Origin of the sequence: Streptomyces prunicolor NBRC 13075, from assembly GCF_000367365.1 — a bacterium.
Taxonomy (GTDB): Bacteria; Actinomycetota; Actinomycetes; order Streptomycetales; family Streptomycetaceae; genus Streptomyces; species Streptomyces prunicolor.
On sequence record NZ_BARF01000130.1, the window covers coordinates 1 to 52,527 of the forward strand.

At 69.6% G+C, this 52,527-nt stretch carries 46 protein-coding genes and 1 pseudogene; 16 read left to right on the plus strand and 31 right to left on the minus strand.

Annotated elements, in window-relative coordinates; translation table 11 throughout:
* Positions 1-112: 112 nt before the first annotated feature.
* The 3 genes from SPR02S_RS49205 (at position 113) to SPR02S_RS49215 (ending at position 4,088) form a co-directional block, all read left to right on the plus strand.
* Positions 113-1,858 (plus strand): glycoside hydrolase family 13 protein, encoded by a 1,746-nt coding sequence (locus SPR02S_RS49205; protein WP_019064443.1) that lies wholly within the window; start codon positions 113-115, stop codon positions 1,856-1,858.
* A 151-nt stretch (positions 1,859-2,009) separates the two neighbouring features.
* Entirely contained in the window at positions 2,010-3,386 is a 1,377-nt protein-coding gene (locus SPR02S_RS49210; RefSeq protein WP_026151601.1) for an alpha-amylase, read from the plus strand.
* Positions 3,387-3,425: 39 nt separating this feature from the next.
* Positions 3,426-4,088: an HAD family hydrolase gene (locus SPR02S_RS49215; RefSeq protein ID WP_019064445.1), complete on the plus strand. Its 663-nt coding sequence runs from the start codon at positions 3,426-3,428 to the stop codon at positions 4,086-4,088.
* Here the strand turns inward: SPR02S_RS49215 and SPR02S_RS49220 are convergent.
* The 3 genes from SPR02S_RS49220 to SPR02S_RS49240 all read right to left on the minus strand — a co-directional run bounded on the left by SPR02S_RS49220 (position 4,069) and on the right by SPR02S_RS49240 (position 8,234).
* Positions 4,069-5,295 (minus strand): helix-turn-helix transcriptional regulator, encoded by a 1,227-nt coding sequence (locus tag SPR02S_RS49220; protein WP_019064446.1) that lies wholly within the window; start codon positions 5,293-5,295, stop codon positions 4,069-4,071. The genes SPR02S_RS49215 and SPR02S_RS49220 overlap by 20 nt on opposite strands.
* Positions 5,296-6,428: 1,133 nt before the next feature.
* Positions 6,429-7,034 carry a DUF4232 domain-containing protein gene (locus SPR02S_RS49235; RefSeq protein WP_245607763.1) on the minus strand — a complete coding sequence of 202 codons (606 nt, stop codon included), beginning with the start codon at positions 7,032-7,034 and terminating at the stop codon, positions 6,429-6,431.
* Positions 7,035-7,190: 156 nt separating this feature from the next.
* Positions 7,191-8,234 carry an NAD(P)/FAD-dependent oxidoreductase gene (locus SPR02S_RS49240; protein ID WP_019064449.1) on the minus strand — a complete coding sequence of 348 codons (1,044 nt, stop codon included), beginning with the start codon at positions 8,232-8,234 and terminating at the stop codon, positions 7,191-7,193.
* A gap of 78 nt (positions 8,235-8,312) precedes the next feature.
* Here SPR02S_RS49240 and SPR02S_RS49245 point away from each other — a divergent pair, with 78 nt between their 5' ends.
* Complete coding sequence (locus SPR02S_RS49245) at positions 8,313-8,975, plus strand: HAD family hydrolase (RefSeq protein WP_026151603.1); 663 nt, start codon at positions 8,313-8,315, stop codon at positions 8,973-8,975.
* Positions 8,976-9,052: 77 nt separating this feature from the next.
* Here the strand turns inward: SPR02S_RS49245 and SPR02S_RS49250 are convergent, their stop codons facing one another.
* The 3 genes from SPR02S_RS49250 to SPR02S_RS49260 all read right to left on the minus strand — a co-directional run bounded on the left by SPR02S_RS49250 (position 9,053) and on the right by SPR02S_RS49260 (position 11,423).
* On the minus strand, positions 9,053-9,622 hold the full coding sequence (locus SPR02S_RS49250; protein ID WP_052347194.1) for an NUDIX domain-containing protein: 570 nt from the start codon (positions 9,620-9,622) through the stop codon (positions 9,053-9,055).
* A gap of 9 nt (positions 9,623-9,631) precedes the next feature.
* On the minus strand, positions 9,632-10,477 hold the full coding sequence (locus SPR02S_RS49255) for a hypothetical protein (RefSeq protein ID WP_019064452.1): 846 nt from the start codon (positions 10,475-10,477) through the stop codon (positions 9,632-9,634).
* A gap of 70 nt (positions 10,478-10,547) precedes the next feature.
* Positions 10,548-11,423, minus strand: coding sequence for a hypothetical protein (locus SPR02S_RS49260; RefSeq protein ID WP_019064453.1), 876 nt, complete (start codon positions 11,421-11,423; stop codon positions 10,548-10,550).
* Positions 11,424-11,895: 472 nt separating this feature from the next.
* On the opposite strand from SPR02S_RS49260, the gene pulA reads away from it, so the two are divergent.
* The 3 genes from pulA (at position 11,896) to SPR02S_RS49275 (ending at position 19,394) form a co-directional block, all read left to right on the plus strand.
* Positions 11,896-17,310: a pullulanase-type alpha-1,6-glucosidase gene (gene pulA / locus SPR02S_RS49265; protein ID WP_019064454.1), complete on the plus strand. Its 5,415-nt coding sequence runs from the start codon at positions 11,896-11,898 to the stop codon at positions 17,308-17,310.
* Between the two features lie 76 nt (positions 17,311-17,386).
* Entirely contained in the window at positions 17,387-19,006 is a 1,620-nt protein-coding gene (locus SPR02S_RS49270; RefSeq protein WP_019064455.1) for a fused response regulator/phosphatase, read from the plus strand.
* 31 nt (positions 19,007-19,037) lie between these two features.
* Entirely contained in the window at positions 19,038-19,394 is a 357-nt protein-coding gene (locus tag SPR02S_RS49275) for a 5-carboxymethyl-2-hydroxymuconate Delta-isomerase (RefSeq protein WP_019064456.1), read from the plus strand.
* A gap of 17 nt (positions 19,395-19,411) precedes the next feature.
* Here SPR02S_RS49275 and SPR02S_RS49280 read toward each other — a convergent pair whose 3' ends face one another.
* From SPR02S_RS49280 to SPR02S_RS49300, 5 genes are all read right to left on the minus strand, one after another.
* Positions 19,412-20,101, minus strand: a complete 690-nt coding sequence (locus tag SPR02S_RS49280) for a TetR/AcrR family transcriptional regulator (RefSeq protein ID WP_086021728.1) — start codon at positions 20,099-20,101, stop codon at positions 19,412-19,414.
* A 69-nt stretch (positions 20,102-20,170) separates the two neighbouring features.
* Positions 20,171-21,196: a PDR/VanB family oxidoreductase gene (locus SPR02S_RS49285; protein WP_019064458.1), complete on the minus strand. Its 1,026-nt coding sequence runs from the start codon at positions 21,194-21,196 to the stop codon at positions 20,171-20,173.
* The gene (locus tag SPR02S_RS49290; protein WP_043259039.1) at positions 21,196-22,062 is read right to left on the minus strand and encodes a metal-dependent hydrolase; all 867 of its coding nucleotides are present in this window, start codon (positions 22,060-22,062) and stop codon (positions 21,196-21,198) included. Before SPR02S_RS49290 ends, SPR02S_RS49285 begins: the two co-directional genes overlap by 1 nt.
* A gap of 86 nt (positions 22,063-22,148) precedes the next feature.
* A complete protein-coding gene (locus tag SPR02S_RS49295; RefSeq protein WP_026151606.1) occupies positions 22,149-24,074 on the minus strand; it encodes a hypothetical protein in 1,926 nt (641 codons plus the stop codon).
* Positions 24,075-24,135: 61 nt separating this feature from the next.
* Entirely contained in the window at positions 24,136-24,660 is a 525-nt protein-coding gene (locus SPR02S_RS49300) for a tetratricopeptide repeat protein (protein ID WP_019064461.1), read from the minus strand.
* A 142-nt stretch (positions 24,661-24,802) separates the two neighbouring features.
* Here SPR02S_RS49300 and SPR02S_RS49305 point away from each other — a divergent pair, with 142 nt between their 5' ends.
* Positions 24,803-25,204 carry a hypothetical protein gene (locus SPR02S_RS49305; RefSeq protein WP_026151608.1) on the plus strand — a complete coding sequence of 134 codons (402 nt, stop codon included), beginning with the start codon at positions 24,803-24,805 and terminating at the stop codon, positions 25,202-25,204.
* A 100-nt stretch (positions 25,205-25,304) separates the two neighbouring features.
* On the opposite strand, the gene SPR02S_RS49310 is transcribed toward SPR02S_RS49305, so the two are convergent.
* The 7 genes from SPR02S_RS49310 to glnII all read right to left on the minus strand — a co-directional run bounded on the left by SPR02S_RS49310 (position 25,305) and on the right by glnII (position 33,065).
* Positions 25,305-26,855: a DUF1996 domain-containing protein gene (locus SPR02S_RS49310; protein WP_026151609.1), complete on the minus strand. Its 1,551-nt coding sequence runs from the start codon at positions 26,853-26,855 to the stop codon at positions 25,305-25,307.
* 183 nt (positions 26,856-27,038) lie between these two features.
* The gene (locus tag SPR02S_RS49315) at positions 27,039-27,692 is read right to left on the minus strand and encodes a response regulator (RefSeq protein ID WP_019064464.1); all 654 of its coding nucleotides are present in this window, start codon (positions 27,690-27,692) and stop codon (positions 27,039-27,041) included.
* Positions 27,677-28,939, minus strand: a complete 1,263-nt coding sequence (locus SPR02S_RS49320) for a sensor histidine kinase (RefSeq protein ID WP_026151610.1) — start codon at positions 28,937-28,939, stop codon at positions 27,677-27,679. The genes SPR02S_RS49315 and SPR02S_RS49320 overlap by 16 nt, the downstream gene beginning before the upstream one ends.
* A gap of 134 nt (positions 28,940-29,073) precedes the next feature.
* Entirely contained in the window at positions 29,074-30,066 is a 993-nt protein-coding gene (locus SPR02S_RS49325; RefSeq protein WP_078623238.1) for an NAD-dependent epimerase/dehydratase family protein, read from the minus strand.
* Positions 30,067-30,149: 83 nt separating this feature from the next.
* Positions 30,150-30,734: a winged helix-turn-helix domain-containing protein gene (locus SPR02S_RS49330; RefSeq protein ID WP_019064467.1), complete on the minus strand. Its 585-nt coding sequence runs from the start codon at positions 30,732-30,734 to the stop codon at positions 30,150-30,152.
* Between the two features lie 294 nt (positions 30,735-31,028).
* Entirely contained in the window at positions 31,029-31,952 is a 924-nt protein-coding gene (locus SPR02S_RS49335; RefSeq protein WP_026151611.1) for a DUF6891 domain-containing protein, read from the minus strand.
* Positions 31,953-32,036: 84 nt separating this feature from the next.
* Positions 32,037-33,065: a glutamine synthetase gene (glnII, locus tag SPR02S_RS49340; protein ID WP_019064469.1), complete on the minus strand. Its 1,029-nt coding sequence runs from the start codon at positions 33,063-33,065 to the stop codon at positions 32,037-32,039.
* Positions 33,066-33,383: 318 nt separating this feature from the next.
* Between glnII and SPR02S_RS58175 the strand changes: the two are divergent.
* A pseudogene (locus tag SPR02S_RS58175) lies at positions 33,384-33,869 on the plus strand (alpha/beta fold hydrolase); the annotation flags it as partial.
* A 3-nt stretch (positions 33,870-33,872) separates the two neighbouring features.
* Here SPR02S_RS58175 and SPR02S_RS49350 read toward each other — a convergent pair.
* The 3 genes from SPR02S_RS49350 to SPR02S_RS49360 form a co-directional block, all read right to left on the minus strand.
* Positions 33,873-34,577 carry an SCO2207 family protein gene (locus tag SPR02S_RS49350; protein ID WP_019064471.1) on the minus strand — a complete coding sequence of 235 codons (705 nt, stop codon included), beginning with the start codon at positions 34,575-34,577 and terminating at the stop codon, positions 33,873-33,875.
* A gap of 130 nt (positions 34,578-34,707) precedes the next feature.
* A complete protein-coding gene (locus SPR02S_RS49355) occupies positions 34,708-35,694 on the minus strand; it encodes a proline iminopeptidase-family hydrolase (protein WP_019064472.1) in 987 nt (328 codons plus the stop codon).
* A 99-nt stretch (positions 35,695-35,793) separates the two neighbouring features.
* A complete protein-coding gene (locus SPR02S_RS49360; protein ID WP_019064473.1) occupies positions 35,794-36,174 on the minus strand; it encodes an arsenate reductase family protein in 381 nt (126 codons plus the stop codon).
* Positions 36,175-36,339: 165 nt separating this feature from the next.
* On the opposite strand from SPR02S_RS49360, the gene SPR02S_RS49365 reads away from it, so the two are divergent.
* Entirely contained in the window at positions 36,340-36,654 is a 315-nt protein-coding gene (locus SPR02S_RS49365; protein ID WP_026151613.1) for a hypothetical protein, read from the plus strand.
* Between the two features lie 151 nt (positions 36,655-36,805).
* Here the strand turns inward: SPR02S_RS49365 and SPR02S_RS49370 are convergent, their stop codons facing one another.
* Positions 36,806-37,990, minus strand: coding sequence for a winged helix DNA-binding domain-containing protein (locus SPR02S_RS49370; protein ID WP_019064475.1), 1,185 nt, complete (start codon positions 37,988-37,990; stop codon positions 36,806-36,808).
* A gap of 154 nt (positions 37,991-38,144) precedes the next feature.
* Between SPR02S_RS49370 and SPR02S_RS49375 the strand changes: the two genes are divergently transcribed.
* Positions 38,145-39,485, plus strand: a complete 1,341-nt coding sequence (locus SPR02S_RS49375) for a DUF2252 domain-containing protein (protein WP_019064476.1) — start codon at positions 38,145-38,147, stop codon at positions 39,483-39,485.
* A 249-nt stretch (positions 39,486-39,734) separates the two neighbouring features.
* Entirely contained in the window at positions 39,735-40,040 is a 306-nt protein-coding gene (locus tag SPR02S_RS49380) for a hypothetical protein (RefSeq protein WP_019064477.1), read from the plus strand.
* 34 nt (positions 40,041-40,074) lie between these two features.
* On the opposite strand, the gene pspAB is transcribed toward SPR02S_RS49380, so the two are convergent.
* The 5 genes from pspAB to glnA form a co-directional block, all read right to left on the minus strand.
* The gene (gene pspAB, locus SPR02S_RS49385) at positions 40,075-40,659 is read right to left on the minus strand and encodes a PspA-associated protein PspAB (RefSeq protein WP_019064478.1); all 585 of its coding nucleotides are present in this window, start codon (positions 40,657-40,659) and stop codon (positions 40,075-40,077) included.
* Positions 40,660-40,661: 2 nt separating this feature from the next.
* Positions 40,662-41,585 (minus strand): zinc metalloprotease HtpX, encoded by a 924-nt coding sequence (gene htpX / locus SPR02S_RS49390; RefSeq protein WP_019064479.1) that lies wholly within the window; start codon positions 41,583-41,585, stop codon positions 40,662-40,664.
* 152 nt (positions 41,586-41,737) lie between these two features.
* Positions 41,738-43,051, minus strand: coding sequence for a hypothetical protein (locus tag SPR02S_RS49395; protein ID WP_019064480.1), 1,314 nt, complete (start codon positions 43,049-43,051; stop codon positions 41,738-41,740).
* A gap of 2 nt (positions 43,052-43,053) precedes the next feature.
* A complete protein-coding gene (locus tag SPR02S_RS49400) occupies positions 43,054-43,311 on the minus strand; it encodes an SCO2583/SCO2584 N-terminal domain-containing protein (RefSeq protein ID WP_019064481.1) in 258 nt (85 codons plus the stop codon).
* 157 nt (positions 43,312-43,468) lie between these two features.
* The gene (gene glnA / locus SPR02S_RS49405) at positions 43,469-44,878 is read right to left on the minus strand and encodes a type I glutamate--ammonia ligase (RefSeq protein ID WP_019064482.1); all 1,410 of its coding nucleotides are present in this window, start codon (positions 44,876-44,878) and stop codon (positions 43,469-43,471) included.
* Between the two features lie 198 nt (positions 44,879-45,076).
* On the opposite strand from glnA, the gene SPR02S_RS49410 reads away from it, so the two are divergent.
* The 3 genes from SPR02S_RS49410 to SPR02S_RS49420 all read left to right on the plus strand — a co-directional run bounded on the left by SPR02S_RS49410 (position 45,077) and on the right by SPR02S_RS49420 (position 47,575).
* The gene (locus SPR02S_RS49410) at positions 45,077-45,547 is read left to right on the plus strand and encodes an RDD family protein (RefSeq protein ID WP_019064483.1); all 471 of its coding nucleotides are present in this window, start codon (positions 45,077-45,079) and stop codon (positions 45,545-45,547) included.
* A gap of 178 nt (positions 45,548-45,725) precedes the next feature.
* Entirely contained in the window at positions 45,726-46,898 is a 1,173-nt protein-coding gene (locus SPR02S_RS49415) for an acyl-CoA dehydrogenase family protein (RefSeq protein ID WP_019064484.1), read from the plus strand.
* 167 nt (positions 46,899-47,065) lie between these two features.
* Complete coding sequence (locus SPR02S_RS49420; protein ID WP_019064485.1) at positions 47,066-47,575, plus strand: flavin reductase family protein; 510 nt, start codon at positions 47,066-47,068, stop codon at positions 47,573-47,575.
* Positions 47,576-47,671: 96 nt separating this feature from the next.
* Here SPR02S_RS49420 and SPR02S_RS49425 read toward each other — a convergent pair whose 3' ends face one another.
* From SPR02S_RS49425 to lipB, 4 genes are all read right to left on the minus strand, one after another.
* Positions 47,672-48,376, minus strand: a complete 705-nt coding sequence (locus SPR02S_RS49425; RefSeq protein ID WP_019064486.1) for a DUF4191 domain-containing protein — start codon at positions 48,374-48,376, stop codon at positions 47,672-47,674.
* A gap of 59 nt (positions 48,377-48,435) precedes the next feature.
* A complete protein-coding gene (locus SPR02S_RS49430) occupies positions 48,436-48,636 on the minus strand; it encodes an SCO2195 family GlnR-regulated protein (protein WP_019064487.1) in 201 nt (66 codons plus the stop codon).
* 262 nt (positions 48,637-48,898) lie between these two features.
* Positions 48,899-49,864, minus strand: coding sequence for a lipoyl synthase (lipA, locus tag SPR02S_RS49435; protein WP_020684297.1), 966 nt, complete (start codon positions 49,862-49,864; stop codon positions 48,899-48,901).
* 105 nt (positions 49,865-49,969) lie between these two features.
* A complete protein-coding gene (gene lipB, locus SPR02S_RS49440; protein ID WP_019064489.1) occupies positions 49,970-50,767 on the minus strand; it encodes a lipoyl(octanoyl) transferase LipB in 798 nt (265 codons plus the stop codon).
* Positions 50,768-51,050: 283 nt separating this feature from the next.
* On the opposite strand from lipB, the gene SPR02S_RS49445 reads away from it, so the two are divergent.
* Complete coding sequence (locus tag SPR02S_RS49445; protein WP_019064490.1) at positions 51,051-52,487, plus strand: NsdA family TPR-like regulatory protein; 1,437 nt, start codon at positions 51,051-51,053, stop codon at positions 52,485-52,487.
* Positions 52,488-52,527: the final 40 nt, after the last annotated feature.

Genomic DNA, 52,527 nt, shown 5'->3' on the forward strand with positions numbered 1-52,527 from the left:
AGCCGCACCCAAGACTCGAGGCGGCCGTGACGTCCATCCGACCCCGCTGACTTCACGGCCGCCTCGTCACCAACTCCCCATGACCAAACCCCAGTTACGCACCAAGGACGCCATGACCCAGCAGCACTCGGCCATCGCCCCGACACCGAACCCCGCTCAAGCCAAGCGCAGCGACCGGCGCGGCGACTGGTGGCGGGACGCGGTGATCTACCAGGTCTACCCCCGCAGTTTCGCCGACAGCAACGGCGACGGAATGGGCGACCTGGAAGGCGTACGCGCCCGCCTCCCGTACCTGCGCGACCTCGGGATCGACGCCGTCTGGCTCAGCCCGTTCTACGCCTCCCCGCAGGCGGACGCAGGCTACGACGTCGCCGACTACCGTGCCGTGGACCCCATGTTCGGCAACCTCCTCGACGCCGACGCGCTGATCCGGGACGCCCACGGACTTGGCCTGCGCATCATCGTCGACCTCGTCCCGAACCACTCCTCGGACCAACACGAGTGGTTCAAGCGGGCGTTGCGCGAGGGCCCCGGCTCACCGCTGCGGGAGCGCTACCACTTCCGCCCCGGCAAGGGCGAGCACGGCGAACTCCCGCCCAACGACTGGGAGTCCATCTTCGGCGGCCCGGCCTGGACCCGGGTCACCGAACCGGACGGCTCGGCGGGGGAGTGGTACCTGCACCTCTTCGCGCCGGAGCAGCCCGACTTCAACTGGGAACACCCGGCGGTGGGCGACGAGTTCCGCTCGATCCTCCGCTTCTGGCTGGACATCGGAGTCGACGGCTTCCGCATCGACGTGGCCCACGGCCTGGTCAAGGCGGAGGGCCTGCCCGACCTCGGCTCGCACGAGCAACTCAAACTCCTGGGCAACGATGTCATGCCGTTCTTCGACCAGGACGGCGTGCACGACGTCTACCGTCAGTGGCGCACGGTCCTCGACGAGTACGCGGGAAATAAGTTGGGGCCCGAAGGGCCTTCCTTGGAAGGGCGGGGGCGGGAGACGGGCGGGCGCATCTTCGTCGCCGAGGCATGGACCCCGACCGTCGAGCGCACCGCGAACTACGTCCGCCCGGACGAGCTCCACCAGGCCTTCAACTTCCAGTACCTGTCGACCGATTGGGACGCGGCGGAACTCCGTACGGTCATCGACCGCACCCTGGAGGCCATGCGTCCCGTCGGCGCCCCCGCCACCTGGGTCCTCTCGAACCACGACGTCACCCGGCACGCCACCCGCTTCGCCAACCCGCCCGGCCTCGGCACCCAGATCCGCACGGCGGGCGACCGGGAGCTGGGCCTGCGCCGAGCCCGCGCGGCATCGCTGCTGATGCTGGCGCTGCCCGGCTCGGCATACATCTACCAGGGCGAGGAACTCGGCCTCCCGGATGTCGTCGACCTCCCGGACGAAGTCCGCCAGGACCCCGCGTACTTCAGGGGTGCGGGCCAGGACGGCTTCCGGGACGGCTGCCGGGTGCCGATCCCGTGGACGCGCACCGGATCGTCGTACGGCTTCGGAAACGGCGGGAGTTGGCTGCCGCAGCCGGACGGCTGGGGCGAGTTGAGCATCGAGGCGCAGACGGGCACGGCCGGCTCGACGCTGGAGCTGTACCGCGCCGCGCTGGCCGCCCGCCGTACCCAGCCCGACCTCGGTGCGGGCGACTCGGTGGAGTGGCTGCGGGCGCCCGAGGGTGTACTCGCCTTCCGGCGTGGGGAGTTCGTGTGTGTCGCGAACACGAGCGGGGAGTCGGTGACGACACCGGCGTACGGTCGTCTCCTGCTCGCGAGCGGTGAGGTGACGGAGACGGACGGCGAGGCGAAGCTGCCCGCCGATACGACGACATGGTGGACAACCACACCGTAACCACCCCTCAACTCCCGCTCCGCCACTGGAAGTTCTTGCATCAACTTCACACGGCCCGCTGCCCTTTTGGGCGGCGGGCCTCTAACATCTGGGCGACCGCAAGGTTTCCATGAAGTTTCAGCAAGAACCTTCAACGGAGAAGGAACCCCACATGGCCAACACCAGATCACTTGCAGGAGCTTGTGCCCTCGCCGCCGCGACAGCCCTCCTGGTGCCCGGCACCGCACACGCCTCCCCGCCCGGCACCAAGGACGTCACCGCCGTCCTCTTCGAGTGGAACTTCGCCTCGGTCGCCAAGGAGTGCACCAACACCTTCGGCCCCGCCGGTTACGGCTACGTCCAGGTCTCCCCGCCCGCCGAGCACATACAGGGCTCGCAGTGGTGGACGTCGTACCAGCCGGTGAGCTACAAGATCGCGGGCCGGCTCGGCGACGCGACCGCCTTCCAGAACATGATCAACACGTGTCACGCGGCGGGCGTGAAGGTCGTCGTCGACACGGTCATCAACCACATGTCGGCGGGCAGCGGCACCGGCACCGGCGGTTCGTCGTACACGAAGTACAACTACCCCGGCCTGTACTCCTCGTACGACATGGACGACTGCACGTCGACGATCAGCGACTACACGAACCGCGCCAACGTCCAGAACTGCGAACTGGTGGGCCTGGCCGACCTGGACACGGGCGAGGAGTACGTCCGCGCCACCATCGCCGGCTACATGAACACCCTCCTCGGCTACGGCGCCGACGGCTTCCGCATCGACGCGGCCAAGCACATCCCGGCGACCGACCTCGCGAACATCAAGTCCCGCCTGAGCAACCCCTCCGCGTACTGGAAGCAGGAGGTCATCTACGGCTCCGGCGAGGCCGTCCAGCCCACCGAGTACACCGGCAACGGCGACGTCCAGGAGTTCCGCTACGCCTACGACCTCAAGCGCGTCTTCAACAACGAGAACCTCGCCTACCTGAAGAACTACGGCGAGGGCTGGGGCTACATGAGCAGCTCGGTGGCGGCAGTCTTCGTCGACAACCACGACACAGAGCGCAACGGATCGACCTTGAACTACAAGGACGGCGCCAACTACACCCTGGCCAACGTCTTCATGCTCGCCTACCCCTACGGCGCCCCGGACATCAACTCCGGCTACGAATGGTCGGACGCGGACGCCGGCCCGCCCAACGGCGGCTCGGTGACGGCCTGTTGGCAGGACGGCTGGAAGTGCCAGCACGCCTGGCCGGAGATCAAGTCCATGGTCGCCTTCCGCAACGCGACGAGCGGCCAGTCCCTCACCAACTGGTGGGACGACGGCAACGACGCGATCGGCTTCGGCCGGGGCAGCAAGGGCTACGTCGCCATCAACCACGAGTCGTACTCGCTGACGCAGACGTACCAGACATCGCTGGCCGCGGGCACGTACTGCAACGTGCAGAACAGCACGACGGTGACCGTGAACTCCAGCGGGCAGTTCACGGCGACGCTGGGTTCGAACACGGCGTTGGCGATCTACTCGGGCAAGTCGAGCTGCTGACCGAGGAGATGCCTTTTCGTCTCCGGCTACGCTGCCGCCATGATGCGTGCGGTGGTGTTCGACGTCGGTGAGTGCCTGGTGGACGAGAGCCGGGAGTACGGCACTTGGGCCGATTGGCTCGGCGTACCCCGGCACACGTTCCACGCGATGTTCGGTGCGGTCATCGCGCAGGGCCGGGACTACCGCGAGGTGTTCCAGGCGTTCCGGCCCGGCTTCGACCTGTACGAGGAGCGCGAGAAGCGGGCCGCCGCAGGCAAGCCGGAGTCCTTCGACGAGGAGGACCTGTACGAGGACGTGCGGCCCGCGCTGGCGCGGTTGCGCGCCGACGGCCTGTGGCTGGGCATCGCTGGCAACCAGACGATCCGCGCCGGGAAGATCCTCCGGGACCTGTTCACCGAGGACGTCGACCTCATCGGTACGTCGGACGACTGGGGGGCCAGCAAGCCGGACCTTGAGTTCTTCCGACGCGTGGCCGAGGCCGTCCCCTTCGCTGCCGACGAGATCCTCTACGTCGGCGACCGCGTCGACAACGATCTGCGGCCGGCCGTAGCGGCGGGCATGCACACGGCCCTGGTGCACCGAGGACCGTGGGCGACGATCCAATGGAGGACCGAGGAAGCCGAGAACCTCCCGACGTTCAGAGTCGAGAGCCTCTCGGAACTGCCCGCACTGATCGCGAACTTCAACGACTCAGCGCGCTGACCGTCGTCGACCAGCCGTACAGCCGGTCGTCGAGTTCGCGCACACAACGCTCATGCTGGTGCGGCGCCAGAGTGCGCCGCACCTCGCGCACCCGGTCCATTCCCATCGCGTACCAGGTCCGTTCCAACTGGCCGAGCGCCCGCAGCGCGTAGCGGCAGGCCTCGTCCGGGTGCCCGGCCGCTGCCTCGACGGCGGCAAGGTCTCCGAGTACGACGGTCGCCTGCTTCTCCTCACTCGGGTCGAGCGAATCGAGCACCCCGAGGAGGGTTTCCCTGGCCTGGGGCAGATGCCCGGCCTTCAACTGCGTGTTGCCTTTGAAGGCCGCGAGCCGAACAGGGCTGAACCAGTCCAACCAGTCCGGGCTTTGCTGCTCGGAGCCTGCGACGAGCGTGTCTTCAGCGTGTCCGATGAGGTGCAGTGCCGTACGGGTGTCGCCGCACCGGGTCTCGCACTCCGCCTCGACCGCGTCCAGCCAAGCGAGCAACTCGGCCGAGGGGGCGCCCCGCCGGGCGTAGGTGCGCGCGGCGACCATCCGCTCGGCTGCCTTGTCCCGCTCGCCCTCCCACGCGGGGATGAAGGCGGTGTGCGCCAGGACGGCCGCGCCGAGCAGCGGGTCGTCGGCTTCGCCTGCGGCCTGGAGCGCGAGCAGCAGGGTGTTCCTGGCCCGGTCGGCGTCACGCATGTCGAAGAACTCGATGCGTCCGGCGAGCAAGTAGGACTCCGCGAGGGCTGCGGCTACGGCCCGCCGGGTCTGGCCTGCGGTTTCGGTGAGCAGGGCACAGCCGAGGGAGCCGTGGGCCTGCGCGGCGGGGTGCAGTGTGGCGGGCGCGACGGACCAGTACAGGCGCCGGTGAGATCGGGTGACGGCCAGGAAGTCCGTTGCGACGGTGGCGGGTTGCATGGTGATGGCCGTCGTAGGGACTGCGGCCAGCCCTACGACGGCGGCCGTGGCCGCGAGAACGGAGCGGTGGCCGCGGTCGGGTTGGGCGGTGTTCGACGAGCTGAAGCCCAACGAGTCGAGATCCTGGCCGAGTTCACGCGTGAGGGCCTGCGCCTGGTCCGGCTGAGGTGACGGAGGATTCTCGGACTCCCAGCGCCGCACCTGGCGGACTCCGACCCCGAGGGCGTCGGCGAGGGCCTGTTGCGATCCGAACCCGGCCGCCAGCCGGGCCGCCTTGAGTCGGGTGTTGCCTGCGGGCCGTGGCACTGTGCTGTACCTCCATGTCGAGCGCTGCGGACAGTGTCACCCGAAGTCCTCGATCTGGCTACCCATCACTCCGTGAGGCCAACGAAAGTCCCATTCAAGGCAGTTGAAAGACCTCTTGAAGTCCTCGTTATCGGTATCTATGAGGGCCATTCTGAAACAGACCTGATCTTCTGTGTTTCGAGGAGTCGCAATGCCGCCCACACGATTGCCGACCGCTGCGGGGTGCACGCTGCAGGACGCGGGCCTGGACTGGGACGTGATCCGGGTACCGCGCCAACTGGGTATCGCCGCCATGGCTGTTCTGGGCGCCAGCTGCGGAGCCGTACTGGAGTACCAACCCAAAGACGTCGTCTACTACTTCGTCGCTCGCGGTACCGCTGCCGGGTGGGCAGTCGAGGGGACCCATCCGATCGGCAAGGGCGGCACCCTCGCTATCCCGCCGACACGATGTACGCAGCCACCGGGCCCGCACTGGCGGATCTGTCCCGGGGAGCGCGACTGGCTCACCGATGCGCGGACTCTCCGGGCTGCCCTTGAGGGCTGCTTACGCTCCGAGAGCGGATGGGAGCGGTCGGCATGAGCAACCCCGCTTCGGGTCTGGTCCCTGGTGTCCTGGAGGTCTTGGCGTTGCCGTCGCTCGACGAACTCACCGATGAGCAGGCGCGCGGCGTGACTTGCGTCTGGGGCGGTGAGCGGTTGACGACCGAGACGGCCGTCGACCTGGGAGAGCAGCCAGAGCCCGGGCGCTGGTTTCCCAGAGCGTGCCGTCAGTGCGTGGCCGGGCGTGCGCACCAGGGACTGTTCGCTCATGGCTCGACGTGCAAGGACTGCGCGGACGATGCCGCTGCGTGCCCGGTCGGGAGAGGCCTGTACCGCTTGGTGAGGGATTGTCGCCGGTGAATTTCTGCGGCCGTTGCGACGAGCTGATCAGGCGCGACGAGGAGTTCACGGAGCACGACAAACTGTCACCCTCGGCTGCGGGTACGACGATCTACCTGCATGTGAAGGACTGCAAAAGGGTGCCGACCCAGACGACCCAGGTATCCCTTGGTCATTGAGTCGGCCTGCTGATCCACGGTGTTGGACGGCGGCGGCGCGAGGGGGCACGTCGCCGCCGTCCGGCCCGTGGGGGATCAGGGGGTGACGGTGATGTGCTTCGCGAGGGCCGTCACCGAGAGGTCGCCGTGGTCGACCCACTGGGGGAGGGCCAGGGTCTTGTGCTGGGTGGAGGCGGGCGGGGTGATCTCCAGGTAGGCGGCGTGGACCGCGCCCGACGTGCCGGTGTTGGCGTGGGTCCAGGCGACCACGGCCTCGGCGCTCTCGCCGTCCTTGAGGGTGAGGGTCTTCTTGCCGGGGTTGTGCGCGTACCAGGTGTTGCCCCAGGTGGTGTGGGTCGTGAGCTTCTTGTGGGCGGAGTTCTCCAGGCCCAGGCCGGGGTAACCGCGCAGCGCGCAGGTCTTGCCGCTGAGGTTGCGCAACCTGATGACGATGCCCGCGTGGTTCATGCCACCGCCGAGCTGCCGGCCGTAGGTCGCCTTCAGCGCGGCGGCGGAGCAGGTCGGGGTGGCCTTCGCCGTGGCCGTACCACTGGAGGTCGCGGCGTTGGCGGTACCCGCCCAGGCCGCGAGGCCCAGGCCGACGACGGCGCCCAGGCCGACCATCGTGCGCCCGAGCTTGCGGTCGGCGCGCCGGTGCTTGGCGGTGCCGGGCTGGTCGGTGGTGTTCAGGTGCTCGTTCACGGTGATGATCCCCACTCCTGCTTCGCGGGCCGTGGTCTGCGGCCCGCACCGTCCTTCTGGTGCCGTACACAAGGTTCGATGCGCGGTATCGCGGATTTGTTCGCGGGCGAAGGTAAGAGAATCCGCGTGCCGCTGTGGAGCGGGGTCCGTGTGAGGTCAGTGGACGCGCGGTCGGCACCGCCGTAGCTCGGGAGCCGGTCTGCCGGTCGCGAGTTCGTCCGCGACGAGGCGTCCGGCGGTGGGCGCCAGGGTGATGGCGGAGTGCATGACGGCGACGTAGACGGAACGATCGTGAGTCGCGTATCCGATGAGGGGCCCGTGCGCCGGCATGGGGCGGCTGCTGGTGAGCTGGCCCAGCAGGCGGCATTCGGCGCTTCCTCGGAAGGCCGCCTTCAGATGGCGGAGCGCGTCTTGGGCGGCCCGCTCAGCCCCTCCCGCTGCGCCTGCAGCCTGCTGCGGTAGGACCAGCAGGAGGTTGGCGTCGCGTACCTCTCGGACCTCGAAATCGGGGCTGGCCACGATGGTCTTGACCAGGCCCGGGGGTGCTGCGACCCGCGCGAGGGTGGCTGGGGAGGCGGCCACGGCCAGGTCGGCCGGTAGTCGCTCGCACAGCTGGGGGATGGCGGTTCCGGCCGTGAGCACGACGGTGGTGGCGGGGTGGAGTCCGGTCGGTGTCAGGGCTCCCGTGACGTGCCCGTTGGTGATCTGGAAGGAGGCGACCGCGGTGTCGTGGAGCACGGTTGCTCCGTGGGCGACGGCGGCTTCAACGAGTGCGCGGGCCAAGGCAGTTGGGTCGACGCCCGCGTCGCTCGGGGTGTGGACGGCCTGCTCGGGTGGGTGTCGGAGGTTGGGTTCCAGGGCCGCGATGTCGCTTCGCCCGATGCGGAAATGGCCCGGCTCCGGTCGTGAGTCTCCGGCTGGTACGTCGGCCCAGGACAGCGAACCGGTCCTCCGGACGGTGACCTGGGGCAGCTCGTTCTCCAGGCGCCGGTAGTCCGCCAGGACGTGCTCACGGAGATCCCGTGCGCCACCGGGCCAGTCGCCGCCCGAGCGGCCGATCCAGGCGAAGGAACCTCCGGTGACCCCGGCGGCCGGTGCCGGTCCTTGTTCGAGGAGAGTGACCGGGACGCCTCGACGGGCCAGGTGGTAGGCCACCGAGGAACCGACGATTCCCGCACCGACAACGACAACGGCTGACATGACGTCCTCCTTGGGTTTGTACGTGTACGTGTGATCGGTCCGGCCAGGCGTTTCGTGTGACGGTGGCATCCTTGGCCGGTGTACTCACCTGATCACGTAGGGGCCGTGTTCTTCGACGTCGACGGCACTCTGGTCCCGGGGACCAGTTCGTCGGTCTTCCTGGCCCAATTCCTCGGCCATCGCAACGAGTTGGCCAAGGCCGAGGACGCCTATGCCTCCGGCGCCTGGGACAATCGGCAAGTCTCCGAGCTGGATGCGGCGGGCTGGGCGGGCGTGTCCGTGGAGCGGATCTCCGGCCGGCTCGACGGGCTCCCGTTGGTCATGGGCATCGCGGAGACCGTGGCCTGGTGCCGACGGAACGGGCTGGTGCCCGTGCTGGCCACCTTGGCCTGGTCCCCGGTCGGCAGCTACTTGGCCGACCGCTTCGGGTTCCACTCGTTCAGCGGGCCTCGGCTGGAGACTGCCGACGGCCGGTTCACGGGACGTGTGGCGCGGCACTTCGACGAGCATGACAAACGAGACTTCTCCCTTGCCCAGGCGCAATCGCTGGGACTGGCCCCTCACTCGTGCGCGGCTGTCGGCGACAGCCGATCCGACCTGCCGCTGTTTTCGTCCGTCGGGTTGAGCGTGGCGTTCAACGCGTCGGCGGACGCCAGGGCAGCGGCGACGGCCACTGTGGATGACGACGACCTGCGAAGTGTGCTTCCCGTCTTGAGCCGCCTGGTCACAGCCAGTCGTTGAGGGCCACAACAAGGACCGTCGCCTCGTAGATCGCCATCCCCACCGGACCGACAGATCCGAGCGCTGCCACCGGGCGGTCAGCCGCCCGCCGCGCGGTGGTGCTGGAAGAGCCCCAGGGCCGCCACCGACGCCGCGTCCTTGAACCGGCCTCCGGCGATCAGCCGCCACACGTCCGCCTCGGAGAACCAACGGCTCACCAAGCCGGCCTCCTCCTCGTCCAGGTCAGGTTCACCAGGGGTGAGATCGGTGGCGAGAATGACATGAAACCCCTGGTCACAGTATCCGTATGCCTCGTACAGATGCCCCAGCGGAGTGAGCGTTCCAGCGGTCAGCCCTGTCTCCTCCGCCAGTTCACCTCGGGCCAGAACCAGCGGGTCCGCATCCGGCCGGTCCTCCCACGTGCCCTGCGGAAACTCCCAGTAGCGAGCCTTGACCGGGTAGCGGTACTGCTCCACGAGGTGGAAACCACCGTCCGCATACGGAACGATCAACGAGAAGTCGGGCTTGTGCACCACGCCGTACAGGCCCTCCGCGCCGTCATGACGCAGCGTCCTGTCCTCGCGAACGGTCATCCAGCGGTTCCGGTAAACCACGGTTGAGCTGGTTGCCGTGAGCTCGTGCTCAGGTAACGGCGCATCGGAGATCATGTTCTGACGTTAGTCCAACCCAAAGAGGCGATCGATCGCGGCCCTCTTGTAGTAGTCCGTGCCCCCGACCGTGATGTGTTTACGCGGGGCGTCCTCCCGGCCCAGCAGAGTCCTCACCCGCTCGCGTCGCCGCTCGGCCGTCCCGTCGTGGCCGGCCTGTTCCAGGAGCCCCGCGATGTCGCTGCGGGCGACCAGCCCGTGACGGGGCATCAACTGCCCTGCCGCGGCGGCGAGATAGGCCCGTGCGACGGTGTGGGCGACACCCAGTTCCCAGGCGAGCCGCGTCGTGGTCAGGTCCTCCGGGGCTGCCAACGCCGACTCCAGCCGGGCGACGACTGCCGGGATCCGTCCGTCCGCGCGCCGCGCCGCGTACCCCGGCCGCTCGGTGTCGTACCAGAGGAACCACTCGGCTACGGCTCCTGCGTCCCGCTTGCGCTCCACGGCCGGCGGGAACGGCCTGAGCGGGTGGTTCTCGTAGGTCTTCGCCAAGTTGCTGACGGCGCCAGGAGTCACACCGCGTCGCCTCGCGATGTCGGCCCACCCCCACTGCTCGCCGGGGGCATGGCTCAAGCGTCGGGGTTCTGCCGCCAGCCGCGGGCCGGTGCGCCGCGCCGTCGTGCTGTCCCCGGGCTCGAAGAGGTTCCGCCGGACCAGGGTCAACGCCGCCTCGCGTTCGATGAGTTGGGCGTTGTGCGGGCCCGTGCGGACGCGGGACGGGTCGAGGGGGCATTCGGCCAGCCAGTTCCGGACCGTTTTCTCCGCGACTCCGGCCAGCTCCCGCAACTGCCTGCGGGTGAGCCAGGGTTCGCCCAGTGCGGCGAGCCGTTGCTCGAACTGTTCTCGCGTCGTGGTCATCCCCTTCATCGTCCCGCCCCGGCCTCAACGGCACCCGCGCCGGGTCCCGTTGAGGCCGAAACGCCGTCCCCTACTCGTCGTACGGCCGCATGACCGTGAGCATGCTGAACAGGACCGAGTGCATACGGCTCACGAGTTCGGCGGGGACCTCCGTGGTCCGGGTGTTGCTGCCGTCCCGTTCGGCGATGGTGATGAGGGCGCCGCCGGGGATGTCCAACTCCTCTTGGTGGCGAGGTAGTTGGGCCAGTTCGCCGACCAGCCGGGACAGGGACCTCGCGGTGACCTCCTGCTCGGGTGCCGGTGCGGTCAGCGGTCGGTGGCCGTCGTGGCGCAGGCCCGCCTCGGTGACGTAGCGGGCGACGTGCTTCGCCATCAGGGCGATGTCGGGCCCGCCGTTCGCCGCTCCGGGATCGTGGTCCTGCGAAACCGAAACCGAAACCGGAGTCGGAGCCGAGTGGTAGACGACCGTGGATCTGTCGCCGGGGCCCCTGTGCCGGACGAGCCAGCCGGTGACCTGTGACAGTTGCGGAGGGAGTGACTCCGGGGCGCCGACGATGAGTTGGGTGCCGTCGGCGAGGTGGACGCAGATCAGATGACAGCCCCCGGTGGTGGTGACGATCGCCGCGTCCAGGCCGTTGCTCCGCAGCGCGTCCAGGACCGGTCCGTACTGCGGCCCGGTCAGCCCGGGGGCGCGGGCGTAGCCGAGGATCGCCCCGACCACGGGCTCAGGGGTGGCCGCCCACTCCAGATAGCCGCACTCGTTCGTACGGGTTCCGAGGAAGGTACGGCGCTGCCAGAACAGCCGGGGCTCGGTCCCGCCGCGGCTCGGCCCGAGGATCAACTGGTCCCCGCTGCTGGGCAGGTTGACGACGATCTGGCCGTCGTCGGTCAGGGCGACGTCCAGCGCCTCCGCTCTCAAGGCCTCCACCAGGTGGGATAACTCCATCAAAGGCTCCATCGACGGCTCCATCAAAGGCTTTCCTCTCGCATGCCCTTGGTTGCCTAGGTAAATCTATTGACCAAAGGTGGTGAACTGGGCGGCCCGGAGCGGATCGTGTCCTACCCGGAGGTGTGTCGCGGGTGACGGCCGCGCCGAGGGGTGAGGCCCGGGTCCGTGTTCCGCGATGTGCAACAGGTGCGGCCTGTAGGACGGGTTGTCGGAGTGATCGGTTCCAGACCATTCCGGTGGGAAACAGCCACGGGCACCGCACCCTTGCTGCGGGCGACCGCCGTGAGTACTGCACGCTTTCCGCGGCGACAGCCGTGAGCGCCGCACCCTTTCCGCAGGCGCCCGGCAACGAAGAAGCTGAAAATTCTTTCTCCCCCTTTCATAACTCTTGCTGCAACCCTTGCGTCGGCGATACCGTCTCGCCGGGGTCGGACCCGAACTGAGCCGTAATCGCAAGGAGTTCACGCCTGTGATACCGAGATGGCCGGCGCCCCGCACGCGCCGCACCGAGCGACGGAGAAGGGCCACCGGCGTCATCGTCGCCGCACTCCTCGCGGCGTTCGTCCAACCCCTCGCCGCCCACGCCACGACCCCGCCCGCACCCCCGTCGGACGCCAAGCTGGCCGCCACACCCGCCCGGCACGACGACACCCGCGAGCAGTTCTACTTCGTGCTGCCGGACCGGTTCGCGAACGGCGACACTGCCAACGACCAAGGCGGGCTTACCGGTTCACGCCTCAGCACCGGCTACGACCCCACCGACAAGGGCTTCTACCAGGGCGGCGACCTCAAGGGCCTGACAAAGAAGCTCGACTACATCAAGGGCCTCGGCACCACCGCCATCTGGATGGCCCCGATCTTCAAGAACCAGCCCGTACAGGGCTCGGGGAGCGACGCCTCCGCCGGCTACCACGGTTACTGGATAACGGACTTCACCCAGGTCGACCCGCACTTCGGCACCAACAAGGACCTCGCGACCCTCATCTCCAAGGCCCACGCCAAGGGCATGAAGGTCTTCTTCGACGTCATCACCAACCACACCGCCGACGTCGTCGACTATGAGGGCAAGTCCTACGACTACCTCTCCAAGGGCGCCTTCCCCTACCTGACCAAGGACGGGCAGCCCTTCGACGACGCCGACTACGCGGACGGCACCAAGACCTTCCCCACCGTCTCCACCTCCTCCTTCCCGAAGACCCCGACCGTCCCCGCCGACAAGGCGAACGCGAAGGTCCCGTCCTGGCTCAACGACCCGACGATGTACCACAATCGGGGCGACTCGACCTACGTCGGCGAGAACGCCACCTACGGCGACTTCTCCGGCCTCGACGACCTGTGGACCGAACGCCCCGAGGTCGTCAGAGGCATGGAGAAGATCTACGAGAAGTGGGTCCGCGACTTCGACGTCGACGGCTTCCGCATCGACACCGTCAAGCACGTCGACATGGACTTCTGGACCCAATGGGCCACCGCGCTCGACAACTACGCGGCCCAGCACGGCCGGAAGAACTTCTTCATGTTCGGCGAGGTCTACTCCGCCGACACCTCGATCACTTCGCCGTACGTCACCCAGGGCCGCCTGGACGCCACGCTCGACTTCCCCTTCCAGGACGCGGCGCGCGCCTACGCCTCCCAGGGCGGCAGCGCGCAGAAGCTCGCGAGTGTCTTCGGCGACGACTACAAGTACACGACCGACAAGGCGAACGCCTACGAGCAGGTCACCTTCCTCGGCAACCACGACATGGGCCGCATCGGCTACTTCCTCGACCAGGACAACCCGAAGGCCACCGACGCCCAACTCCTCGCCAAGGACAGGCTCGCCAACGAGCTGATGTTCCTCAGCCGCGGCAACCCCGTCGTCTACTACGGCGACGAACAGGGCTTCACCGGCTCCGGCGGCGACAAGGACGCCCGCCAGACGATGTTCGCGTCGAAGGTCGCCGACTACCTCGATGACGACGAGATCGGCACCGATCGGACTGCTGCCAGCGACGCCTACGACTCAACTGCCCCGCTGTACAAGCAGATTGCCGCTCTCTCGAAGCTGCGCAAGGACCACCCCGCCCTCACCGACGGCGTCCAGACCGAGCGCTACGCGGCCGACGGCGCCGGTGTCTACGCCTTCACGCGGACGGGCACGAGATCGGACAAGAACGAGTACATCGTCGCCCTCAACAACGCCGACACGGCCAAGACGGTGACCTTCGCGACCGGTTCGCCGGACATGAAATACCGGGGGATCTACGGCACTTCGGCCACCGCGACGAGCGGCGCCGACAACAAGGTCACCGTCACCGTCCCCGCCGGTACCGCGATCGTCCTCAAGGCGGCCGGCACCCTCGCCAAGCCCGTCACCAACCCCACGATCACTCTCAAGGCCCCGGACGCCGGCGCCACCGGCACCGTCGAGCTGAGCGCCGACGTCACCGGCGGTCAGCTCAACCGGGTCGTCTTCGCCGCCCAGACCGGCAACGGCAAGTGGCAGACCCTGGGCTCCGCCGACCATGCCCCGTACAAGGTCACTCAGGCCATCGGGAAGGACGTGGCACCCGGAACAGCCTTGCGCTACAAGGCAGTTGTGGTCGACTCGGCCGGGCACACGGCGAGCGCGACAGCCGCCTCCACCACCGGCACCCCGCCCGCCGAAGAGATCCCCACCGCCTCCTCGCGCGACTACGCGATCGTCCACTACAAGCGCACCGACGGCGACTACGCCAACTGGGGCCTGTACGCCTGGGGCGACCTCGCCGACGGCGAGGCGACGACCTGGCCGGCCAGTCACCCCTTCGTCGGACAGGACGCCTACGGCGCCTTCGCCTACGTCAAGTTGAAGCCCGGCGCCTCCAGCGTCAGCTTCCTGGTGATCGACAAGGACGGCAACAAGGACGTCACCGCCGACCGTTCGATCGACGTCACGGCGACCGGCGAGGTGTGGATCGAGCAGGGCAAGGAGGCCGTGCAGACCCAGCGACCCGACTACCCGGCGCAGGACACCACCAAGGCCGTCATCCACTACCACCGCGCGGACGGTGACTACTCCGGCTGGGGGTTGCACGTCTGGACGGGTGCCGCGAGCCCCACGGACTGGTCGAGCCCGCTCCAGCCGGTGAAGACCGACGCCTATGGCGCGGTTTACGAGGTGCCGCTCAACTCCGGTGCCACCAGCCTCAGTTACATCCTCCACAAGGGCGACGAGAAGGACCTCTCCGCCGATCAGTCGCTCGACCTCAAGACCAACGGCAACGAGGTCTGGCTCTTGAACGGCCAGGAGAAGTACCTCCTGCCGCAGCCCGCCGGTAGCGCGGCAGCCCTCGACCTGACCACCTCCAAGGCGGTCTGGATCGACCGGAACACGGTCGCCTGGAACGGCTCCGACGCGGCTGCCTCCACTCAACTCCTGTACTCCCACGACGGTTCGATCGCCGTGAAGGACGGCACGCTGACGAGCGACGACGAGCGCTGGCTGCGCCTGTCGAAGACCACGCTCACCGACGCCCAGAAGGCCAAGTTCCCCTATCTGAAGCACTATTCGGCCTGGTCGGTCGATCCACGTGACCGAGACCGCGTCAAGGAGGCCCTGAACGGGCAGCTCGTCGCCTCCCAACGAGCCGTGAACGGCGCGGTGTTGGCGGCCACTGGTGTGCAGATCGCCGGAGTGCTCGACGACGTGTACGGCTCCGCGACCAAGGCCGACCTGGGCCCGACCTTCCACAACGGCCGCCCCACGCTGGCCGTTTGGGCGCCGACCGCGCAGAGCGTGTCCCTCGACCTCGACGGCTCGCCCAAGAAGATGAGCCGGAACTCCACCACCGGCGTCTGGTCCGTCACCGGTCCCGCCTCCTGGACGAACAGGCCGTACCGGTACGTCGTGAAGGTGTGGGCGCCGACCGTCCAGAAGCTGGTCACCAACGAGGTCACCGACCCCTACTCGGTCGCCCTCACCGCCGACTCGGAGCGCAGCCTCGTCGTCGACCTCGACGCCAAGTCCCTTGCCCCCAGCGGCTGGTCGAGCCTGAAGAAGCCGAAGGCGGTGGCGCTGAAGGACGCCGAGATCCAGGAGCTGCACATCCGGGACTTCTCCGTCGCGGACAAGACGGTTCCCGCGAAGGATCAGGGGACCTATCTCGCCTTCGCCGACAAGAACAGCGACGGCTCGAAGCACCTGCGCGAGCTGGCCAAGTCCGGGACGTCGTACGTGCATCTGCTGCCCGCCTTCGACATCGCCACCATCCCGGAGAAGAAGTCCGAGCAGTCGACCACCGACTGCGATCTCGCCTCCTACGCCGCCGACTCGGAGCAGCAGCAGGAGTGCGTGGCGGCCGTCGCCGCGAAGGACGCCTACAACTGGGGTTACGACCCTTACCACTTCACGGTCCCCGAGGGTTCGTACGCGACCGACCCGGACGGCACCGGCCGTACCGTCGAGTTCCGCAAGATGGTCAAGTCGCTGAACGAGGACGGGCTCCGGGTCGTCATGGACGTGGTCTACAACCACACGGCGGCCAGCGGGCAGGCGGACTACTCGGTCCTCGACAAGATCGTGCCCGGCTACTACCAGCGGCTCCTCGCCGACGGCAGCGTGGCCAACTCCACCTGCTGTGCCAACACGGCGACCGAGAACGCCATGATGGGCAAGCTCGTCGTCGACTCCGTGGTCACCTGGGCCAAGGAGTACAAGGTCGACGGCTTCCGCTTCGACCTCATGGGCCACCAGCCGAAGGCCAACATCCTCGCCGTACGCAAGGCGTTGGACGCGCTGACCCTCGCGAAGGACGGCGTCGACGGCAAGAAGATCATCATGTACGGCGAGGGCTGGAACTTCGGCGAGGTCGCCGACGACGCCCGTTTCGTACAGGCCACGCAGAAGAACATGGCCGGCACGGGCATCGCGACCTTCTCCGACCGGGCCCGTGACGCCGTACGCGGCGGCAGCCCCTTCGACGAGGACCCGGGGGTGCAGGGCTTCGCGTCCGGCCTGTACACCGACCCCAACTCCTCCACCGCGAACGGCACTTCGGCCGAGCAGAAGGCCCGCCTCCTGCACTACCAGGACCTCATCAAGGTCGGCCTGAGCGGCAACCTCGCGAAGTATCACTTCACCGACACCGACGGGAAGGACGTCACCGGCGCCGAGATCGACTACAACGGCGCTTCCGCCGGATACGCGGACGCGCCCGGCGACGCCCTCGCCTACGTCGACGCGCACGACAACGAGTCGCTGTTCGACGCCCTCACCTACAAGTTGCCCGCCACGACGAGCGCCGCCGACCGGGCCCGGATGCAGGTCCTCGCGATGGCCACCGCCACGCTCTCGCAGGGACCGTCGCTCTCCCAGGCCGGGACCGACCTGTTGCGCTCCAAGTCCCTGGACCGCAACTCGTTCGACAGCGGTGACTGGTTCAACGCGATCCACTGGAACTGCGCGGACGGCAACGGCTTCGGGCGGGGGCTGCCGATGGCCGCCGACAACGAGTCCAAGTGGCCGTACGCGAAAGGCCTGTTGACGTCGGTGAAGGTCGGCTGCGGGCAGATCGAGGGGGCCTCGGCCGCGTATCAGGATCTGCTGAAGATCCGTACGACGGAATCCGTCTTCTCGCTCGGCACGGCCGGGCAGGTGCAGTCGGAGATGTCCTTCCCGCTGTCCGGAAAGGATGAGACGCCCGGCGTGATCACCATGGAACTCGGCGATCTCGTCGTGGTGTTCAACGCGACGCCCACCGAACAGGACCAGCGGGTCGAGGAGTTGGCCGGGACCGGATACCGACTGCACCCGGTGCAGGCGGCGGGCGCGGACGCCACCGTGAAATCGGCCTCGTACACGAAGGTTTCGGGCACCTTCGCCGTTCCGGGACGCACTGTGGCGGTATTCACCCGGACACCCTGAAAGCGCATTACCGTAGAGGGGCAGGCTGCGGACACCGGCCTGCCCCACCGGTGTGTCAAAGGGCCAGGTCTGATAAATGGACGTCAACGGCAAACTGACGCATGCGACCGTGCTGGTCGTGGACGACGAGCCCGCGAGCCGGTTCGCGTTCGAGAGCGTGCTGAGCCGGGCCGGTCATCGGGTCCTCGCGGTCGGCAGCGGCGAAGAGGCGCTCACCGAACTCGACGCACGGCTGCGCAAGGGGAACCTGCCCGACGTGGCCCTGATCGACGTGAACCTGCCGGACATGAGCGGCTTCGAACTCTGCCGGCTGCTCAAGGAACGGCCGCGCATGGCGGGCCTGCCGGTCGTGCACGTCTCGGCCCTCGCCGCGCCGCCGAGCGACCGCTGCCAGGCGCTCGACGCGGGCGACGAGGCCTTTCTGACGGTGCCCGCGGAGCCCGAGGAGATCGAGGCGGCGGTCCGGTCCGCGGTCCGCTCGGCCCGGCTGCGCGCCGACGACCAGGCGCTCGTACGGCGGCTGACCCTGCTGTCGGAGATGATCGTCACCATCCAGGCGGCGCGCTCCCTCCAGGAACTCGTCGACGTCGCCGCCGACGGCACCGCACGGCTCACCGGCACCCCCGCCGCCGTGTTCGTCCTCGACCGGGACGACCAGCTGTACCGCGGCCTGCCCCGGGAGCGGACCGCGGTCGCGCTGCCCGGCGAGGACGCCGACCGGACCGTGGCCCGGCTGCTGCGGCGGCTCTCCCACGGGCAGTCCGGGGTGCAGATCACCACCGTGCCCACGCCGCTGTGGCCCACCGGGTTCTTCCGGCCCGGCGTGGAGCACGACGCCCGGCTGGCGCTGGTCCTCACCCAGGAGGGCAGGGCCCCGGTCTGCCTCGCCGCCCCCACCCGCGGACTGCGCCGGGTGGGCCCCGAGGCCGGCGCGCTGCTGGCGCAACTCGCCCAGGCCACCGCGCTCGCCGCCGAGCCGCTCCTCATGTACCAGGTCGAGCGGCATGTCGCCCTCACTCTCCAGCGCAGCTTCCTGCCGGGCCCCGACCGGCTGCCCGAACTCCCGGGCGTCGACACGGTCGTACGGTATGTGCCCGCCTCCCAGGACACCGAGATCGGCGGCGACTTCTACGCCGTTCTGAAGGTCGCCGGAGGAGTGCTGTTCGCCGTCGGCGACGTCGTCGGGCACTCGCTGGAGGCGGCCACCGTCATGGTGGAGATACGGCACGCCCTGCGCGCCTACTGTGTCGACGAGCGGGACCCGAGTGTGCTGGCCGAGCGGCTGGACCGGATGCTCCAGCACTACCACCCGGAGACCACGGCCACCGTCTGCCTGGCCCTGGTCGACCCGGACACCGGGCGCACCCTCATCTCCAACTCGGGGCACATCCCGCCGCTGATCATCCGGGACAGCGGCAGCGCGGACTACGCCAAGGCGGCCGGCCCGCTGCTGGGCGTGGGCCTGCCCCATCCGCCACCCACCGAACTCTTCCTCGAACCCACCGACCGGCTCCTCATGATCACCGACGGCCTCATCGAGACCCGGGGCACGGACATCTCGGTGTCGATGGAACACCTCCGCGCGGCAGCCTCCGGCGCGCTGCCCGGCCTGGACGCCCTGTGCGACACGCTGCTCGACTGCTTCGGTGTCGACCGGGACGACGACATCGCGATGCTGGCGCTGCGGCTAGGGTGAGCCCGTTGTTGGCCTAGAACAGGGGAAGCCCATGCCGCAGATCACCGTCGACCACTCCCACACGATCTCCTTCGACCAGGACGGTTTCTCCCGTGCGCTGCACGAGGCGGTCGTCGAGATCGCGGCCGCGAAGCCGGAGTCGTGCAAAACCCAGTTCCGCCCGAGCGAGTACACGGCCTTCGGGTACGAGGGCCTCGACGAGCTGGGACACACCGTCATCCATGTCACCCTCGGCCTGCTCGCCGGACGCACCGAGGAGACCAAGGCCAAGCTGACCGAGAAGGTCCTGGAACTCCTCCGCGAGTACATCGACGAGGACGGCTCCGTCCTGCACGCCTCCGCCGAGGTACGCGAACTGGACGCGTCCTACCGGAAGTTCGAGCGCTAGAACCTGTTCTACGGCCGCTAGGACGCCAGCGCGATCAGCCGGACGACGAGGTCGGTGAACGGCCCGTCGCCCGGCTCGTTCCGCAGCGACTCCCGCAGCAGCGCGGCCAGTTCGTCGTCGTACGCCGCGCTCACCGCCGCCAACGCCCCGAAGTCGTGCACGAGTTGGCGTTCCAGATCGGCGCGCGGGATGCGTCGGCCGTCCAGCCAGATCAGGGCCGTCGACTCGACCAGCGAGATCCAGGAGCGAATCATCAACTCCAGCCGGGCGGGCGGCTGTTCAACCTTCATGTGGGACAGGATCTGGAGATACGCGGCGTGCCGCACTCCGTCGACCAACGCGTTGGTGGTGGACGAACCGACCGCCGGACCGCCGCGCATCAGCGCCGCGAAACCGGGCCCGTGGTCGTCCACGAAGTCGAAGAACCGGCCCATCACCCGCAGCAGCCGACCCCCGAGCGAGCCCTCCTCGGCGACCACGAACCGCCCGGCGAGATCGTCCGAGGCACGCTGCAACGCGGCCTCGTACAGGCTGAGTTTGCCGGGAAAGTAGTGGTAGACCAGCGGCCGGGAAATGCCCGCGGCCGCGGCTATCTCGTCGATGGAGACCTCGTCGGGCGAGCGATGGCTGAACAGGTCGAGAGCGACGCCGATCAACTGCTGTCGCCGTTCCTCGACTCCCATCCTGCGGCGAACCCCGGTACTCATGCGAACACCTTACCGATCCGATCCGACCCCCAACGGACCGGACCGACCATGGTTGTTCACATCACCTCATCACAAATCCAGCACCAGACGCTCACTCCGGGCCCGTGACACGCAGATCAACATCGAGTCGGCCCGCTCGGCATCGGTCAGCAACTCGTCCCGATGCTCCACTTCCCCTTCCAGCACCCGCTGTTGGCAGGTTCCGCAGAATCCCTGTTCGCAGGAGTAGAGCGTGTTCGGCAGCTCCGCGCGCACCGCGGCGAGCACGGTGGAGTCGGCGGGCACGGTCAACGTCCGCCCGCTGCGCCGGAGTTCGACCTCGAAGGACGCACTCGTCGACGAGGCCCGGGGTGCGAAGCGTTCGAGGCGTACGCCGGGGAAGCGCTCCGCGACGGCCGCCATGAGCCCTTCCGGCCCGCAGCAGTAGACGACGGTCCCTTCGGGGACGTCCGCCAACTCCCCGTCCAGATCGGGCAGTCCGGCCACGACGGTCACCCGGTCCGCGCCAAGGTTCTCGATCTCATCCAGGAACGGCATCGACTCCCGCGTCCGACCGGCGTACAGGAGACGCCAGTTGGCGCTTTCGGGGAGTGCCCGCAGCATCGGCAGCACCGGGGTGATCCCGATCCCACCGGCGACGAAGACGTACGCGGGCGCCTCGACGAGCGGGAACCGATTGCGCGGCCCCCGCACCTCCAACTCCGCGCCCACCCCGACCAGTTCGTGCACCTCGCGCGACCCGCCCCGCCCGTCCTCGACCAGCCGCGTCGCGACCGTGTACGAGGAGCTGTCCGCCGGGTCCCCGCACAGCGAGTACTGCCGCACCAGCCCCGACGGCAGCACCAGATCGATGTGCGCGCCGGGTTCCCACCGCGGCAAGTCCCGTCCTTCCAGTTGCAGTTGTACGACCCCGTCGGCCACCGTCTCCCGCGCGGCGACCGTCAGCCGCAGTGCCCGTGTGCGCGGTCGGCCGGAGATCGGCGGGTCCAGCGCGGGCAGCGGCCACAGCGGCGAGGCCCGTACCCGGCGCCGTAGCGCACGGCGGGTCAGGAGCGCGGCGCCGGCCAGGACGGCGACGGTGAGCGGCTTCGGCATCACCCCGCCCTCTTTTCGGCGGCCACCGCGGCGGGCGAGGACGCCAGGTAGGCGACGGCCTGCTCGGTGCTGCCCTCCTGCGAGGGGTGGTAGGCGCGGCTCAGGTAGCGGGGTATGGACCTGAGCATGTCGCCGGTGGCGGGCAGGGTGCCGCGCTTTCCGGCGACGTAGAAGTCCTTGAAGCTCACGTGGGCGTCGACGAGGGTCGGGTCGTTCGCCATGAAGAAGCGGGAGCCACGCTGCCAGAGGAACATCAGGGCGGCGAACGCGGTCGCCCAGGTGCGGGCGCGGCGGCGGTAGCTGCCGTCGACGTGCATGAAGAGGTCGAAGGCGACGGACCGGTGCTCGACCTCTTCGGCGCCGTGCCAGCGCAGCAGGTCCAGCATGGTGGGATCGGCGCCGCGCCGGTCCAACTCCTCGGCGTTCAGCACCCAGTTGCCGAGGAACGCGGTGTAGTGCTCGATCGCCGCGATGATCGCGACCCGCTCCAGCAGCCACCACTTCCGGGCCTTGCCCGGCGGCAGGGTGCGGTCGCCGAGCAGCTTCTCGAAGAACCAGTCGACCTGCGCGGTGTACGGCGTCGGGTCGAGCCCCAACTCCCTGAGGTGCGGGAGGACTTCGTCGTGGGCCTGGGAGTGCATCGCCTCCTGGCCGATGAACCCGATCACGTCCGCGCGCAGTTGCTCGTCCCGGATGAGGGGCAGCACCTGCTTGTAGACGTGCACGAACCACCGCTCACCGGCGGGCAGCAGCAGATGCAGCACGTTGATCGTGTGCGTGGTGAACGGATCGCCGGGCACCCAGTGCAGCGGGGTGCCCTCCCAGGAGAAGGACACCTTTCGGGCCTTGAGCGGCGTGTTAGACATGGCGTCAATGTACTGACGGGTAAGTCCCTGGGGAAGCCTTGTGCGGGGACTTGTTGACGCGAGTGTCAGCGAGGGGGGTGAGGTATCTAACGGAGGCCCGTGATCGTCCTGCCGTCGCCCAGCGTCCCCTTCAGCTCGGCCTGAACCCCCTGCTTGGTCTTCACGGCGAGCAGTGCACCCCGAGCCGAGCCACTGACCCCACCCGTCGCACTCACCGCCTCCGTACCCTTACTGCCCGCCGCCAACAGGAACCAGTGCCCCGCCGCCGACTTCCACAGCACCCCGGCCAGCACATGCGGATCACGCACCCCGCACGCCGCCACGCCCTGCGCCTTCGCGGCCACCGCGCCGTAGATCCCGCCCGGCGTACGGAACTGCGCCAGCACCCGCTCGCCGCCGCCCTGCCAGGTCTCCGCCCGCGTGCACACCCACTCCGCCGCGCCGCTCGCGTCGGGCAGCGGCTGCTGGGCGAACTGCCAGGCGTTCACGGACCGTACGCCGAGCGAGCGCATCGCGCCGAGGGAGCAGGCGAAGGGTGCCCACTCGTGCTGGGCCGCCGCGCCGGACACCTCGTGGGCCGAGCCGGGACGCCCGACGGTGAGGTGCGCCGGGACCAGTTCGCCGAGGTCGCTCATCAGGCGGGTGCCGGTGTCGTCGGTCAGCTGGAGCACGTTCCACGACGTGCACGCGCCGGTCGCCTGCGCGGGGCTGGCCAGCGGCGAGGTGATCCCGTCGGTGAGGGTCATGGGCAGCGCGCCGGCGTTCGGCTTCTGCAAGTCGCGCTCGGCCGCCTTCTTCACCCAAGGGGCCGCCAGATAGCGGACGTTGCCGTCGGCCCGGTCCAGCACCACCGCGTTCGCCTCGGACCCGGTCGCCCCGTCGACCCGCGCGAAGTCCAGCGCGGCGCCCTTCGTGCCGTCCTTCGGTTCGGCGTAACGGGCGATGCGCAGACCGTCGTAGAGGATCACCACGCGCGCGTTGTCGACCGTGCCGGCGTAGAGGAGCTGGGGCGGGCCGGCGGGGCCGCCGGAGGGGGTGCCGGGGGTGGCCGAGACCTGGACGGACTCGCCGGGGCGGGCCCAGACGGCGAGGGCGCGGCGCAGCAGGGCGGTGTCCTTCGTGAGGTCGCCGCGGGCGGGCCAGACGGAGAAGTCCTTGCGCGCGGACACCGTCCACGCGGTGGGCGCGATCCTCGTCAACTTGCCTGGATCCAGGGCGGCTTGGGACGCCGGGTTCTGCGCGTACGCGGGTGCGGCGGCACCGTCGGGGCCCCAGCCGCCGCCGGGCATCGCGAGCAGCGCGCCGCACACCGCGACGGCCGCCGCGGCGGCGAGCGCGGCCTTGCCGTGCTGGCGGCGGCGCATCAGGTCGGTGGGCCGCGCGTGCAGCGAACAGGGGTCGAACTCGGGGGAGTTGAGGAGTTCGTACTGCGCGGGCGCCTCGTCGGCCTCGCTCAGCGCCTCGTCCGTCTCCTCCGCGTCTACGCCGGCCGCCGCGAGCACCCTGCGTACGTCGCCGTCGGGCAGCTTCTCCAGGCCGCGCAGCACGTACACCGCGCGGGCAGGGCCTGACAGAGCCGACAGCCGCTGGTCCAGGGCGAGTTCGTCGGCGCCGCCCGAGCGCGGGAAGAGCCGTAGACCCCGCACCTGGGGGAGCAGCGGCGGGAGTTGGGAGCGCTTGGGCCACGCGCGGAACGACAGCGGGAGGCCCGCCTCCAGCGCCGTACGGACGACGTTGAGGCGGACGAAGGCGTAGCCGGGGTCGACGTCGCGGCCGGTCGACTGGGCCGGGATCACCGACGCGGACGCGCGGCCTCTGGGCAGGGCGCGTTGGACGAGGGCGTGCGCGGTCAGGACGCGCCGGTTGCGGCCGAGGCTCGGGGGGAGGACCAGATAGGCGAGCCGGACGAGCCGTGGATAGTGCTCGACGAGCGCGGCCTCGGCCTGTTCGACATCGACGACCGGGTCGGTGGGTGAAGCTGCGGGGCGCTTGGCGACATCCTGTGACTGCACGTTCAGCAAAACGAGCGAATGGTGAGTTGGTCACCGCCGCCCGGGGGACTCGGCGCTCCGGTCAGTCCTCGGGCTCGACCAGCGCCCGCGCGTAGTTCGCCATCGACCGCTGGTAGCGCGGCAGATGGGGTGCCAGCGCGCCCAGCACGAGGGACAGGCCCTCGCGGTCGCGGCCCAGGCTGGACAGACACAGGGCGAGGCACGCGCGGACCGCGTCGTCCAACTCGTCCGAGGGCCCGTCGAGTTCGGGCGTGAGCAGCTTGACGCCCTCCTCCGCCTGCCCGATGTTCCGCAGCGAACTGGAGAGTTGGATCTTCGCCCGGCGCCCCTTGTAGCCGTCCAGCCCGCGCGCGAGCGCCTCCCGGTACAGCGGAACGGCCTGGTCCGAGTGCCCCGTCGAGTCCCAGGCGCAGGCCTGCTCGAAGGGCCCCAGCGGGCTGCCGTCCGGGAGTTCGGCGACGAGCGCGTCGATCACGGCCCGGAAGTCGGCCGCGCGCTCTTCCGGATAGTCGTCGAAGGTCGCCCAGGCGGCGGCCACACGGTCTTCCCAGCCCTGATCCACGCCTTGATCCACATCTCGGTCCATGGGCGTCACCTTTGCACACGTGTGCAGCCGGTGACCATGGATTTGAGCGCGGGGCCCTTTCGGGCCGTATCGGATAGGACGGCCCCTCGTCGGGGTGCGCCGCGGCATGCTTTTGTTGACCGGACGACCGGAGGAACGACAGATGAGGTTGACCCGACCGATGCTCGCGGTGGCCGGCGCCGCGGCGGCGCTGGCGCTGGCGGGCTGTGGCGCCGACACCAAGGCCGCGACCGTTCCCACGGAGGCCAGTGGCAGCCTGGAGAGCCTGGCGGCCAAGGTGAAGTGCACGCCCGACATCCAGACCGACGCCGACGAACTCCGCCAGGCCATCTGCAAGATGAGCTACGGCAAGTTCGTCCTCGCGACCTTCGCCACCGACCGCGGCCAGCGCGAGTGGATCAACGACGCCAAGGACTACGGCGGTTTCTACCTCGTCGGCCGCAAGTGGGTCGCCGTGGGCACCGACAAGATCGTCAAGAAGCTGCAGACCACGCTCGGCGGCAACGAGGAGATCGGCGTCGACCACTCGAAGCACACCAGCTGAACTCCTCGTAGAAAAAATCCCCTTGGGGGCACACGAAAGCGGGCGGTGGGAGAACCCACCGCCCGCTTTCGTGCTACCGGGTCCTACCGGCTAACTGCACTCACTGGCACTTCTTGCCGGAGTTGACGCAGTTGGCGATCGTCGCCGCCAGGTTGTTCTTGGTGACGCTGATGAAGTCGTCGTGGTCGGTCGACGCCTTGTGCAGCTGCTCCGGGAAACCGTCCACCGCGTAGGCGTTCTTCACGGTGCCGTCCGCCTCCAGGGTGGGGGGCGTGATCTTGTAGACCAGGCTCATCGTCAGCTGCGGGATGGCCTTGAAGCCGTTCCCGCAGACACCGCTCGCCGGGTCCGCGAAGGCCACGTGCGTACGGTGGTTGGCGCTGTCGACGTTCACGCCGTCCCAGCAGCTCTGGAACGCGAAGAGGCGGACCACGTTGCTGCCCTGCGGGCAGATCGGGTACTGCTCCGTCAGCTGGACCTTGTCCTCGAAGCCGGTGCAGCTCCAGTGCGCGTTGGCGTTCGCCAGACCGTTGGTGAGCGTCTTGGCGTCACCGGTGATGATGCGCAGGAACTGCGGCATCGCGACGACCTTGCTGGCCGGCGAGCCGACGTACTTGATCGAGGCCGACTGCGCGGTCAGGATCTTGCCGACGTTGCCTTCCTTGCCACCGCCGTCCGCGTTCGCGTCGAACTCCTGCGAGCCGTCCTGCACACGGACGACCGGCCAGTAGTACGCCGAGAGGTCACTCTGGTTCTGGCAGCTGGAGGGGGCGGCCAGCAGTGAGTCGTTCGTGGAGAGCGCGTTGACCTTCTGGTTGCCGACGTAGTCGTGCTCGTGGTGCGCGCCGTTGGTCACGCCGGGCGCCACGATGACGTTGTCGGTGTTGTGGTTCTTGTTCGCGTTGACACCGCACTTGGTGGTGAACGAACCGGTCGAAGCCTGGCCGCTGTTCTGCGGCTTCGCCAGTACGTTGTTCGCCACCTTCGTGATGTCCACGAAGTCGGCCGCCACCGGGCCGTTGCCGGCCTGGCCGCCGTTGTTGGCGGGGGGCGCCGCGGAGGCACTGGCGCTCGCGCTCGCACTCGGCGCGGCGGTGTTCTGCCCGCCGCCGTTGTTCTTGCCGCCGCCCTTGCCCCGACCGCCGCCACGACCTGCCGTGGTGGTGTTGGTGGCGTTCTGGGTGGTGCAGGCGGCGAGCTGCTTCAGCGCGGTCGCGTTGACGGTGCCGCCGACCCGCTGGATGTCGATGCGAATGCGGTCGATCGTCGCGGCCCGCTTCTCCTTGAGGGGGCCGACGATCGCGTTCTGCACGAAGCTCGCGTCATTCGCCTGGGCCTGACGCGTCGAGGCGAGCCGGGCGTAGGCCTCGGTGATCTGCTTGTCCAGGTTCGCCAGCTCGGTGGCGACACCCTGACGAGCCTTCTGAGGCACGCTCGTCAGCTGCTGGCCGACGTCCGGGCAGGCGATCGTCGCGACTTGCGCCGCGGCGGCCGCGGCCTTGGTCTGGTTCTGCCCCGACGAGTTGGACTCGTGCGCCGAAGCGTTCATCTGTGCCCAGAGCAGCCCGCCCCCACCGAGCGCTAGGGCAGCCGATGCGGCAATGGCCTTGGTGGCCAGCGGCGTACGGCGTTTACGATCATTGCGTCCCATGGAACTCCTCTGACTTCCTTGCGGGGCAGCGAGGCGCCCGACAGGAGTGAAGCGGCGCCCTTTGATACGCAGGAGGTCCCAGGAGTGTTCAGCCGTCTCAGAAACTGATGAGAGATTCCTGGGTAAGTCCCCTCCCAACTGCCCTTTAAACACCAGCAGTTGTGATCGACTCACAGGTAGTGCTCAGCGTCCCTGGTCCAAATAGGCCAATACCGCCAGCACGCGGCGATTGTCATCGTTCGAGACTTCCAGCCCCAGTTTGGCGAAAATATTGGACGTGTGCTTCCCGATCGCCCGTTCCGTGACGACGAGTTGCCCCGCGATCGCCGCGTTCGACCGCCCCTGCGCCATCAGCTCCAGCACCTCGACCTCCCGCGGCGTCAACCGCCCCAGCGGCCGGTCGTCGGCGGCCCGCCGCGCCAGCAACTGCTGGATGACCTGCGGATCCATCACCGTCCCACCCCCTGCCACCCTCCGCACGGCATCCACGAACTGCTCCGCGTCGAACACCCGGTCCTTCAGCAGGTAACCCACCCCACCGGTCCCGTCGGCGAGCAACTCCCGCGCGTACAACTGCTCCACGTGCTGCGACAGCACGAGCACCGGCATCCCGGGCCGCTCCCGTCGCGCCCGCAACGCGCACTGCAGCCCCTCATCGGTGTGCGTGGGCGGCAGCCGTACGTCGACCACGGCGACGTCGGGCGCCAACTCGGCCAGCGCCTTGGTGAGTTCGGGCCCGCTCTCCACCGCCGCCACGATCTCGAAGTCGTAGGCCTCCAACAGCCGCACCAGCCCGTCCCGCAGCAGGAACAGGTCTTCGGCTAGGACAACACGCACGGAATCTCCATGGTCACCATGGTGGGACCGCCCGCGGGACTGCTGACGGCCAGGACGCCGTCGAATGTACCGAGCCGCCGCTCGACCCCGGAGAGCCCCGACCCGCCCCCGACCACGGCACCACCCCGCCCGTTGTCGGTGACGGAGACCCTCAACGCCCCGTCCACATACCGCATATCGACCCAGATCCGATCGGCCCCGGAGTGCTTGACGGCATTGGTGAGCACCTCGCTGACGGCGAAATACGCGGCCGACTCGACCGGCGCGTCGGCCCGCCCACCCCCGAGCTCCGCACTCACCTCGGTCGGCACCGGCATCCGCAACGCCAACGCCCTTACGGCATCCCCGAGTCCACGCTCCGCCAGCACCGGAGGATGAATACCGCGCACGAGATCCCGCAGTTCGTCCAGGGCCTCGGCGGAGGACTGCCGGGCGCGGGCGAGCAGTTCCCGGGCCTTGGCAGGGTTCTTCTCCAACAGCGCCTCGATGGTCCCGAGATCCATCCCCATGGCCACCAGCCGGGCCTGCGCCCCGTCATGCAGATCGCGCTCGATCCGCCGTAGCTCAGCGGCCGACCCGTCCACGGCATCCCGCCGTGTCTCGGTCAACACCCGTACCCGCTCGGCGAGTTCACCCTGCCCCGGGGCAAGGAGGGAGCGCGTCAGCAGAAAGTGGACGCGGAGGAGGGCCGGGGTGAGGAAGTAGGAAGCGACGAGAATCCCGACGCCGAGCAGCCCCGCGAGCAGCGCACTGCCCTGCCCACTCACCGGCACGAACCCGTACCACCACCCGACATACGTCCCGTCCGTGAACACCCGCCACAACCCGAACGCCAACGCGAGCCCCTCCAGCGGATAGAACACCAGGGCCGCAGGCACCAGCGCGGTGACGAACCCGGCGACCATGTCGACGGGCAGCCACCGCAGATCCCGCCAGGTGGCGGGGTCACGGAGGAGGTGGAGGGTGCGTGTCCAGGGCCGCGCACCTGGCGGCACCGGCCGATAAGCCGGCGGAATCCGAACCCCGCACCACTGCGAGGCGAGCAGCCGCCGCCGATCCGCATGCGCCCGCACACCGGCCAGCACCCAGGGGGTGGTGATCAGCCCGATGCCGAACGGGACAAGCACAAGGGACACGACGCTGAGGACGAAAAGGGTGAGCGACCCCCCTAGCGAGACGATCGCGAGGCCAAGCCCACGCACCCCGGCGACCAGGACAGTACGGGCCCGCTCACGGTTCGTTTCCATACGCCCAGTCTTACTGAGGGGCGAGCCAGGGTCACGGTGCTCAGGCCCCCATGAAGGGGGTGGTGCTATCCCCACCTGTCTTTAGGGGCGCGGGGAACTGCGCGACCAGCCCCCACGCACCCGCAGTCGAAAAACTACGACCCCAACGGCACCCCCAACGCCTTCGCCTCCACAGCAGGGTCAAGCCCCACCTCCGCCCGCCCCGCATACTCCGGCACGCTCCGCAACCACTCCCACGTGTCAGCCACGGTCTCCTCGACGGACCGACACGTCAGCCCCGTACCCACCGCCCGAGAAACATCCGCACTGTGCAACGCGTCGTACCCCTCACTCCCCGGCGGCACCCACACCGGCAACTGAGTCCACGGCTCGATCCCCGCCCCGAGGACAACCTCCGGCGAGGTCCAACGCAACTCAGCCGCCCCACCAGCAACCCGCACACACGCGTCCAGCAGAGACCCCATCGACGCGTGCCCCTGCGGAGACATCAGGTTGTAAGGCCCACTGAGTCCCCGCTCAACCGCCCCGAGCAACCACTCCGCAAGATCCCGCACATCCACATACTGAAGCGCCAGATCCCGAGGCCCAGGCGCCAGCACCGGCCCACCCCGAGCAACCCGCCCCAACCACCACGGCAACCGCCCGATGTTCTCGTACGGCCCGAGAATGAGCCCGGCCCGAGCGAACACCGACCGCTCCGCCCCGAACGCCCCCAGCGCGGCAAGCTCACCACCCCGCTTGTCCCGCACGTAGTCGGTCTTGCCGGCGTCGGGCGAGGCCCCCTCGACGAGCGGCGCGTCTTCGCCGTACCCCGAGGGCGGAGCCCACGCGTACACCGAGCAGCTCGACACATACACGTACCGGCCCACCCGGTCGGCGAGCAGCCGCGCCGCGTCGTCGACCGCGCGCGGCGCCGCCGACCAGGTGTCGATCACGGCATCCCACTCGCCGGAGGCCAGCGCGGCGAGCCCACCGGGCGCGGTACGGTCACCCCGCAACGCCCGTACCCCGGCCGGGGGTTGATGGCGGCCCCGGTTGAGGACGGTCACCTCCCAGCCCCGGCCGAGGGCGGCCTCCACGACGGCCCGTCCCGCGAACTCAGTACCACCCAGCACCAGAAGTCTCATACCGACGACTCTGCCCGCGCGGCCCACGGAACGGAACGCCGATCTGCCATCAGCAGATCACCGGACCGCCGAACCGTCGATGATCAACGGGCGGTCGGCGGCGTGTACTTGTACCCGACCCGCCGCACCGTCTGGATCGCCTTGCGGTGCTCGACGCCGAGCTTGCGGCGCAGCCGGGCGATGTGGACGTCGACGGTACGGCCGTCGCCCACATGCCCGTAGCCCCACACCGTGGTGACCAACTGGTCGCGCGTGTGCACCCGGTTGGGGTGCGCGACGAGATGGGCGAGGAGCTCGAACTCCAGGTACGTCAGGTCGAGTTCCGCGCCGTTCAGCTGGGCGGTGCGCTGCACGGTGTCGATACGGACGAGCGGTTCGGCGTCGGCGGTGATGTCGGGCAGGACGTCGGGGTGGCCGGTCCGGACGAGGTGCGGGCTGTCGGCCGGGATGAGGACGAGGTACCCGACCATCGGCGGCTGCCCCGGCAGCGTGGGCAGTGTGTGCGCGGGCGCGGGCAGCCAGGTGGCGCCCGGCGGCAGGAACTCCGCCACGTCGATCACCTCGTCCCGGTCCACGGCACGCAGATGATGCCGTGGAGCGGTCGGCACGGGGGTGTCGAGCGGAGCGGGGGAGGAGGGAAGAGCGGGGAGGGAACGGATGATCGCCATGAGAGGTCAGCTCTTTCGCGCGAGAGGTTCGTCGAGGGACGTACGTCGAGTCGCGCGGGCCAAAGGCCGAAGGTGTTACGGCTTTAGAGGGCCGGCGCGTTCATCGCGCGACAACACACCCGGTCGAAGTCATGATGCTGACGGGAAGGCCAGAAGGGCTCCAGGTCACGGCGACCCGTCGCGCTGCACTTCTGGTAGTTGCCCATGCGCCCATTGAAGCAGACACACGCCCGTGACAGGACCCTCCTCTCACAGCTTGGACGCTTCCTTGGCGTGAAGTCGACGCCCGGCCCCTCATCCCACCAGTCGTTTGTGCCAGGTCAGCGGCTTGACGTCGATCGCCTTGTCCGGATCGCCGTCCCAGTCGGCGGACAGCCCGGCGGTACGGAGCGCGGCCAGCACCTCGTGCCCGACGGCCGCGGTGGTCTCGTCCGAGCCGTCGAACCCGCCGTAGTGCAGAGCGAGTCCGTACCCCTCGACGGCGTGCTCCGTGACCTGCTGGTGGAAGAAGACGAAACCGCGGGCGTCCTCCCGCTCCGCGCCTATCTCCGCGAGGCCGCAGCCCCGGCAGCAGGCGAAGTTCTCGCGGGCGGTGATGCCGCTCGCGTCCAGCGCCTCGAAGGCGCGGGTGATCCGGTCCGGGTCGCTGACGCCCTCCCAGAGCGCCTGCTCGGCCAACCGCGCCAGCCACAGCCGGTCGACCAGCCGCGAGGCCTGTGCGCGCGACACCGGCCGCTCGTCACCGTCGACGAGATGGTCCTCGGCGATCTCGGTCAGTATCTTCCGGCTGTCGTAGCCGCAGTGCAGCCGCGTCCGGACCCGCTCCTCGACCTTCTCCCGCACCTCGTCCGGCAGTTCGGGCACCTCCTCGCGGGGACCCAGGTCGACCGGCTCCCAGCCGACGCCCGCGTCCCAGCCGGCGTCCGCCTGCCGCGCCCAGCCGGTCAGGAGATCCGCCACCCGGTCCGGACCGTCCAGGTTCGTGCCGTAGAACTCGGCCTCGCTCAGCCGGTGTTCCAGCCGGAAGTCCCCGCCCTCCTCGTGCCACACCTGCGCGAACACGTCCGGGAGGTCCGGTATCCGCTGCACGATCAGGAAACGGTCGCCGGCGCCCCCGATCCGCGCCACCAGCTCCCGCAGCCGTAGCGCCGAAATGCGCGTGTGCGTCTGCCAGTTCTCCGTCTCGACCTTGATGTCGAGACCCCCGTCGATCTCCATGTCCTCCACCATGGCACGCGCCACTGACAACGCGACGAGGCGCCCACCACGACGGTGGACGCCTCCTCGTACGAGCGGGGTGGATCAGACCTGGCCGGCCTTCTCCAGGGCGGAGCAGCACGTGTCGACGATCAGGCGCGTCACGAGGTACGGGTCCACGTTGGCGTTCGGACGGCGGTCCTCGATGTAGCCCTTGCCGTCCTTCTCGACCTGCCACGGGATACGGACCGAGGCGCCGCGGTTGGAGACGCCGTAGGAGTACTCGTTCCACGGGGCGGTCTCGTGCAGGCCCGTCAGGCGGTCGTCGATGCCGGCGCCGTAGTGCTTGACGTGGTCGAGGGGCTTGGAGCCCTCGCCGAGGGACTCGCACGCGGTGATGATCGCGTCGTAGCCCTCGCGCATGGCCTTGGTGGAGAAGTTGGTGTGCGCGCCCGCGCCGTTCCAGTCGCCCTTGACCGGCTTGGGGTCGAGGGTCGCGGAGATGCCGAAGTCCTCGGCGGTGCGGTAGAGCAGCCAGCGGGCGATCCACAGGTGGTCGGAGACCTCCAGCGGGGAGACCGGGCCGACCTGGAACTCCCACTGGCCGGGCATGACCTCGGCGTTGATGCCGGAGATCGCGAGACCGGCCTTGAGGCAGTTGTCCAGGTGGGCCTCGACGATCTCGCGGCCGAAGATCTCGTCGGCGCCGACACCGCAGTAGTAGCCGCCCTGGGGCGCCGGGAAGCCGCCCTCGGGGAAGCCCAGCGGACGGGCGCCGTCGAAGAAGGTGTACTCCTGCTCGATGCCGAAGATCGGCTCCTGCGCGGCGAACTTGGCCGAGACCTCGGCGAGCGCGGCACGCGTGTTGGACTCGTGCGGCGTCATGTCGATCTCGAGGACCTCGCACATGACGAGGATGTCGTCGCCGCCGCGGATCGGGTCCGGGAAGCTGGCGACCGGCTTGAGCACGCGGTCCGAGGAGTGCCCCTCGGCCTGGTTCGTGGACGACCCGTCGAAGCCCCAGATCGGGAGCTCCGCGCCCTTGGCGTCATCGGCCAGAATCTTCGTCTTGGAACGGAGCTTGGCCGTCGGCTGGGTGCCGTCGATCCAGATGTACTCAGCCTTGAAGGTCACGGGCCACATCCTTCGGGGTGGGTCATTCGTCGCACTCGCGGGTGCTGCGGCGCAGCGGCACTGGAGCGCCGCGATTCATGCCGGGCAGCCTGTCAACATGCGATTTCCCGATCATTGCCCAAGTGTGAACCCCGTGTTACCTGGTGGCTCTGTGTCGCGATTCACGTGCGCTGCGCACCGCACACCGGGAGACCGCTGTGACCCGCTGTTCGCAGTCGCAGACGGGGGTCGCCGTACGGCTCGTATGCGATGGGGTTAGCCCTCGACCGAGATGGCCCGGGGACAATGAAGGGGAAGGAAAGGTGAGCGGTATGGGAATCCGCCGGCGGTTGGATCGCGCTGCACTACGCACTGCGCGCGCCCGCCCGGGTGCGCCGTCTGTTCCTCCTCGACCCGACCCAGTGCTTCGCCGGGTTCGAGACGGCGTGCCTGCTGCACGCGCTGCCGATGCTGCTACGGCCCACTCCGTGCCGCGTCCGCGCGTTCCTGGAGTGGGAGACCGGGGGAGTGCCGCTGGACCCCGACTGGCTCCGCCTCCAGGAGGTGGGCGCGGGGTTCCCGTCCGTGAAGCCGGTGACCGGTCCCCGCCCGGCGCCCGAGGCGCTGCGCGGGCTGAACGCGTCGGTCCTGCTGCTTCTGGCCGGAAGCAGCAGGACCTATGACACACACCTGGTGGCGGCCCGGGCGGGCGGTCTGCTGCCGCGCGTGGAGGCGGAGGTTCTCGCGAACATCTCTCATCACGCGTTGCCGCATGCCGCGCCGGAGCGACTGGTCCGTCACCTCACCGGTTTTCTGGGACCTTGAGCGTCACCCCACCTTCTGGATCAGAGCGCGGCGGATGAGGAACTTGCCGGGCTCACGGACCTGTTCGAACGCGGCGTTGTTCAGCAGGACACAGCTGCCGGAGACCGAAGTCACCTTCACCGTCGTGGACTTGTTGTTGTCCAGGTTGGTGACCTTCAGCGTCGTACCCGCCGGGAACTGGTTGCTCGACGCGGCGGGCGCACCGGCCTCGCCGGAGAGCGTGACGGTCGAGCCGTTGCACACCTGGCTGCCCGCGGCGGCGTTGCCGCCGGCGTTGTTGCCCGCCGCCGGAGGGGTCGCGGCCGGCGTGGTCGCGGTCGAGGTGGCGGGGGAACCCGCGGGCGCCGACTGCGCCGGCGGCGCGGCCTGGGAGTCCTGAGCCGACTCCCCAACCGCACAACCCGACGCCTTCTGCTGCACCTTGATCTGCGCGATGACCGCCTCGCGGTTGGCGATCCGCGCGTTCGACTGGGCGTCGGGCGCGGCGCGTTGACCGTCGATGAACTTCTGGTTGTTGCCGAGCGCGGTGGCGAGCCCCTGGCAGACCGTCGAGTCCGCAGCCGACGACAGCGTCTTGGCGTTCTGCGCCGTCGACTGCGACGCGTTCGACGTGGTGGCCAGAGCGAAGGCCCCGCCGCCCGCGACCGCCGCGGCGGTGACCAGCAGCGCCAGCTTCTTCTTCGTACTGGCAGTTCTCCTGCGCGACATGCGCGTCTCCTGTGGGGTAGGGGAGCGTACGCCGCTATGTACGGGATGCCGAACGATGTAACTCAGTGGACACAGGAGTCACATAAGTGACGTGCGTCACAAGGGGGTTGGGGCTCGGCGCGCGGCCGGTTCAGTGCGCGGCCCGGTCCCAGCCGGCCAGGAACGACCCGACGGTGCGCATGTACGCCTCCCGGTCCTCCCACATCGCCATGTGCGCGCTGTGCGGGAACTCGACCCGCTCGGTGAAGGGAAGCCCCTGCTCCAGCGTGTCCGTGCACTCCACGGCGAACTCGTCGTAACGCCCGCGCGTCAGCAGCACGGGCTTCCTGATCCGGCGCAGCTTCGAAGTCCGGTCCCAGGAAGCGAGGTTGCCGGTCATCACGAACTCGTTCGGGCCGTTCATCGTGGCGTACACCTGGTTGCCGTCGACGTTCGCGGCGCTGCGCAACAGGGCCTCGGGGTACGGGTCGAGACGGCAGAAGAAGTTCGCGTAGAAGACGTTCACCGCGTCGAGATACTCCGGCGCCGTGTAGTCGCCCTTCGCCTCGTACTCGTCGAGGACGCGCTGGACGTCGGTCGGCAGCTGCGTGCGCAACTCCCGCGTACCGGCGACGAATTGGGGCGCGCTCGATCCCGTGCTGGCCAGCACGACCGCGCTCACCTCACGCGGCTGACGCAACAGGTACTCGATGGCGAGCCAGCCGCCCCAGGAGTGCCCGTACAGGTGGAACCGCCGCAGCCCCAACGCCCGCCGGACCGCCTCCACTTCGGCGACGAACCGGTCGACCACCCAGAGCGCCGGGTTGTCCGGCTTCTCCGAACGCCCGCACCCCAGCTGGTCGTAGAACACGACCGACCGGTCCACGGCCAGGTCGCCCAGGGACTCCAGATAGTCGTGCCCCGCCCCCGGCCCGCCGTGCAGAGCCAGCAGCGGCGGACGCGGCCCGCTGCCGACGACGTTCACCCAGACCCGGCCACCGGGCACGTCGACATACCGTTCACCTGGCCGGAGTTGGGACGCACCACCGGATCCGTTCCGGCCCGGGGAGAGGACGGGCACGAAGCCGCCGGCGGTGAGGGCGCCGGTCGACCTGAGAACACTGCGACGGTTGATCATTGGGGGGAACTCTCCGCTCTCGTACGAGACTTGAAGATGCCGTAGCAACCCTCTATCACGCCGAAACGAACGGACATCGGTCACTTGACCTACGCGGACCTACGCGGAGGCCGACCCCGACCGCCGCGACAACGCGTCCCGTACGGCCTCGTCACTGCGGGCGACCACCGCGGTGCCGTCCTCCGCGGTGATGATCGGCCGCTGGATCAGCTTGGGGTGCGCGGAGAGCGCCGTCACCCACCGCTCCCGCGAACTCGCGTCCCGCGCCCACTCCTTGAGCCCCAGCTCCTTCGCCGCGGCCTCCTGCGTGCGCGTGATGTCCCACGGTTCGAGCTCGAGCCGCTCCAGTACGTCCCTGATCTCGCCCTCGCTCGGCACGTCCTCCAGATAGCGGCGGACCGTGTACTCGGCCCCTTCGGCGTCGAGCAGATTCACGGCGCTGCGGCACTTGGAACAGGCCGGGTTGATCCAGATCTCCATGGCACTCACGGTACGCGAAAACCCGTCTTCCACCTGCGTCACAGCGACCCCGAAAGGCCTTGTGGCCAGGGGCGATTGTCAGTGGGGGGCGGTAGAATAGAAGCAGTGTTCGAGGGTGTCGCCGGGAGGTCCGGACGGCGCCCTGACCGCGACAGGAGGATGTCCGTGCCCGCTGCCGCACTGAAGCCGAAGCCGCTGCCGACCCAGTCCACCGCGAAGCGTTCCGTCCAACTCGACCTGCCCTACGTGCCCGTGGAGAAGCGCCCGCTGCCGCCCGGACGCCCGCGGGACTGGTACGTCACGCACAACCGCCGCCTCAAGGCGATGCGGCTGGCCATCGCCCTGCTCGACTCGGGCGTCTACGTCCCGAACCAGGCCCGCAACGAGACGATCCGGAGCACGGCCGAGCTGATCGGCGTTCACGCGCCGTCGGACACGACGTGTCACATGGTGCGGGCGTTGATGCGGTACGCGCGCTGAGCTTGAGCTGTGGCGCCGGGTGCCCTGTGTTTCTTGGGCACCCGGCGTCGATGCGCGGACGTGTTTTCGGGGCGCCCGGCGTCGTTGCTCGCGTCACCAGGGGGTGGGTGGGCTCGGGGTGGCTCGCCCCAGGACCAGTGAACACGCGCCCCTACCCCGCCAACTCCCGCTCCACAGGCGTCCGGAACCTCGGCGTCACCCGAGTCGTCCCCACCCACCCCCGCAACCGTTCCGCCGCCGCCCCGATCGCGGTCTCCGCCTCCCGGCCGACGCCCTCCCGGTCGAGGATTCGCCACACGATCTCCCCATCGGGCCGCTGCGCCCAACCCCCCACCACACGCCCGTCCCACCACACCGTCGGCCCCACATTGCCGCTCCCGTCGAACAGCGCGGGGCGCAACTCCGGTGCCAGGTACCAGTCCCGCCCCTGCCATCCCATCGCCGTCGGATCGAGGCCCGGCAGCAGGGCCGCCCAGGGTTCGGCGGGGCCGGCCAGCGGAGCGAGGTCGCCGGCGGCGACGTAACCCGGCCCCTCGTCCAGGGTCACCGGCTCCGCGCCGATCGTCGTCAGCGCCCGGCGGACGTCCGTCACCCGCCACCCCGTCCACCACTTCAGGTCGGCCTCCGTGGCGGGGCCGCACGCCGCGAGCCAGTGGTGCAGCAAGGTCGACTGGGCCTCCACGACGTCCAGTTCGGGGTGTTCCGGCGCCACCGCCCAGCGGAGCTGGCTCGACGTCCAGCCGCCGAGCGGACGGCCCCGTACGACCTTCCCCTCGACGCCCAGCACCTTCAACAGCCGGGTCGAGACGGTGTGCACGCCCTCGTAGTTCTTCCCGGCCGCGTACGCGAACTGTTCCCTCAACCTCGGTTCGTCCAGGGCGAGTTCGGCCGCCGTCGCCTGACCGCGCCGGGCCAGCGCGGTCAGCAGCGAGCCCTCGACCTCCTTCAGCCAGGCCGCGTCCGGCGCCCCCGCCTTCGCCATGTCCTTGAGCAGCGCGGCCCGTTCACGCGCGGCGACGGCGAGTCCCGTCGAGGCGTGCACGACCGCGGTCAGCTCCGCGGGGAACACGAACACCGTGTGCCGCATGCCGTGCATACGGAGCAGGGTGCGGTCCTCGTACAGGGCGCGGGCGGTCTCCGGGACGGTGCTGGAGGAGTCGGCGAGGCGGGCACCCACGGCGAGGTACACCGTCGCGGGGTCCGTGCCGTGCAGGGCGACGAGGGAGGCGGCGACGGCTTCGGGGGTCGCGGCGCGGGTGCCGGGGGCGAGCCGGTGGCGGAGGGCGAGGCGGGCACGGCGTTCTGGGGTGGTGATGTGACGGGGGGTGCTGGTCATATCCGCCTCGGCTCGAAGACGTCCACTTCTCGACCGACAGTAGACGTTCACCCGATCGCCGCCCCCGGAATGCACCCCCCACGCCCACCCGGTTTCACTGCGTAGCAACAGGCGGCGGGACATCAGGAGGCGGCGGCATGCAAAGACACGGCACATGACCACACCGGCCGACCGAGCGGACCGGGGTCGCGCCGCGCGTAAACGCGTTGCCCGTTCCGCCCACGCCGGCTGGATCCCCGCCGTGGACCGCCCGGACCCCGTGGCCGTACTGGAACGACAGGGCCGGGACAGACTCCCGGAACTCCTCCCCATCCGGTACGGCCGCATGGCCGCCTCCCCCTTCGCCTTCCTGCGCGGCTCCGCCGCCGTGATGGCCGCCGACCTCGCGTCCCAGCCGCACACCGGCCTCACCGTCCAGCTCTGCGGCGACGCGCACCTCCTCAACTTCGGCCTCTACGCCTCCCCGGAACGCGCCCTGCTCTTCGACCTCAACGACTTCGACGAGACGTTCCCGGGCCCCTTCGAGTGGGACGTCAAGCGCCTCGCCGCGAGCGTGGCCGTCGCCGCCCGCGAGAACGGCCAGAGCGATACGAAGGCCCACCACGCCGCGCTGGAGGCGACAGCCGCGTACCGTACGGCCCTCCGCGGTCTGGCCCGCAAGGGCGAACTCGCCGTCTGGTACGAGCGGATCGACGCCGACAGCCTGCTGCCGCTGGTCCGTTCGGCCCGGCACCGCCGCCGGGTGGAGTCCAGCCTCACCCGGGCCCGCCGCCGCACCAGCCTGCACGCCGTGGGCAAACTGACCGAGACCGTGGACGGCCGCCGCCGTATCGTCCACGACCCGCCCCTGCTGGAACCGGCCGGCGCCGCCGACATGGCCTCCCTGCGCAAGATCTTCAGCGACTACCGCTCCACCCTCTCCGAGGAACGCCGTCTGCTCCTCGACCGCTACCGCTTCGTCGACGCGGCCCGCAAGGTCGTCGGCGTCGGCAGCGTCGGCACCCGCTGCTTCATCGTGCTGCTCGCCGGCCGCGACCAGGACGACCCGCTGTTCCTCCAGATCAAGGAGGCGCGGAAGTCCGTACTGGAGGAGCATCTGCCGAACGGCCCCTACGTCCACCCCGGCCACCGGGTCGTCGCGGGCCAGCGCCTGCTCCAGGCGGCCAGCGACATCTTCCTCGGCTGGATGACGGGACCGCAGGGCCGCGCCTTCTACTGGCGCCAACTCCGTGACATGAAGGGCTCCGCGGACGTCGTCGGTATGGGCCCGGGGGCGCTCACGGCGTACGCCCGCCTCTGCGGCAACGCCCTGGCCCGCGCCCACGCCCGCTCCGGCGACCGCGTCGCCATCGCCGCCTACCTGGGCAACACCGACACTTTCGAACGCGCCGTGGCGGACTTCGCCCTGTCCTACGCCGGTCAGACGACCGCCGACCACGCGGCCCTGGGAGCGGCGGTCGCGGCGGGCGTGATCACGGCGGCACCGGGCATCTGACCAGCCCCCTCACCCTCCACGAACACCCTCCACGAAAAAGAAGATGCACACCGAGTGACCGACTCCCTACGCTGGAGACGCATTGCGGAGCAGGTCACCACCGTTTCACGCAGGGCCGGCGTCACCCTGCGGAGTCGGCGCTAGTCTCTGTCGCACCCAACCCACCGACGGTCGGCCGCCCACCCCAGCGCCGTGTCGGGACACGTCCACACCGCTCAGACACCACACCCACGCCCACGGAGGCCCGTCATGGGCACCATCGTCATATCCGGGACCGTCGTCCTGGTCGTCCTGGGATTCGGAAACCACGTCTGGTGGCTCGCCGCCGTCGCCGTGCTCTTCCTCTACGTTCAGTACGGCAGGGACTCGACGTCGTCCACCTCATCGACCTCGTCCACGTCATCCACGTCGTCCGGCGCTTCCTCCTCGGGAAGCACCCCGTCGAGCTACCGCGCGTACCGCGACCGCCGTGACAAGCAGGCCAAGTGGGAGCGCCGTTACCAGCGCGAGCGCCCCCTGGAGTCCCGCCGGCAGGCGCGCGAGAAGAGCAAGTAGGAGAAGAGGCGCACGTAGGAGACCGGGGCGCCCGTCACAACCCGGGGGCGCCCCACACCGGGAACCACCGGCTCAGATCCTGCTCGATCCGCAGGTCGTTGCCGAGCATCGACTTGACCTGGAGTTCCAGCGAGCTGTCGCGCCGCTGACCGTCACCGGCCAGCGGCGCGAACGGGAAGAACGACCCGCGCTTGTACAGATAGACGAGCGCGAGCCGCCGGCCCCCGTCATCCTCGAACCCGGCCAGCGAGCAGAGCAGTTGAGGCCCGAAGCCGTTGACCTCCATCGCGCTGTTCACCGCGTGCAGATCGTTCACCAGCGCCGACAACTGATCCGGTGTCCGGCGCGAGACCAGCCACGAGTAGCCGTACGCATCCTGGGTCAACTCCACCGGCGGACCGGTGCGTTCGGCGTCCGCGTCCAGCAGCGCCTGGACCTCCCGGTGCGTCTGCTCGAACGCCCCGCCCTCCACCGTCGCGAAGCACACCGCACCGCGCCCGGTCGCCCGGAACCCGGCCGCCGCCTCCAGCGTCACCGCCGCCGAGGGCAGCGCGAACAGCTGGTCGAGATCGGGAGCGACCGGTTTCGTACGGCCGAGCAGGATGTCCAGCAACCCCATCCTCAGTCCGCCTTCCCGATGCCGGGCACCGCCGCCTCACCCAACTCGGCGGAGATCCGCCCCAGTTGGTCGAGCCGCTGCTCCAGGCTCGGGTGGGTCGAGAAGAACCGCGCGATACCGGGCTCGGCGCCGTTCGCCGGGCTGAAGTAGAAGGCGTTGAAGGCCTGCGCGGTCCGCAGGTCCTTGGTCGGGATCCGCGCGATGTCGCCGTCGACCTTGGTGAGCGCGGACGCCAGCGCCGAGGGCTTGCCGGTGAGCAGCGCCGCCGCCCGGTCGGCCGCGAGCTCCCGGTACCGGGACAGCGCCCGGATCAGCAGGAAGCTGATCGCGTACACGGCCGCCGAGATCCCCATGATCCCCGCGAAGACGGCCAGCGTGTTCTGGTCTTTCCGCCCCCGGAAGATCTGCGAATAGAACGCGAACCGGACCATGAGCCCGGCGAGCACGCCGAGGAACGACGCCACCGTGATCACGGCCACGTCCTTGTGCGCCACATGCGACAGCTCGTGCGCGAGCACACCCTCCAACTCGGCGGGCTCCAGCCGCCGTAGCAGCCCGGTGGTCACGCAGATGACGGCGTGATCGGCGTTCCGCCCGGTGGCGAAGGCGTTGGGCATGTCGATGTCGGAAACGGCGACGACAGGTTTCGGCATATCGGCGACGGCACACAGCCGGTCGATCACACCGTGCAGCTCGGGATACTCCTCCCGCTCCACGATCCGCCCGTGCATCGCGTACAGCGCGATCCGGTCGGAGAACCAGTACTGCGCGACGAGCAGCCCGCCCGCCAGCACCACGACCAGCACCCAGGACTTCAGCAACACGATCAGCGCGGCCACGAACGCCACGTACAACAGCCCGAGCAGGAACAGCGTCAGACCCATACGTACGGTCAACCGCCGGTCGCTCCGGAAGCGGCTCTGCATCTGCCATCACCCCGCAGTCAGGCACTCGTCCCACCGCCCAGTGTGCACCCGGCGCTTCCCATGAAGTGGTCCCGATCGGCCCTAGGCGGAGCAAAAGGTCGGCGGAACACCTGAGAATCCGATGAGCGCGAGCGGGAAGGCGAGGGCGCAGGTCAGCCGGGGAGCCCGGCCTCCCACAGCCGCCGCGTCAGCACGTACTCACTGAACAGATGCCGCGCCCGCCCGAGCAGCTCACCCACCTCGGGATCCCCGGGCGTCATCCCCTCCTCCAGATGCCACCGCTGCACCACCCGCGCACCCCAGGCCCGCACCTTCTCGTCCGGATCGTCGAGCACGGTCACGGCGGCCCGCAGCCGTACGATCCCGCCCCGCGCGTCCAACAGCCGGAACGCGCCGACGCGCACATGCCGGGGCCACCCTTTGGGCCACCCGCCCGCGAGCCGTTCCATGAGCCACCCGTCCGGCACCAGCCCGGCCGACGGCAACAGCGCGAGCGTCGCCTCCCGCACGACCCCGGGCGCCGGATCATCGAGCAACGGCAGCATCCGCCGTACGTCCACGACGTCCAGCAGCCGCAACCCGGCCACGGCCCGAGCCCGCAGCGCGGCGGCCGGATGCCCGACGAACCCCCACAACACCTCGGCATCACCCCGCCCACCACACTCGGCGAGCCCGATCACGGCCCCCGGCGCAGGTTCCGCCGCAAGGCACCGAGCCCGGTACAACGCCAACGGATCACCCTCACCCTGCCGCACGACATACCGCGCACAGGCCCGCACGACCCCGGACCGATCGGCGAGAAACCCCTCGGCTCGCTCCGTCGGCCCCGCCGCCCGCAACGCGGTGACGCCGGTCGCCCGGGCCCGCGGATTCCGCGCCCCGAGCAACGGCTCGAGCACCTCGTCGTAGCCGCCCGTCTTCGCCACGGTGGCCAGCGCGGCCTCCGCGCACAGGTTCTGTACGACGGCGTCGGTGTCCCGGGCGGCGGCGCGGGCGAGTTCGCCGGGGGAGAGGATCCCCTCCTCGACGGCGAGGCGATGGACGAAGCGGCGTACGGCACGGTCGGGGTGGACGAAGAGGGGAGCGAGCTGCTCACGGGACGCCGGCCGCAGCACTCCGCCGACCAGCTCGATGGCGAAGGCACCCCGCCCCCGCCGCCCGAAGAGCAGAATCAGCGGCGCGAGCGCGACGCCGGTCCCCACATCGAGGGACGCCCGGAGCAACTCCCGCGCCCGCTCCCGCACTTGTTCAACCCAGTCGGCACACCGAACGACCACCAACGGCAGCAACTCCGAGCACCCGACGGCCTGTTGGAGCGCGGCCTCCCGGATCCTGCCGTCGCGGTGGCACAGGTCGATCGCGAGTTCAGGCTCGGCGAGCCAGGCAGGCGCATACGGTTCGCACCGCAGCATCTCGTCCAGCCGAAGCCAGGCCAGGGGATCCCGACCGTCCATCTTCTCGTCCATCTCTAGTACGGCGCCCGGAAGTTGACGTACCCCAACAGCACAATGACCGCGACGACACTCCCCAACACAACAACCGTCGATATCCACGAAGACCGACGAGGCCCCACCCCCTCGGGCTCACCCCGGAACGGCACCGGCCCCGGAGGGTTCTCCTTCCACCGTGCGGCAAGCATCCGCGCCCGGGCGGACGGCTCCTTGTGCTCGGCCCCGTCGGCCCACTTGAGGTCGAACTCCCGCTCCTCGTCGCCCTGTTGCGCCATCCCCGTTACCTTTCTCGAACAACCGTGTCAGTGACGATGATCCCTGGCTGTAACCGGTCTGTGAAGCGAGTTCCGGGCGAGTGGGTTCTGGGCAGACGGCAGCGCCCCCGCCTCTCCGAGGAGAGACGGGGGCGCCGAGGGCACTGGGCCGGTTCGATCACACGTCGAAGTACAGCTCGAACTCGTGCGGGTGCGGACGCAGCTGCAGCGGTGCGATCTCGTTCGTGCGCTTGAAGTCGATCCACGTCTCGATCAGGTCGGGCGTGAAGACGTCGCCCGCGAGCAGGAACTCGTGGTCGGCCTCGAGGCGGTCGAGGACGGCCGGGAGGGAGGTCGGGACCTGGGCGACGCCCGCGTGCTCCTCGGGGGCCAGCTCGTAGAGGTCCTTGTCGATCGGCTCGGCCGGCTCGATCTTGTTCTTGATGCCGTCCAGGCCCGCCAGGAGGAGCGCGGAGAAGGCGAGGTACGGGTTGCCGGAGGAGTCGGGCGCGCGGAACTCGACGCGCTTGGCCTTCGGGTTGGAGCCCGTGATCGGGATGCGCATCGCGGCGGAGCGGTTGCGCTGCGAGTACACCAGGTTGACCGGCGCCTCGAAGCCCGGCACCAGGCGGTGGTACGAGTTCACCGTCGGGTTGGTGAACGCGAGCAGCGACGGGGCGTGCTTGAGGATGCCGCCGATGTAGTAGCGGGCGAGGTCCGACAGACCCGCGTAGCCGGCCTCGTCGTAGAAGAGCGGGGTGCCGCCGGCCCACAGCGACGAGTGGACGTGCATGCCCGAGCCGTTGTCGCCGAAGATCGGCTTCGGCATGAAGGTCGCGGTCTTGCCGTTGCGCCAGGCCACGTTCTTCACGATGTACTTGAAGAGCTGGAGGTCGTCGGCCGCGGCGAGCAGCGTGTTGAACTTGTAGTTGATCTCGGCCTGGCCGGCGGTGCCCACCTCGTGGTGCTGGCGCTCGACCTGGAGGCCGGACGCGGCCAGCTCCAGGGAGATCTCCGCACGCAGGTCGGCGAAGTGGTCGACCGGCGGGGTCGGGAAGTAGCCGCCCTTGTAGCGGACCTTGTAACCGCGGTTGTCCTCGACCGCACCGGTGTTCCAGGCGCCCGCCTCGGAGTCGATGTGGTAGAAGCTCTCGTTCGCCTTGGTCTCGAAGCGCACGCTGTCGAAGACGTAGAACTCGGCCTCGGGACCGAAGTACGCGGTGTCGGCGATACCGGTGGAGGCGAGGTACGCCTCCGCCTTCTTCGCCACGTTGCGCGGGTCACGGGAGTACTGCTCGCCCGTGATCGGGTCGTGGATGAAGAAGTTGATGTTGACCGTCTTGTCGCGACGGAAGGGGTCCACACGCGCGGTCGACAGGTCGGCGCGGAGCGCCATGTCGGACTCGTGGATGGCCTGGAAGCCGCGGATCGAGGAGCCGTCGAAGGCGAGTTCCTCGTCCGGGTCGAAGGCCGTCGCCGGCAGTGTGAAGTGCTGCATCACACCCGGCAGATCGCAGAATCGGACGTCGACGAACTTGACGTCCTCGTCCGCGATGAACTTCTTGGCCTCGTCGGCGTTCTGGAACATCCAGCTCCTCCTACTCCCGACCGTCCGTGCCGGGGTGGTAGTTCGTTCGTGCGGCCAGTGCGGTGGCACACGCTGGACCCGACCTTAGGGACGGGGGATTTCTCCAGCGTGACCCATTTGTTTCGCCCAAGTTAACCGGTCTTGGGCCCGCTGGCCCCTCCTGTCCGCATGGCAGAACGCGGGCAGTACCGTGGACGGGTGGACAACAGGGATGCAATCGGATCGTGGCTCTCCGGGCCCCGCGAGGCCGCGGAGCGAGCAGGTGTCGACTTCGGATACCGCGGCGAGCAGCTCGGTCTGCCCGAGGACGGCCCCGGCTCGATCGCCCGCCCCGGCCGTCGCCTCGGCGCCCTCGCCGTCGACTGGGCCCTGTGCCTGTTGATCGCATACGGCCTGCTCACCCACGGCTACAAGCCGGGCGCGACCGGCAACTGGGCGCTCCTCGTCTTCTTCGTCCTCAGCGCCCTCACCGTCGGCACGATCGGCTTCACCCCGGGCAAGCGCCTCTTCGGCCTCCGCGTGTACGCCCTCGACACCGGCCGCCCCAACCCCCTGCGCACCCTGCTCCGCACCGCCCTGCTGTGCATCGCGATCCCGGCCCTGATCTGGGACCGGGACGGTCGGGGGCTGCACGACCGGTTCGCGCGCACGGTGGAGGTCCGGATCTAACGGCAGTCGTACGACATCCAGCAGTAGTCCTACGACAGAGGGGCGCCCGGGACGATCTCCGGGCGCCCCCTTTGGCGTGCCGGGTGGGTGACGGTGGGGCTGTTACGGCCCGGGGTCCGGGGAGGGGCGGGCCGGGGCCGGGACACTGGCGCCGTTCCCTACGGAGGCGGTGCGCAGGATGCCAGCAGGCGACAAGTCGACGATCGTGACCCGGGCGCCGGGGGTCGCCGAGATCGCGGCCCGGCACACGGACGAGGCGGAGACCGCGCGGCGGCTCTCGCCGGAGGTGGTGCGGGCGGTACTGGACGCCGGGTTCGCGCGGCACTTCGTACCGGTGGCCCATGGCGGCGAGGCCGGTGGTTTCACCGAACTGACCTCCGCCGTCGGCCTGGTGGGGGAGGGCTGCACCTCGGCGGCGTGGGCGGCCTCGCTCGCCGCGTACGCCGGGCGGTACGCGGCGTTCCTCCCCGCGGAGGGCCAGGCCGAGATCTGGGCGGACGGCCCGGACGCCCTGCTGGCCGGCGCGCTCATGCCGTCCGGCAAGGCGGAGCCCGTGGCCGGCGGCTGGCGGCTGAGCGGTGAGTGGAAATACATCAGCGGGGTCCACTTCGCCGACTGGGCGCTCGCCTGCGCGGCGGTCCCCGCCGAGGGCCCGGCCGACCCCGACGCACGCCCCGAGGTGCGGTTCTTCGCCGTACCGCGGGCGGACTTCTCGATCGAGGACAGCTGGTTCACCGTAGGGATGCGCGGAACGGGCAGCGACACCCTGGTCCTCGCCGACGCCTTCGTGCCCGAACACCGCACCCTGGCGCGGTCGGTGGTGCACGCCGGCCGGGCGCCCGCCTCGGACGCCCGCTGCCACCTCGTCCCGATGCACGCCGTGAACGCGCTGCCGTTCGCCGCCCCGCTGATCGGCGCGGCCCGGGGTGCGCTGCGGGCCTGGATCGCCCGAACCGGTGCGCGCGTCGACCGCCGCGGCCAGGCCGTGGGCGAGAAGCCCTCGACCCAGGTCGCGCTGGCCCGCTCGGCCGCGGAGGTGGACGCCGCCGAACTGTTGATCCTCCGTACGGCGGCGATCGCCGACGGCACGGAGGAAAACCCACCGGGCGGCGAGGCCGCGGTCCGGGGCGCCCGGGACCTGGCACTGGCGGTGGAACTCCTGGTCTCGGCGGTAGACCGCGTCTTCCGCGCGAGCGGCACGTCCGGCCAGTCCTCGTCCGACCCGGTGCAGCGCTTCTGGCGCGACGTGAACAGCGCCGCGTCCCATGTCGCGCTCTCCTTCGAGACGACAGGCGCGGCCTACGGCGCCTGGGCGCTTTCCGGCGAGGAGAAGGCTGGGGCCGTGCGCTGAGCAGGCCTGGCGCTCCGGTCCCGGTTGCCGGTCGGGGGCGCTGCCCGCATAGTCGATCTGGACCCGGGTGGCGGTCCCGATCACTGTCGGTGAGCCGCTTCCGAGGCTGCCCCGAGGCTGCTGAACCCGCGGTGGCCTCCGCGAGGCCCGACAGGTGGTGCACCGTCATGCCGGAGCGTCAGGAAGTACTGGAAACCGCACGAGCGGCGGTGGCGCCGGAGGAGTTCCGGGCCGCGATGGCCCGCTTCCCCTCGGGTGTCGTGGTCGTCACCACGTGCTGCGAGGACGGAACCCCGCGCGGTTTCACGGCCAGCTCCTTCTGCTCGGTCTCGCTGGAACCGCCGATGGTCCTGGTCTGTCTGGCGAACTCCGCCGACTCGGCGCCGTCGTTCGGCCACTGCGACCGCTTCGCCGTGAGCGTGCTGGCCCCGGCTCACCGCCCGCTCGCCGTGCGCTTCGCGACCAAGGGCACCGACAAGTTCGCGTCGGGCGGCCTGCGCACCAGCCCGGACGGCCTGCCCACGGTCGACCGCGCCCTCTCCGAACTGGACTGCACCGCCCACGCACGACACCCGGCCGGGGACCATACGGTCCTCATCGGCCGGGTGACGGGAGTGCGACTGGGGGAAGGCTCCCCGATGGTGTATTACGACCGGGGGTTCAGGACCTTGGCCTGATGCGCCTGCTGTGCCTGATACGGCGGACCTGACATGACTGAGGGGCGCCCGGATTTGATCCGGGCGCCCCTCAGTCGTAGAAACCGTGTGTGCGGCTCAGCGGGCCTTGCCGCCGCCCTTCGGGAGCTTCATGCCCTTCGGCATCGGGCCCTTTGGCAACGGCATATTGCTCATCAGGTCGCCCATCGCACGCAGGCGGTCGTTCGTCGCCGTCACCTGCGGGCCGGTCAGGACCCTCGGCAGCTTCAGCATCGTCGTGCGGACCTTCTTGAGCGGGATCTGGCCCTCGCCCGTGCCGACCATCACGTCGTGCACCGGGACGTCCGCGACGATGCGGTTCATCTTCTTCTTCTCGGCGGCCAGCAGGGACTTCACCCGGTTCGGGTTGCCCTCGGCGACCAGCACGATGCCGGCCTTGCCGACCGCGCGGTGCACCACGTCCTGGCTGCGGTTCATCGCCACCGCCGGAGTCGTCGTCCAGCCCCGGCCGACGTTGTCCAGTACCGCGGCGGCAGCGCCCGGCTGGCCCTCCATCTGCCCGAAGGCCGCCCGCTCGGCGCGTCGTCCGAAGACGATCGCCGCCGCGAGGAAGGCGAGCAGCAGGCCGAGAATGCCCAGATAGATGGGGTGACCGAGCAAGAAGCCGATCGCGAGGAAGACACCGAAGGTGACAATTCCGACAGCCGCGAGTACAAGACCGATCGTCTTGTCGGCCTTGCGCGTCATCTTGTACGTCAGAGCGATCTGCTTGAGTCGCCCGGGGTTCGCAGCGTTTTCCGCTGTCGTGTCCTTCCTCGCCATGCGAGGAAGTCTACGTGCCCGCGGGAGCGCCGACGACGGCGGTGCCCGCAGGACGGGGATCAGGAGTGCGAGGTGAGGGCCTGCTCGATGACGAGCTGCGCCTCGACCCGGTCCTTGGCGCGGCGGCGGTCCTCCAGGACGGAGGTCCACGCGTTGCGGCGGGCGGTGCGCTGGCCGCTGCTCAGCAGCAGCGACTCGACCGCGCGCAGGGCGTCGGTGACGGACGGGATGGCGGTGGCACGGACGGGCGCGGCCTGCATCGTGGAGGTCCCCCCTCGGAACGGCTCTGGGTATGGGTCTACGTGCTGTAAATGCAGTGTCACTGTTTGGTGTTACCAGGGCGTGACCGACCGGTCAAACGCCAATGAAACCTTGATGCGTGGGGCCCAAACGCTGACGCGGCCCTGATGGGCGCCCTCATCTGGGAGGACGGTCAGGACCGCGTCGTAGCGAAGTGCTACCCGCGAGTAGCTGCTTGTGCGCGAATTCACACAGCCGTGGGCGAGTTGGGGCTGACCGAGGTCACACCGCTTGCGAGGCCACGTACGCGCCTCGCTTCTCGATCGCCATCTGGTACAGGCGCCCGGCGCGGTACGAAGAGCGCACCAGCGGGCCGGACATGACGCCGGAGAAGCCGATCTGGTCGGCCTCCTCCTTCAGCTCCACGAACTCGTGCGGCTTCACCCAGCGCTCCACGGGGTGGTGCCGTACGGACGGCCGCAGGTACTGCGTGATGGTCACCAACTCGCAGCCCGCCTCGTGCAGTTGGCGCAGCGCCTCGCTGACCTCCTCGCGGGTCTCGCCCATCCCGAGGATCAGGTTCGACTTGGTGACCAGGCCGTAGTCGCGGGCCTCGGTGATGACCTTGAGGGAGCGGTCGTAGCGGAAGCCGGGGCGGATGCGCTTGAAGATGCGCGGGACCGTCTCGACGTTGTGCGCGAAGACCTCGGGGCGGGACGAGAAGACCTCGGCCAGCTGCTCCGGGACCGCGTTGAAGTCGGGGGCCAGCAGCTCGACCTTGGTGCGGCCGGCCTCGCGGGACTCCGTCTGCTGGTGGATCTGGCGGACCGTCTCGGCGTACAGCCAGGCGCCGCCGTCCTCCAGGTCGTCGCGGGCGACGCCGGTGATCGTGGCGTAGTTCAGGTCCATCGTGACCACCGACTCGCCGACCCGGCGCGGCTCGTCGCGGTCCAGGGCCTCGGGCTTGCCGGTGTCGATCTGGCAGAAGTCGCAGCGCCGGGTGCACTGGTCGCCGCCGATGAGGAAGGTCGCCTCGCGGTCCTCCCAGCACTCGTAGATGTTGGGGCAGCCGGCTTCCTGGCAGACCGTGTGCAGGCCCTCGCTCTTCACGAGCGCCTGCATCTTCGTGTACTCGGGACCCATTTTCGCCCGGGTCTTGATCCACTCGGGCTTGCGCTCGATGGGGGTCTGGGCGTTCCGGACCTCCAGGCGCAGCATCTTGCGTCCGTCTGGGGTGACTGCGGACACATCGGCTCCCTGTAGCTTCGATTCTTCGGCGTACACCAGGGTACGCCCGTGATTTCCGACCCCCGCCTTGAGGCCAACCGCAGAGCGGAAAGTCACATTCCCGGGTCAGGCGGTCGCCTTCTCGATCTCCCGCGGCTTCGGATCCGCGTGCTCCAGTACGTCCTTCAGATGCCGCTCGACCACCGGCAGCACCTCGTCGATCGTCACGTCCCGGCCCAGCTCGGCGGCCAGTGAGGCGACGCCCGCGTCGCGGATGCCGCACGGGATGATGCGGTCGAACCAGCGGTTGTCCGGGTTCACGTTCAGCGCGAAGCCGTGCATCGTGACGCCCTTGGCGACGCGGATGCCGATCGCGGCGATCTTGCGGTCCTCGCGGCGCTGGCCGGCGTTCGACGGCGCGTACTCCGGGCCGTTCATCCGCGGGTCGAACTCCTCGTCCTGAAGCCGGGGATCGAAGTCCAGGGACAGCCCGCCGATCGACGGCCGCTGCTCCATGGGATCTCCCAGCACCCACACCCCGCTGCGCCCCTCGACCCGGCTGGTCTCCACGCCGAACTCCGCGCACACCCGGATCAGCGCCTCCTCCAGGCGTCGTACGTGCGCGACGACGTCCACCGGGCGGGGCAGCTGCTGGATCGGGTAGCCGACGAGCTGGCCGGGGCCGTGCCAGGTGATCTTGCCGCCGCGGTCCACGTCGATCACCGGGGTGCCGTCCAGCGGGCGCTCGTTGTCCTGCGTGCGGCGGCCCGCCGTGTAGACCGGCGGGTGCTCCAGGAGCAGCACGGTGTCGGGGACCTCGTCCGCGAAGCGGGCCGCGTGCACCCGGCGTTGCTCGTCCCACGCCTCCTGGTACTCGACGGCCTCCGCGCCGAAGCCCATCCGGACGAACCGCAACTCACCCACGGCAAGCGCCTCCTCAGCAGCACCTATGAGTCGTAAGGCACGAAACATGCCTACGCCACTGTACGACCGACCACTGACAGCCCACCGGGCGGTCGGAACCGTCAGCCCTACGACCAATCCTCACACGATCGGATGAATGCACGTCGGAATGTGCGACGGGATGCTTACGCTCCGCTACATTCGCGCCGTTCACGAGGCCAAAAGGGCTGCTCACAGGCAATCCGGGCAGGCAGCGACCGCACCGGTCGCTGTGAGGCCCGAAAGGCAGGAGACCGCACCGCAGATGACGGAACGACCCGCGCAGCGCACTCCCAACCGTCAGCTCGCCGCGCTCATCGCAGAAGCGGGGTTCTCCAACGCAGGTCTCGCCCGTCGCGTGGACCAGCTCGGTCTGGAGCACGGACTCGATCTCAGATACGACAAGACCTCCGTCACCCGGTGGCTGCGCGGCCAGCAGCCCAGAGGCACCACGCCCGCCCTCATCGCCGAGGTCTTCACCCGGCGACTCGGGCGCCGCCTCACCGCGCAGGACCTCGGGCTCGACGCGTGCGCGCCGGTGTACGCCGGGCTCGAATTCGCCGCGACCCCCGAGGAGGCCGTCGACATCGTCAGCGGGCTGTGGCGCAAGGACTCCGGCAGCCACGCCGAGCTGCGCAAGATCGCCTTCACCCCGGCCGGGCTCGTGGTGCCCAGCCGGGACTGGCTGATCGGCCGCGCCGACGATCGGGTGGGCCGCGCCGAACCCGCCAACCGCGTGCCCCCACAGGGCCGCCCCGCCGTACCGCGCCAGCGCGGCCAGGCCGAACGCGGCCCCGGCCAGAAGGTCACCGGCGGCGACATCTCCGCGCTCCGCTCGGTCGGTGAACTCTTCCGCACCCTCGACAACGCCTACGGCGGCGGCCACGCCCGCCAGGCCCTCGTGCGCTACCTGGAGCACGAGACCGAACCGATGCTGCGCGGCACCTACGGCGAACAGACCGGCCGGCGCCTGTTCGCCGCGGCGGCCGACCTCACCCGGCTCGCGGGCTGGACGTCGTACGACATCGCCGCGCACGGGCTCGCGCAGCGGTACTTCGTGCAGGCGCTCCGCCTCTCGCAGGCCGCCGGGGACCGGGCCTACGGCTCGTACGTGCTCATGACCATGAGCCGGCAGGCCGTCTATCTCGGGCACGGGCGGGAGGCCGTACAGCTCGCGCGGGTGGCGCAGCAGGGGGTCGGGACCAGTGCGCCGCCCGTCGTGCAGGCGTTACTGCACTCCGTGGAGGCGCGGGCGCACGGGGTGCTCGGGGAGGTGCGGGCGTGCACCTCCGCGCTCGTGCGGGCCGAACGCGCCCTTGAGGCGGCGCGGGCGGGGGACGAAGTGCCTTACTGGGCGCGGTTCTTCGACGAGGCGCAGCTTGCCGACGAGTTCGGGCACGCGCATCGGGATCTCCAGCAGTTCCGGGCGGCCGCGCAGCATGCGGAGCGGTCGTTGCAGTTGCGGGCGCCCGCGTTTGCCCGAAGTCGGTTGTTCTGCCGGGTGGTTCTTGCCTCCGCTCGGCTCGGGCTCGGGGAGCTTGATCAGGCCTGTGTGCTGGGGGCGGAGGCGGCGGGGCAGGCGGCGGAGATGCGGTCGGTCCGGGCGGTCGAGTATGTGCGGGACTTCGAGCGGCGGCTCGAGCCGTACAAGGACGCGGCGCCGGTTCGGGGGTATCGCGACAAGGTCGCCGCGTACGGGTGAGGTGAGGGTGGCGCGTGGGCGGGACTGTGCGGCTCCGTTG

What these genes read in the sequence shown, in the direction of transcription:
- SPR02S_RS49305 (WP_026151608.1), top strand. Translation starts at nt 24,803, where the DNA reads ATGAGGTTGACCCGACCGATGCTCGCGGTGGCCGGCGCCGCGGCGGCG.
- glnA (WP_019064482.1), bottom strand. Translation starts at nt 44,878, where the DNA reads ATGTTCCAGAACGCCGACGAGGCCAAGAAGTTCATCGCGGACGAGGAC.
- SPR02S_RS49275 (WP_019064456.1), top strand. Translation starts at nt 19,038, where the DNA reads ATGCCGCAGATCACCGTCGACCACTCCCACACGATCTCCTTCGACCAG.
- SPR02S_RS49290 (WP_043259039.1), bottom strand. Translation starts at nt 22,062, where the DNA reads ATGTCTAACACGCCGCTCAAGGCCCGAAAGGTGTCCTTCTCCTGGGAG.
- SPR02S_RS49425 (WP_019064486.1), bottom strand. Translation starts at nt 48,376, where the DNA reads ATGGCGAGGAAGGACACGACAGCGGAAAACGCTGCGAACCCCGGGCGA.
- SPR02S_RS49350 (WP_019064471.1), bottom strand. Translation starts at nt 34,577, where the DNA reads ATGTCGCGCAGGAGAACTGCCAGTACGAAGAAGAAGCTGGCGCTGCTG.
- SPR02S_RS49415 (WP_019064484.1), top strand. Translation starts at nt 45,726, where the DNA reads ATGCCAGCAGGCGACAAGTCGACGATCGTGACCCGGGCGCCGGGGGTC.
- SPR02S_RS49255 (WP_019064452.1), bottom strand. Translation starts at nt 10,477, where the DNA reads ATGACCACGACGCGAGAACAGTTCGAGCAACGGCTCGCCGCACTGGGC.
- pspAB (WP_019064478.1), bottom strand. Translation starts at nt 40,659, where the DNA reads ATGGGGTTGCTGGACATCCTGCTCGGCCGTACGAAACCGGTCGCTCCC.
- SPR02S_RS49215 (WP_019064445.1), top strand. Translation starts at nt 3,426, where the DNA reads ATGATGCGTGCGGTGGTGTTCGACGTCGGTGAGTGCCTGGTGGACGAG.
- SPR02S_RS49375 (WP_019064476.1), top strand. Translation starts at nt 38,145, where the DNA reads ATGACCACACCGGCCGACCGAGCGGACCGGGGTCGCGCCGCGCGTAAA.
- SPR02S_RS49360 (WP_019064473.1), bottom strand. Translation starts at nt 36,174, where the DNA reads ATGGAGATCTGGATCAACCCGGCCTGTTCCAAGTGCCGCAGCGCCGTG.
- SPR02S_RS49260 (WP_019064453.1), bottom strand. Translation starts at nt 11,423, where the DNA reads ATGGAGTTATCCCACCTGGTGGAGGCCTTGAGAGCGGAGGCGCTGGAC.
- htpX (WP_019064479.1), bottom strand. Translation starts at nt 41,585, where the DNA reads ATGCAGAGCCGCTTCCGGAGCGACCGGCGGTTGACCGTACGTATGGGT.
- SPR02S_RS49400 (WP_019064481.1), bottom strand. Translation starts at nt 43,311, where the DNA reads ATGGCGCAACAGGGCGACGAGGAGCGGGAGTTCGACCTCAAGTGGGCC.
- SPR02S_RS49380 (WP_019064477.1), top strand. Translation starts at nt 39,735, where the DNA reads ATGGGCACCATCGTCATATCCGGGACCGTCGTCCTGGTCGTCCTGGGA.
- SPR02S_RS49325 (WP_078623238.1), bottom strand. Translation starts at nt 30,066, where the DNA reads ATGAGACTTCTGGTGCTGGGTGGTACTGAGTTCGCGGGACGGGCCGTC.
- SPR02S_RS49445 (WP_019064490.1), top strand. Translation starts at nt 51,051, where the DNA reads ATGACGGAACGACCCGCGCAGCGCACTCCCAACCGTCAGCTCGCCGCG.
- SPR02S_RS49370 (WP_019064475.1), bottom strand. Translation starts at nt 37,990, where the DNA reads ATGACCAGCACCCCCCGTCACATCACCACCCCAGAACGCCGTGCCCGC.
- SPR02S_RS49270 (WP_019064455.1), top strand. Translation starts at nt 17,387, where the DNA reads ATGGACGTCAACGGCAAACTGACGCATGCGACCGTGCTGGTCGTGGAC.
- SPR02S_RS49285 (WP_019064458.1), bottom strand. Translation starts at nt 21,196, where the DNA reads ATGCCGAAGCCGCTCACCGTCGCCGTCCTGGCCGGCGCCGCGCTCCTG.
- SPR02S_RS49240 (WP_019064449.1), bottom strand. Translation starts at nt 8,234, where the DNA reads ATGTCAGCCGTTGTCGTTGTCGGTGCGGGAATCGTCGGTTCCTCGGTG.
- SPR02S_RS49330 (WP_019064467.1), bottom strand. Translation starts at nt 30,734, where the DNA reads ATGGCGATCATCCGTTCCCTCCCCGCTCTTCCCTCCTCCCCCGCTCCG.
- SPR02S_RS49420 (WP_019064485.1), top strand. Translation starts at nt 47,066, where the DNA reads ATGCCGGAGCGTCAGGAAGTACTGGAAACCGCACGAGCGGCGGTGGCG.
- SPR02S_RS49355 (WP_019064472.1), bottom strand. Translation starts at nt 35,694, where the DNA reads ATGATCAACCGTCGCAGTGTTCTCAGGTCGACCGGCGCCCTCACCGCC.
- SPR02S_RS49335 (WP_026151611.1), bottom strand. Translation starts at nt 31,952, where the DNA reads ATGGAGATCGACGGGGGTCTCGACATCAAGGTCGAGACGGAGAACTGG.
- SPR02S_RS49205 (WP_019064443.1), top strand. Translation starts at nt 113, where the DNA reads ATGACCCAGCAGCACTCGGCCATCGCCCCGACACCGAACCCCGCTCAA.
- SPR02S_RS49250 (WP_052347194.1), bottom strand. Translation starts at nt 9,622, where the DNA reads ATGATCTCCGATGCGCCGTTACCTGAGCACGAGCTCACGGCAACCAGC.
- SPR02S_RS49310 (WP_026151609.1), bottom strand. Translation starts at nt 26,855, where the DNA reads ATGGGACGCAATGATCGTAAACGCCGTACGCCGCTGGCCACCAAGGCC.
- SPR02S_RS49395 (WP_019064480.1), bottom strand. Translation starts at nt 43,051, where the DNA reads ATGGACGAGAAGATGGACGGTCGGGATCCCCTGGCCTGGCTTCGGCTG.
- SPR02S_RS49280 (WP_086021728.1), bottom strand. Translation starts at nt 20,101, where the DNA reads ATGAGTACCGGGGTTCGCCGCAGGATGGGAGTCGAGGAACGGCGACAG.
- SPR02S_RS49430 (WP_019064487.1), bottom strand. Translation starts at nt 48,636, where the DNA reads ATGCAGGCCGCGCCCGTCCGTGCCACCGCCATCCCGTCCGTCACCGAC.
- SPR02S_RS49320 (WP_026151610.1), bottom strand. Translation starts at nt 28,939, where the DNA reads ATGGAAACGAACCGTGAGCGGGCCCGTACTGTCCTGGTCGCCGGGGTG.
- SPR02S_RS49300 (WP_019064461.1), bottom strand. Translation starts at nt 24,660, where the DNA reads ATGGACCGAGATGTGGATCAAGGCGTGGATCAGGGCTGGGAAGACCGT.
- SPR02S_RS49210 (WP_026151601.1), top strand. Translation starts at nt 2,010, where the DNA reads ATGGCCAACACCAGATCACTTGCAGGAGCTTGTGCCCTCGCCGCCGCG.